The following is a 57,671-nucleotide window of genomic DNA, read 5'->3' on the forward strand; positions in this document are numbered from 1 at the left end:
CAACCGGCTGTCGGGTGAGGGATTGAAGCGGATACCCCGGTGAAGGTATTGTGCGATGGCTTTTGTGCCGGAGTATGAGCGGAAAGCCCGACCCCTTGCGATAGCTTGGGGGCACCCCCAAAAGCAAAAAAAAAAGAAAAAAATGTATTAGGTTCAGGTTACCTCAAAACCGGCAGTATAATCTTTGATGCATGCCCTGCATCGTGATAAATCTTTATATCACTTTTAATAAAGTCTTTGTCGCTGCAATGGTAAATGTCTACAAACTGCTGCGGGTTGCGGTCAACCAGTGGAAACCATGTGCTTTGCACCTGTATCATAATGCGGTGGCCCTTTTTAAAAGTGTGTGCTACATCGCCCAGTTCATACTTAACCTGCTCTATTTTTCCAGGGGTAAACGCTACTGGGTTTTCAAAGCTTTTTCTAAACCTTCCGCGGAATACTTCGCCATGCACCAGCATCTGGTAGCCACCCATGGGGTATTGTTTAGCGGCATCTTTTTCTGCATAAATATCCACTTCATTGTGAGATAACGTGTCTGGAAAAACGTCAATAAGTTTTACTGCAAAATCCGCGTCCGTGGTTGAAATTGCGGCTTGCAGGTCTGCAATAACCGTTCCCGTTACGGTAACATCTTCGGCAAGTATAGGTGTGTTAAATACCAGTACATCGGGCCTGCGGGCTGCAAAGCGCTGGTCATCGGTCATGTATTCCCGTGTGCGGTTAAAGTGAACATCTTCTGTATAAGGTACAGGCTTGTGCGGGTCGCTGGTATAACTGCTGAAAGAAGTGGGGGCAGTTGGCGCACTCCACGATAAGCCTTCGCCTGCCTGCAGGTAAATCGCTTTATCTTCCTTGCCCGCCGGTGGCCATGTTTCGTACTGCTTCCATGTGTTGGCGCCGGTAATAAACACACTGGCTTCCGGAATTGCCGGTGCAGGGCCTTTGCCTTTTAAAAAGTAGTTGAAAAAAGGTATTTCAATCTGCTGCTGATACCATTCAGAAGTATTGGCGCCAAACTTAATATTGCCCAGGTGCGTGCCGTCTTTGCTGGCCCATTGCCCGTGGTACCAGGGGCCCATTACAATCTTGTTAAACGCTTTGCCTTTGTTGTTGGCTTCGGCGGAACGGTAAGCATTCCATGCGCCCCATTTATCTTCAGCGTCAAAATTACCACCCACCCAAAGCATGGCTGGCTGCAGGTTATGTGTAGCGTTACGTGCATCGCGGGCTTTCCACCAGGCATCGTAATTGGGGTGTGCCATCAGATCTTTCCAAAAAGCAATGCTGTCGCCCATCAGTTTGGTGAAATGGGGCAGAGCGCCTGTTTCAAGGTAAAATTTGTAATTGTCATGCGTATAGTATTCAAAGTTCTTGGGGCCAACTGTAGTGGGCACCGGTCTTGGCTTGCCGAATGATGAATAAAAATTAAACGCATCTAAAAAGAAAAAGGCGCCATTGTGATGAAAATCATCCCCGATAAACCAGTTGGTAACAGGCGCCTGCGGACTAACAGCTTTAAGCGCAGGGTGGTTGCTGGCAGCCGCCATGGTTGAATAAAAACCCGGGTACGAAATACCGAATACGCCTACATTGCCGTTGCTGCCAGGTACGTTTTTTATCAGCCAGTCAATGGCGTCGTAGGTATCGCTGGCTTCATCAATATCCTTCTCTTTTTTATGTGCATTAAAAGGCCTTACGTTTACAAAATCCCCTTCGCTCATCCACCGGCCACGAACATCCTGGGTAACCATAATGTAACCTTCTTTCAGGTAGTTTAGCAGGTAGCTTTTCCAATACGTCTTCCATTCTGTTGAACCGTAAGGTGCACAGGAGTAGGGCGTACGTGTAAGCAGCATAGGGTGTTTTTCAGTGCCGTCAACAGGGGCGTAAATACTCGTAAACAGTTTAATGCCATCCCGCATGGGTATGGTTATTTCTGTTTTGGTATAATGCTGCCTGAACCAAACTGAATCTGCGTCCTGCGAAAATGTAGCTGTTGATGATAACAGTAAAAGAAATGAAAAAACAAGTGTTCTCATGTGTTTGCGTTGAAGCGGATAAAGTTAAGGGATATGATAACATTAAGGTGATATTGAAAACATTGCATATATCATTCGCAAAGCGGTCAAATTAACCTTTATTGTTACAGAAACCGGTTACCTGTTGGTTAATTCCGCAAGTAGTTTACCGGTTTGTATAATGCTATTGCGAAGTTTGTTGCGGTCTTGCCTGTTATCGTTCATTTGCTGGCGCAAATCTTCGTAGCGGGTATAAAAACCGGGCTCAACAAAAGCGTACTTCCTAAGAATTGCAATAGCTTCTTCCAAAAGCGAAGACGCTTCCTGGTACAGCCTGAAAGTATAAGAGGGGTCAAGAAGATACTGTTTAATTTCGGTAAGCTTTATCAAATCTGCATTGCTGAATTTCATACCGCTAAAATAATTATGGTTTATCGTAAAAATGCGTACTCTCTTTAATTTTTACTCGTGTACCATCTATACTTGTAAATAATATTTCAGGGGGTGCCCCCAAGCTATCGCAAGGGGTCGGGCTTTCCGCTATTACTCCGGCACAAGGCAGCGCTGCGATGGCCTCACCGGGGTAACCGCTTCAATCCCTCACCCTAAAGTGTAACACGCTAATTATTCAGTGTAAATAAAAAGAGCGGGCAACTTCAATGTTTAGCTTGGTGCAATCTTTAATATCAGTAGTTCGTAAATGGGTGAAAACCACAGCATATAGCAGCTAAAACACGTTCTGTAAGGCAGGTTGGCTTAAGTAGTTTTGACAGCGTAAATCAACATGTTAAACACTAAAAAACTACACTATGCCAACCATTCCCATTCCCGCCGACAGCGTGGTAGCCGAAATTGGAACTGAACTGGAAGCCCTGGAATCCAGTGCTGCTTTAAGCGTAAACAGCAACGGTACCTTTAACCTAAGCCTCACGCTTAACCCAAGTTATTTCACTTACTATGGCGCAGCGCCCGGAACCAATCTTGAGGCTGACCAACTGGCCCTTGTACTAACCCCTCCGTTCTCTGTTTCCCTGTCCAATCCTGTTGTAACCATTACCCGTACCAACCAGAACAGCACACCCTCTGATGTGAAATTTACATTTGAGGTGATCGCCAACAATGTACCCGGTTTTGCCAGCCTGGAAAAACAAAAAAGCGGTAATTAAACTACCGTTATAAGCTGTAATATTTCTCAAGGAATTCCAACCATTTTGAGTTTCTGTAGAATGATACAGTATTGCCGCTGCTTGTAAATTTGGTAAGAAAACTGTTGAAATGCTGCTCCTTTGTGGCCGGAAAATAAATGCCGGTCCCAAAGGGCGGCTTTTCAAAATTGCGGGATGCTGCTTGCGGGTAATAACTTTCATAAGGCCGCTGGCCTATATAGGGTGGTATAACATAAGCCTGCCGTATGGCGGCCGATAAGCGGTTAAACGGTAGCAAAAAATTACCGGCATCAAGTTGGGCAAGGCTTTCTGCAAATGAAATTATATCCACCATGTAATAAGGGGCAGCATTTTTTTGGTAGGGTATATCAAATGTGTATATACATGCCCTGGCGTCTTTAATTAGCTTTCTTACAATAAAGGCTGCATTTTTTTCTTCAAGATGGGTTAATAATAAGGTAATGAAGTTCTCCGTTTCCTGCAACACTATATTGTAGGCGTGTAAGCTGGTAAAGAAAAGAGACAACGTCTCCAATTCATTGCTCACCAACAATGCATCTCCTTCTTTCATGGTATAACTAAACTCCGGTCTAAGGTTGTTTTTGATATTCTGGCACAGGGCCGGCGCATCAGCCCCTGGCAATGCGTGCAGCAGGCCGGCGTAGTCGTATATAAACTCCATTATCATTCCTTGCGCTGCCACGAGAAAGTTTACACTATCCTTCAATGCGGCACAGGTATGTATGTTCTGCATCCAGCAATTCATCATTACCAGTAATTCCACTTTGCAGCCCAGCCCATTTGCGAAACAATTGCTTATTTCATCCGCTGATAGGAAATTAAACGGCACACTGGCTGATGGCTGCGCTTTAAAAATGCTATATACTGAGCCGTGGCCCCAGGTTAACAGCATTATCTGTTGCTTGTTAGTAACGGGTAGTTGTTTAAACAAGCTGGTAACCACCTGTTCTTTTGATGTTCCGGTACCTGGTTCCTGGGCTGCCATTTGTTCAAATTGATTATTGCCTGCCATCCCTGCCGGCATTAACCGTAACAGTACCACGCGTTGATGGATACCTGTATCTTCCATATAAATCACAAAGTATTGGTAATCGTTGTACAGCCTGGCTGTCGCCAGTTCGTTCATCAATGCCTGCACTTTGCCGCCGGTATTTACAAGGCCTGTGTTGTAATTACTATTTTCGGTAATTTCAGCGTGAATCAAAATTATTACTGTCCACGGTAAAGGCTTATGGGTAAAAGAACCGCTCATGTACTGTTATTTATAGGTATAGCGTATTGCTGCCAGGGCCAGTTGGATCAACATATTGCTTTTACAAAATATACACAAAAGGATGGCCTGTCAAGCTTCAACATAAAAAAGATTCACCAGGATAAGTTTGGGTTTTTATGGATAGCCACCCAGGATGGTTTAAGTTGTTTTGACGGAAAGAATTTTACCAGTTTCAACATGGCTACACCTGGCCTGCAACTCATAGGCCCGGATATACGGGATTTCCTGGAAGATTCTGCCAAAAACGAAATCTGGGTATTGGCGGCAACCGGGGGCATCTCCGTTTTCAATACGGCCACAAGAAAACTGCAGAGGAATATCCCGGTACCTGTAACTGGTAATAATCAGTGGAACAGCGGTTTTCTAAAATGTGGTGGCCATATATGGGTGAGTGGCAGCACGGGCTTGAACATATATGATATAAAAACCGGCGCCTGGCTTGGAGACCCCGGAAACCAGTCAGCGCCGGTCAGCAATGGCCAACGCTTTATCAGCAGAATGATAACCGACCCCTACGGTAATGTTTGGTGTTTTGCGGATAATAATGGCATTGAGATTTATAAACCTTTACCTGCGGTTAAACTACGTGATATCCATTTTAATGAACGTATTGCATTTTATGATGCTGCCTTTATCAGCAGTACCGCTTTACTCATCGGCAGTGATAAGGGCTTACGGCTGCTTAACGTAAGCCCGGGCTATACGACCATCAAATTTGCCGCAAGCAAGGGTGCCATGGCTTCCCTGGCCAACCGGCAGGTTTTTGCCATTGCACCGCATGGCCAGGATATTCTGATCGCTTCGGGCGATGGGCTGTGCAGGCTTAATAAAGACCTTGTTATAGTGAAGAAATACACCGAGCCTGTACCTGCGAACGAGGAAGCCTGGATAAAATCAATAAGGTACATATACACGCAAAACAGGCATTGCCTTTGGCTGGCCTGCAGGAATGGCGTTGCCAAAGCATATTTAATGGAACCGGCATTTACTGCTTTCTTTGATGATAAAAACCACCAGCAGCGGCTTGACAATGTTTTTGCAATAGAACCGGTTAATGGGTCAACGGTTTTTGCCGGGCTGGAACATGGCCTTAAAAAGGTAGATTACGCCAGCAAAGACATCATTAACATTGATGGGCAAAATTCTTACTATGGCATTGTAAAAGGGCCAAACAATGCTGTACTTGCCAGCAACCAGTCGGGCACATTCCTGCTTAAAAACGACAGCGAGATTAAATTAAGCACTGCTTACCCAGAATTCGCGGGGCTCGATTTTGTACAGTACAACAGCGTAGCTTCCTATGGCGATACTTTATTTGTACTTGGCTCTGAATCCATGGATGGTGTTGTAGCCTGGAACAGCAAGGCACATACTGTTGAAGTTATTAATACCACCAGCAAAACCCATAAGCTTGCCAGTGATATTGTAAACAGGGTATACAAAGACAAGACTGGGAGGTTGTGGGTGTTGTCAGACCAAATCATATCCCTGCTCAACAGCGATTTTTCAGTGCAACGGGAACTTTCTTACCACCGGTCTGCCAGCGATTCCGTGTTGTATTACTTTGATATCTGCGAAACAAAAAGCGGTTTCTGGATTGCCGCCTATGGCACAGGGTTGCTGCAACTGGATGATAAGTTTAACCTGGTGAAGGTTTATTCCAAGGCAAACGGGCTTTGTGATAACGGTGTTTACAAGCTGTTCAATTACAACGATTCATTGCTGGTTGTTACCACCAACAATGGCCTTTCTACCTTTGATCTTGTTCATGAAAAATTTAAAAACTACTACTCCAAAGATGGGCTTCACAACGATGCCTTTGAAGAAAATGTTGGCCGCTTTTACAATGGGCTTATCTACGCCGGCGGCTTAAAAGGCTTTACTGTAATAGACCCGTCAAAATTTACCACTAACCCTTTGCCGCCACGTGTTTATTTTACTTCTGTTACAATACAGTATAAAAACGCAGTATCAGATACAACTGATGTTGAAATCGGGCGCCTGGTAATACCGGCGGAATGGTTGCAAGCCAGTATCAAATTCTCAGCAATCAATTTTAGTGCGCCGGAACATGTAATGTACCAATACCGTATTGCCAACCAGGATTCATCGTGGGTAAACCTTGGTCACCAGGATTTTATCAGCTTTATAGGTCTTTCGCCAGGGGATTATAACCTGCAGGTAAGGGCTATGAATGAAGATGGCTACTGGAGTGAGCCGCGACAACTTGTCCTTACTTTTTTACCGAAATGGTACCAGGCATGGTGGTTTAAAGCGCTGCTGGCTATTGCCGCGGCAGGGATACTATATGCCGTCTACAGTTACCGAATAAGGCAGGTTAAAAAGCAACAGCAGATACGTAAGAACATAGCCAGCGACCTGCATGACGATATTGGCAATACGCTCAACAGTGTACGCATGTTTACGCACCTTGCAGAAACATCGGAAGATAAAGAACCTTATTTCACGCTGATTAAAGATTCACTTAAGCAGGCTTCCGTTGGCCTGCGGGACATGATCTGGGTGTTGGACGACAAACGGGATTCCGTTGATGAACTGATGGGGAGATTGAAAATGTTTGCAGCCCCTTTGGCCAATGCAGGCGGCGTAAATCTTTTTTTTGATGTACCTGATACAGCTTCCCGGTTGCTGCTGGGCAAAACAGAAAAACGTAACCTGTTACTGATAGCCAAAGAAGCTATTAGCAACAGCATTAAATATTCGGAATGCAATACCATAGCCATCACCTTTTACAAAACTGACGGCAAAAAAACTTTCACACTCAGTGATGACGGAAAAGGTTTTAAAACTGAGGACGTTGCCAGCGGTAACGGTCTTGGTAATATGCGTGACAGGGCTTTGCAGATTAAATATACTTTCAGTCTGCAATCTGCGCCGGGCCAAGGGACAAAAATAACTATAACCTCAAAGCGTTGAGTGTTGAGACAGCGCTATACATAGTCCACTTTTCGGTGGGCCTGCCTGCAAAAAAACAACCGGTTACACCTTCGGGTGAGGGATTGAAGCGGTTACCCCGCTGAGGCCTTCGCAGCCCGGCCTTGTGGCGGAGTAATAGCGGAAAGCCCGGCCCCTTGCGATAGCTTGGGGACACCCCCAAAAGCAAGTACGAAGGGTGAAGTACGAAGTACCTACTTATTTTAGATGTACAATGTGGGATGTACGATGTAAAAAGTACGAGTTACGAAGTGCGAAGTACCTGTAATATGTAAGATGTTTCAAGTGGGTTTACGATGTAAACAATACCCAACTATGTAAGAAGCTTTAATATAAGCCACCATTCACTATTCACCATTCACGACTCGCCAGGCAAATACGTTGCGCATGTCTAAATAATACCACTTTTTTACAGTATCATATCAGTGCCGTATGCCTTATGCGGTTTGCTATATTCTTTTGTAGCAAAAAGCGTTTGCGATATTATTTTGACCATATCTTTATCCGGGGCGGCGTATGTTATAAACGATTGCGGCAGGTATTACACTCTAACAATATACAGTCTATATTTTCAACACAAACCATAAACGGTTGCTATGAAAGATGCTTCAAAACGACGTTCTTTTCTAAAGAAGATAACATTAGGTGGCATGGGTGCGGTAATTGCACCGTCAACAGTATTGCGTGCACAGGAAGAGAAAGATGAATACAGGGAAGGCCAGCCCGCGGCGGCGCAAAGGGCCTATAACGCGCCTTATTCAGGGGATCATTTAAACAGGCTTGCTTTCCCCATCGGTGGATTGGGGGCCGGCATGTTTTGCCTGGAAGGTACAGGCGCCGTATCGCACATGAGCGTACGAAACAGGCCGGAGATTTTTCATGAGCCATCCATGTTTGCCGCTATCCATATTAAAGGCCTGGCCAACGGCGTTAAAGTGCTGGAAGGCCAGGTGCCCGAGTGGAAATTTTTTGGGCAACGGGGTACGGGCAACGGGGCTGCAGGTACTACGTTTGGCCTGCCGCGTTTCAGGCAGGCAGAATTTACTACCAGGTTTCCTTACGGCATTGTTAGGCTTAAAGACAGCGATATACCGCTTGCTGTAAAGCTAACCGGCTGGAGCCCTTTTATACCAACCGATGCGGACAATTCATCTTTGCCCGCCGGCGCTTTTGAATACAGCTTTACCAATAATGGCACGAAAGCAATGGATGCTGTATTTTCTTACAGCAGTAAAAACTTCCTGGCATCGGATGAAAGTGTAAAGAACAGCATTAGCTCCACAACCAATGGCTTTGTTTTGCAGCAGGAAGGCAGTAAAGAAAAGCCGCACCTGCAGGGCAATTTTGCTGTTTATACAGATGAAGCTAACACTGTTGTTGATCACTGCTGGTTCCGCGGCGGCTGGTGGGACCCCCTCACCATGGCCTGGAACAATGTGCGGGATGGTAATATGAATGCTGTGGCCCCTGTTGAAAAAAATGCACCCGGCGCATCATTGTTTGTGCCGTTTACGCTTAAGCCTGGTGAAAGTAAAACGGTACGGCTCATGTTCGCCTGGTATGTGCCGGAATCTGACATGAAGATTGGAGATGTAATGAGCGACGAGAAAAAAGATTGCAGCCCGGAATCCGGCTGTTGTGCATCTCCCGCCGATCTTGGTGTACAAAACGGCGCCCAAAGTAACGCTGCCAATTACAAACCCTGGTACAGTGCAAAGTTTGAAAATATTAATGCTGTTATTGACTACTGGAAAAATAACTATAAAGACCTCCGGCAAAAATCAACGCTGTTCTCCGATGCCTTTTACGCTTCTACGCTGCCGGCAGAAGTAATGGAAGCTGTTGCGGCCAACCTTACCATCATCAAATCGCCCACGGTACTGCGGCAGTATGATGGCCGGTTGTGGAGTTGGGAAGGGTGCGGCGATGACGGCGGCTGTTGCCATGGCTCATGCACGCATGTATGGAATTATGCGCAGGCCATACCCAACCTGTTCCCTTCGCTGGAACGCACTTTGCGCAATACAGAGTTCTGTGAAAACCAGAACAAAGAAGGCCACCAGGGCTTTAGGGCCAATATGCCGATACGCCCGCTGAAGCATGATTTTCATGCCGCTGCTGATGGGCAACTTGGCGGCATTATGAAAGTGTACCGCGACTGGCGCATCAGTGGCGACAGCAACTGGCTGTTAAAAATTTATCCCATGGTAAAAATGAGCATGGATTATTGCATCAAAACCTGGGACCCCCGTGCCAAAGGAGTAGTGGAAGAACCGCATCACAATACCTACGATATTGAGTTCTGGGGGCCCGATGGCATGTGTACCAGCTTTTACCTGGGGGCGTTAAAAGCAACGGTGGAAATGGGCACATATCTTAAAAAAGATGTTGCCAAATACCAGGAGTTGTACAACAAAGGCCGCAATTATATTGAAACGTCGCTTTACGATGGCGAGTATTTTGTGCAGGACATTGAATACAAAGGTTTAAATGCGCCAGACCCTGCCAAGGCACAATCTTTCGGTGGCGATTATTCGCAGGAAGCGGTAGTGATATTACAAAAAGAAGGACCCAAATACCAGTACGGCAAAGGTTGTTTAAGTGATGGCGTATTGGGCGCCTGGATTGGCAGCATGTGCGGCCTTGAAGATATAATTGACAGTAAAAAACTCACCAGCCATTTGCTCGCCGTACACAAATACAACCTGAAAAAAGATTTAAGCGACCATGCTAACCCTCAGCGGCCTGCTTATGCGCTGGGCAATGAAGGCGGCCTGTTGTTGTGTAGCTGGCCCAAAGGCGGCAAGCTTTCCCTGCCATTTGTTTATAGTGATGAAGTGTGGACGGGCATTGAATACCAGGTGGCCTCTCACCTTATGCTCCTGGGCCGCGTTAAAGAAGGGCTTGATATAGTGCGTTATTGCCGCAACAGGTACGATGGCCGGGTGCGTAACCCTTTTAATGAATATGAATGCGGCCACTGGTATGCCAGGGCCATGAGCAGCTATGGCTTGTTGCAGGGCCTTACCGGCCTGCGTTACGACGCGGTTGATAAAACATTGCACATTAATTCCCGGGTGGGCAATTTTACCTGCTTTATATCAACAGAAACAGGCTTTGGAACTGTAAGTTTAAAAGAAGGTAAACCAACGTTGAAAATAGTGCACGGCACTATACAGGTAAGCAAAGTATTGGTTAGCGGAAAAGAAGTAAAAATATGATGCAGGTGCAGCAGGGCAGGGTAGTGGCCATGCGTTATATTATGCGCAACAGCCGTAACGAAGTGTTGGAGAACAACATGAACAGTACTCCCGTAAGTTACCTGCATGGCGCCGGAGGAATATTGCCGTTACTGCAGGCGCAGGTAGAGGGCCTTTGTGAGGGCGATAAGAAACTGGTTTTCCTGGGTAAGGAAAGCGGGCTTGTAAACGACGATTTTAGCTTTGAAATTATTATTGACGAAGTGCGCCAGGCATTGGAGCAGGAGTTGCTGTTGGGTTACCCCGTACAGCCACCTGCGGCGGCCTGTAATGATGACTGTGACTGCTACATGAAGCAGCATATTAATTAGCGATTTTTTTTGGGGGCCCGGCAGCAGGAACTACCATTAAGCTTTACTTGCGTCGCACTCTTCAACGGTTAGATTCGCTATGCGGCTTTTCCCGCATGATAGTTTATAGCTGCCGCCTCCGGCGCCAGAAACTTTATCCCGGTTAGCGTGGCATGGCAGCAGGCCACAAAATCAATTGATATGGTAATTAATTTTAGCTGCATCTTAAAGTTTAGTAACCTGCCGATGAACATTTTATTGCTGAAGTTACAGTAGCACAAAAGCTTAATCAGGGCGAAAGAAAGAAACGTGCTGTATATCGTTTCTTTCTTGACTTTTTTTGTTACTTTTTTGTGTCAAGACAAAAAAGTAAAACACCATGTATGCTTTCTGCAAAAGTAAATGCGGCCTAAGGTTCTTATTCTATCAATGCATCAAGTTATTGTATGAAAATTCATTTGTTAAGTGGTTTTCTCGGCAGCGGTAAAACAACCGCTGTATTGCAGGCCGCCAGGCTGCTGATGAAGCAAGGCATACCCGTTGGTGTTATTACCAACGACCAGGGCATAAAACTGGTTGATGCCGGGCTTTTTAGCAGCCAGGGCATACCTGGCCGGCAGGTAGGCAACGGTTGTTTCTGTTGTAATTATAACCAGCTTGAAGCGCAAATACAATCGCTGGAACAGGACAGCCAACCGCAGGTGGTTTTTGCCGAGTCAGTTGGTTCCTGTACAGATATTGTAGCGACGGTATTAAAGCCTTTGCGCATGCGCAGGCCAAACGCAGCAATAACCATTTCTGTGTTTGCAGATATACGCCTGCTGCACATATTGCTCAGCAATAACCAGCCGGTTTTTGATGATGCGGTAAACTATATCTATTTCAAACAACTGGAAGAAGCCGGCATTATCATCGTTAACAAAACAGACCTGGCAAGCGAAGTGCAACTGCAACAGGTAAAACAATTAATGGCAGAGCGGTACAGGGATAAAACAATCGTTTATCAAAACTCACTGGATGAGGATAGCATCACTCATTGGCTGTTCCTGCTTAACGGCCAGGCTGCGGTAACACCTGCTTCGCTGGATATATCTTATGATATCTATGGCGCCGGGGAAGCCATGCTGGCATGGTTTGATGAAGAGTTGCACCTGCAAAGTGCCGCAGGTAATGCCGCCCGGTGCGCCATTGAACTTATGCGTATGATAGCAGAGAGGATAACATCTTTAGAGTTACCCATCGGCCACCTTAAATTCCTGCTGAATAGCCGTGAGAAAATAAGTGTAACAGCTACTGCGGGTTTGCCGGAAAGCATATCGTTTGCTGAATCGGGGCAGCAGGCAACCCTGCTGGTAAATGCCCGTGTGCAAACATCCCCTTCAGCACTTGCCGCTGTTATGGATGATGCCATCCGGCAAATACGCGGCCTATACAACTGTGAGATAAAAAACTACGGACGGGCATCATTTCAACCTGGGTTCCCCACTCCTGTGCACCGAATTGCAGATTAAAAAACTACTGTTCTTCCTGCTACAAATCAACAGGTCGGCAATTTGTAATCGGCTAACTTTTGAATGTTGGCTTGTTCAAGGTTCAATGGTCGTTTGTTCAGCGTTTATTGTTTAGCAGCGGGTACAGGTTCTGCGCTTCCACAACTAAACAAATTATCAGCCTTTTACACTTCAACAGACCGGCAACCAGCAACCTGTAACCGGCAACCGGCTTTCGGGTGAGGTATTAAAGCGGAAAGCCCGGTCCCTTGCGCAGCTTGGGGGTACCCCTGAAAAACCCTGTAAATGCGGGTATAGATTTCATGCCTGTTACGCCGGTTCATTCAGCTTCCATTTGGCGGCTTTTATTACTACCTTTTTAACAACACAGTCAAGTTGTTGGGAAGCCTCTTTCAGCATGGAGGCCAGTTCCGCATCTATAGGGTTGCCGGTTAATTCTTCTATCATATTTGCAATAGCCAGTATATTGGTAAGCGGCCCGCGTACTTCGTGGGACTGGGCGAAGATGATTTCCCTTAAGGCTTCGTTTTGCCGGCGTATAAACAATTCCTGCTTTTTTTGGTGGTTTATATCTGTGACGCTTATGGAAATACCCAGCATGTCTTCCTTATCCCAAACCGGGGAGGTGCTTACCCTGAACCACAGAACAGCTTCCTGCCCGGCCAGTACCATAATCTTTACCGGAATTTCTTTTATTACATTTTCGCCGCCAAGGCTTTGCTGCAGCCCTTCGGTAAAATGCTGTGTTATGCCGGGGTTAAGCGGCTCAAAAACACGCAGCAGGTAAGCGGGCAAAAAATCGCCGGGGTGCAGCTTTTGAGGGGCAAAAAGCGAAGATTTGTTTTCTGCGGCAACATTCAGGAACAATACCCTGAAATCTTTGGAAATAACCAGTCTTACTGAAGAGGTATGCCGAAAAAGGGATGTCATGATGCGCTGTGTATCATTTGCGGCAACAAAACTGCCGGGAGGCTCAGCTATCGTATTGTTATGGTTACCTGCCGGGGCATATTGCCCAGCGGCAGTTTCTTTAAAAGGCATAAGGTATGTTTTACCAGTTGGATATTGGGGTTAGTACTAAAAGGCCAATGGCGATATTAGCAACAAATACTGGTAAAAACATACCCCGTTTAAGGTAAATTGATGTGTGGTTACCTTCCCCCGGTAACATCAATAAAGCTGCCAGCCTTTTGAGAAAGTAGAGAATTTTTTAATCCTGGTACCTGCTGATGATTTTTTTCCAGCTTTGCCGGCTGATGCCATCCAGCACCAGCCAGGCTGCCAGGGCTGAAAGAATAGTGAGTATGCCAATTACTGCTGGTATACGGTACAACACAAAATGCCCGATGCCCAGCAACCCGCCCAGCAGCATAACCGCGAAAACCCGGAAGAGGTTATTGCCGGCATCGTTTTGCTGGGGCGATGTAAATGGAAGCCTGGTGGCTGTTATGTAAGCTACAACGGCTGTAATGAGTAGCTGGTTGGCCATGCCGAATAAAATGTTGGGCAAAATGGAGAAGCCGGCCAGCACGGTTAAACAAATAATAATAACCAGCATAATGGGTATAAAGAACTGGGCTATCACCGCTTTTACTGACCCGCTGATGAGCCTGCCGGGCTGTTGTATGGGCGTGGTAAAAAATATCCAGCCGGCCTTGAATTTCTCATGCATGGTAACCTGGCTTATGGCCGACATAAGTATAATATTGCTGAAATAAATAACCATAAGGCTGGTAATAATGCCCTGGTTGTTTTGCAGCCTTATATCCTGTATGGAGAAGCTTTGCTTGGTAAACACAATAACAAAAAGAATTACAATAATATAGCCAATGGCCGGGTACACTTTCATTTTAAAGTCACGGCTGCGCAGCATCATTTTCCACGTAAACAAAAAGGCCATGCGTTCCGCTCCCTTTTTGGTTAGCAGCCCGGCCAGCATGCCGCTGTAGGCTGATGAGGCGCTTTTAACCGCAGGTGTTGCCACTGACCGGGGCTGGCCTGCTTCTGCTCCTGAGCCGCTTATCATGGATAGTTTACGGTTAAAAGACGGGGCAAAATACTTTATCACTACCCAGGTGCTGGCGGGTGGTACTGCTATGGCCAGCGCCAGGCAGGTTAACAGCCTTGCATTGCCGGAAAAGCTGTACAGTTGCTGCCAGGCGCCTGCAAACCAATAGGGTGGCAACAACCAGGCAGCCTGGTGTTGGTTAATATCAAAACCCTGTAAGGCTGCCATATTAATCAACCTTGGCGCCAGTTGAAAACCGGCATAAAAAACCACGGCAAAAAAAATCTGTATGTAGCTAATAATGTTGCGGAACTTTTCAGGCGTGGTTATTTTAAGTATAAAAATGTAGCAGGCGTTAATAAGAAAGATAGTGAACAATGTAGCCATAAACGCCATCAGCAAAAAAGCGGCCACGCCACCAGCGTTATAATTAAGGCCCATGTAAATGGCGCCGGGCAGCAGCATGGGCAGCACCATTTTACAAACATGAATGGCAATATGCAGCAGCCTGGCCAGCACAAATGTTTTATCGCTTACTGGCCTTGGCAGTATAATGTAGTTGTCCCTTATATCAATAAGAACACTGGTAAAATCAGCTATTAAAACAGATGCAAGTATGGCTATATAAAATATAAAGTAAGTGGTAAGCTGTGTTTCGTTATTGCTGCCAAACCTAAAGCTTACCAGGAAGAATGCGCCCATCAATGCAGACCATAACATGGTAACAAGTGTGGCCAGCTTAACAGGTTTGCTGTCCCTGTTGCGCTGTAACTGCTGAAAAGTGTTGGGCCGCCTGTCGTCCATGGTTAGCTTGGCGCCCAGTATGGCTTTTAAATGGCGGCTGTTTACACCCATTTTGTTGTATAGCGGCGCCGGTAAAAGGACCAGGCGCAATAAGGCGGTATTAATAATATTCATTTTGGCATAACGGGTTTTATAACGGCTGCTTTGATATTTTACGGCCCCGGTGAATGTTTTTTGGGGGTGTCCCCAAGCTATCGCAAGGGGTCGGGCTTTCCGCTCATACTCCGGCACAAAAGCCTTGCTGCGATGGCCTCACCGGGGTAACCGCTTCAATCCCTCACCCGCAGGTGTAACACCCGGCTGTTACAGCAAGCAGGCTGTATTTACAGTACCAATACGCACCATGGCTGGTTTGGCTAATTAAATGCATTGATCAGTTGGTCGGCCGCGTTGCTCATGGATTCACTGGCAGTAAGCTGTGCAAATATTTTTTCCAGGCTTTGGTCTCCCTGTTTTTCCCTTAGTTCTGCAATGCTGCCGTCTGCAACAACAGCCCCGTCGTTAATAAGAATAATACGGTCGCTCACCTTCTCCACAATATCCATCATGTGGCTGCAATAGAAAATGGTTTTGCCTTCTTTTGCCAGTTTGCCCAACAGTTCCTTCACAATTATAACGCTGTTGGCATCCAGGCCGCTAAGGGGTTCATCAAGTATAATAATGTCCGGGTTATGCAGCAGGCCAGATGTAATCAGCACCTTTTGCCGCATGCCTTTGCTAAAGGTATCCATGCGGTCGTTAAGGTTGTTGCCCAGTCCGAAAGCGGTAAGCATTTTGGTAATCCTGTCCATAGCAATGGCGGGGTCAAGACTGTACAGCTCGGCCACCAGGCTTAAGAACTCAACAGGTGTAAGCACATCGTATAACTCCGCCAGTTCAGGTACATAGCCAATACTGGCTTTTACAGCCGTAATGTTTTCCCGAAGGTTCATGTTTTTTACAAATACTTCGCCGGTAAAATCGGTAATAAGGCCGCAAAGAATCTTAACGGTGGTGCTTTTGCCGGCGCCGTTGGGCCCTATGTAACCAATTACCTGCCCGGGATAGATGTCAATATCAATTCCTTTCAACACCTGTTTGTTGCCGTAGCTTTTATAAACATTCTTTAAACTGATGACGGGTTCCATTACGTGAATGTATTAAACTATTGCATTGGTAGGCAGTTGGGGAAAATTATTACAGCCTGAAACTTCATACAATAAGTAGCGAAAGAAACTGGTGCGTGATACAATGGTTCAGGGCAACCCATTGAATTAAGTTTCCAAAAATATTAACGGGGTAAACGCTTTGAAGCCTGCAAGGCTTAACTGTTTATAGCCCCGGTTGCAAACCGGGGGACACCGCCCCAATTACAGCGCAACCCCTGGAGGGGTTGAATATGGAGTTCAACCCCTCCAGGGTTGTTATACCTTTCCGTTCAACACGGGTTTCACCCGTGGCTATTGTTAGTTATGCCCTTTGGGCAATGAAGAACAATTTTATTCCTGGTTTAACAGGTTATCTCGTGGTTTTTGCCGCGTTGGTTATGCCGGGTGTGACTATTCTGCATGTTAACAGTTTTTAAACCATCAAATGCTTTATTTTGACATGTAAAACTTAAAGCCGATGCCTGCATATTCGTTTAAGCGCCCCCTGAAGAACGGGGTACGTTTATATGGGTTAATTAAAAACCGCAAGATTGTTTGGCAAATGATGAAGGATGCCTTTAACGGCAGTTACCGTTTTTCTTTTTTTACCCTTGCGGTGTTGGTTTTGTCTCTTATTTATATTTTTTCCCCGCTGGATTTTCTGCCGGATTTTATACCGTTTATTGGCTGGATAGATGATGGCGTGGTAATTTACTTTTTATCCCAGCGCATTGTTAAAGAAGCAGAGAGGTATTTGCGGTTGAAAGCTGTTGGATAGTTTTTCTGTAGCGTTAGTGTCTGCCAGCTTTGCTGCCAGACACGTAGCCAATCAGGATGTTTGCCAAATCAGCCACGAACGCCGGGCCTAAAAGCCGCCACCATAGAATCTGGCTACAGCTTATTATGCGTCTGGCACCTGCCGGAGGCAGAAGCGGGTGCAGCAGGCTACGTGTCTGCCAGCTTTGCTGCCAGACACGTAGCCAATCAGGATGTTTGCCAAATCAACCACCAATGCCCAGGCCTAAAAACCGCAACCATTGAATTATTATGCTTCTGGCACCTGCCGGTGGCAGAAGCGGGTGCAGCAGGCTGTAGTGTCTGCCAGCTTTGCTGCCAGACACGTAACCAATCAGAATGTTTGCCAAATCAACCACCAACGCCGGGCTTAAAAGCCGCCACCATAGAATCTGGCTACAGCATATTATGCTTCTGGCACCTGCCGGTGGCAGAAACGGGTGCAGCAGGCTGTAGTGTCTTCTACCCGGGCCTGAAAAGCCGCCCATTGAACCGAACGATGAAGTGATTGCGACGCAACAGGCGATGCCATGAAATACCGTCTGCCGGTACCATAAATAAAAAGGCCCCGGGTTTAACCGGGGCCTCCATTTTTTATTCATAGCAAAAATACAAGTGTTATGCTTCTGCCTCTGCGTAGCTGCTTACAGGCTCGCAGGTGCAGATGAGGTTTCTGTCGCCATGGGTGTTGTTAACCCTTGCTACGGAAGGCCAGAATTTGTTCACTTTCACATAGTCCAGCGGGAAAGCAGCCTGCTCCCTGCTGTAAGGCCTGCTCCAGTTGCTGCTAACTACCACAAACTGCGTATGGGGGGCATGTTTCAGCGGGTTGTTGGTTTTGTCGGCCTCACCTTTTTCAATAGCGGCTATTTCTGCACGTATGCTAAGCAGTGCATCACAAAAACGGTCCAGTTCAGCTTTGTCCTCGCTTTCGGTAGGCTCAATCATAATAGTGCCGGGCACGGGAAAGCTCATGGTGGGCGCATGAAAACCGTAGTCAATCAGGCGTTTGGCCACATCTTCGGCTTCAATACCGGCACTGGCTTTAAAGGGCCGCAGGTCAACAATAAACTCATGGGCGCAGGTGCCGTTGTGGCCAGTGTATAAGATATCGTAATCGTTCTGCAACCTTGCCTTCATATAGTTGGCGTTAAGGATAGCGTATTGCGTAGCTTTTTTAACACCGGCGTTGCCCAGCAGCCTTATGTAGGCATAACTGATTAGCAGTATAGAGGCAGAACCATAAGGTGCAGCGCTTACGGCATTATATGTTTCCGGCATATTAACGGTGGTGGAAACGGGCGCCGATACGTGGCCCGGCAAATGCTTGGCCAGGTGCGCTTTAACGCAAATGGGGCCCATGCCAGGCCCGCCGCCGCCATGCGGTATAGCGAATGTTTTGTGCAGGTTAAGGTGGCAAACATCGGCGCCAATTAAGCCGGGCGATGTTAAACCAACCTGTGCGTTCATGTTGGCGCCATCCATATAAACCTGGCCGCCATGTGCATGTACAATATCGCAGATTTCTTTCACGCTCTCTTCAAATATGCCGTAAGTGCTGGGATAAGTAATCATGGTGCCGGCCAGGGTAGCGCTATATTGTTCGGCCTTGGCTTTAAAATCTGTTACATCTATGTAGCCGTTTTCCAAAGCTTTTACCACCACTACTTTCATGCCTGCCATCACAGCACTGGCGGGGTTGGTACCATGAGCGGAAATGGGTATCAGTATCACGTTGCGGCCGGCATCGTTATTGGCCAGGTGATAATCACGAATGGCCAGCAGGCCGGCATATTCGCCCTGTGCGCCGCTGTTGGGCTGCAGGCTGCAGGCATCAAAACCGGTTATTTCTGCCAGGTAAGCGGAGAGTTCGTCCACAATTTGCTGATAGCCTTTTACCTGTTCTTTGGGTGCAAAGGGGTGCATTTTGCTCCAGTGCGCCCAGCTTAAAGGTATCATTTGCGTAGCGGCGTTCAGCTTCATGGTGCAGCTACCTAAAGAAATCATGGAAGTGTTTAAAGACAAATCCCTGTTTTCCAGTTGCTTTATATAGCGCATCATCTGGCTTTCGCTATGGTGCGTATTGAAAAGCGGGTGTGTAAGGTATTCTGACGTGCGAACAGCGAAAGTGGGTATATGGAACAACTGCGCTTCTTCATCCAGCGTTACTGTGGCTACATTTTTACCGCTGGCTTCGGCAAAAACCAGGGCAATATCAAGTATGTCGTCGTGGGTGGTGGTTTCATCCAGCGAAAGGCCTACTGTGGTATCGTTTATGTATCTAAAATTGATTTTGTTGAGTTCTGCCAGGTTTTTAACAGCAGTTGTGTTGGCAACAGTAACAGCAATGGTATCAAAGAAATTTTCAGATACCAGTTCGTAGCCTTCATGCTTCAGGCATTCTGCCAGCGACTGTGTAAGCAACGCTACCCGCTGGGCAATTTCCTTAAGCCCGTCCGGCCCGTGATAAACCGCGTACATAGCGGCTATATTAGCCAGCAGCGCCTGGGCGGTACAGATATTGGAGGTAGCTTTTTCCCTTTTAATGTGCTGTTCTCTTGTTTGTAAAGCCATGCGCAGGGCCCGGTTATTTTGCGCATCCACACTTACGCCGATGATACGGCCAGGGAGAGCCCTTTTAAAATCGTCTTTGGCCGAAAAGAAAGCGGCATGCGGGCCGCCATAACCCAGCGGAACACCAAAGCGTTGGGACGAGCCTAAGGCCACGTCGGCGCCAAGTTCTCCGGGCGAAGTAAGCAGTGTAAGGGCCAGCAGGTCAGTAGCCATGGCTACATAACCCCCTTTGCTGTGTATGGTGACAATGAAGTTCCTGTAATCCTCAATGGAACCTATATTATTGGGGTATTGCAGCAGGGCGCCAAAGTAAGTATCATCAATGGCCGCTGTTTTGTAGTCGCCAAAAACCAGTTCAATGCCAATAGGTGCAGCACGTGTAACCAGTACATCTTTGGTTTGTGGAAATACCTCATTATCAACAAAAAACCTGGGCTGCTTAATATTTTCCGTACGGTTTACATGGTGAAACAGCATGTTCATGGCTTCGGCGGCGGCGGTTGCCTCATCCAGTAGCGAAGCATTGGCAATGGGCAGGCCGGTAAGGTCGCTTACCATTGTTTGAAAGTTGAGCAGGCTTTCCAGCCGGCCCTGGCTTATTTCTGCCTGGTAGGGGGTATACTGTGTGTACCAGCCCGGGTTTTCAAACACGTTACGCAGTATTACGCTGGGTGTAAGCGTATCGTAATAACCCTGGCCAATATAGTTGCGGTATATCTTGTTTTTGAGCGATATTTCTTTTAGCTCCTTTAACAGCTCAGCCTCGCTGACAGCATCCGGCAGGCTTAAATCTTTTCCGGAGCGGATAGATGCCGGAACAGTTTTGTCTATCAATTCGTCAATGCTGCCCAAGCCAATGGTTGTTAAAATGGCTTCTTCTTCATTCGTTGTACCAATATGGCGGGCTAAAAATTCGCTTGACTGCTTTTGGAATAAATTCATAGATAATAAGTTGACCACTTAAAAAGATGTGCAAAATTACGGGGTTGCAATGGTAATAAAAACGCAATGTTCATGGTTGGGGATAGTGCGTGGATGGAGCTTTACGGCCGAGATTATCTTTTACAGGAATTTTTGGTGACAGGGTTTCGGTATTTCAATTAAGCATCGTTGCGTCGCAATACTTTCATCGTCTGGTACTATGGGCGGCTTTTCAGCCCCGGGTATCCGGCAAAAACCACCTTGCCGGCCATGCGGCGGCCCAATGTCATTAAATTAAGCCCCATCGGGGCTTCCTGTTTATAGAAACAAAATCATTTAGGTGAACGGATGCCACAGAGTGGCTACCCAATCGTCGCTTAAGGGTAGCCGCTATGCGGCATAATTCCCTCGTTTTATGCTATTTCTACAAACATGTAGCACCTACGGCGCAAAGAATAAAGTCTTTCTTCTTAACTTAATGACATTGTGCGGCGGCCCAATGTCATTAAATCGAGGAAGCAAATGTCAGGTTGCCTATTGTCATGCTGAGTTTATCGAAGCATTGTCGAAACCGGGTTACGCAAGTGGCTTTTTCACCAATCCGCCTTCGACAGGCTCAGGCTGACAGCTTAGCTTGCTATCGGATCCCCGCATTTCAGCAACCTTTTACGTAAAAACGCCGATTCACTGCTGCTAAACACTCCATAAAAATATTTTACCCGTATTTGATGATTGGGATTAATTTAGTTGCTCATCATCTAACTAACTAACACTATGCAACGCAGAAAATTTGTACACCACAGTTTGTTTGCCGGGGCCTCTTTGCTTGCCAGCTCTTTTGCAAAGGGCGCCTCCAAAAAAGAACCACTGCCTTTTGCCGATAAACCTTTTAACCTTAACTACGCTTTTCACGATGGTATGTTTGCCAATAATGCCGGCAAGGAATTTACAGACCAGATACGTTATGGCTACGATATGGGCTTTCGCTCAATTGAAGACAATGGAATGATGGGCCGCTCTGCAGAAGACCAGAAAAAAATTGGCGACCTGCTGGCTAAACTGGGCATGACGATGGGGGTTTTTGTGGTGGACAAAGGCGGTAACGGCGCTAACACCCTGGCTGCCGGCAAGCAGGAGTACGTTGATATTTTTGTGAGCGGCTGCAAACGGGCTGTTGAAGTAGCCAAACGCTGTAACGCAAAATGGATGACGGTGGTGCCCGGCGATTTTGCCCGCAACCTGCCTATTGGTGTGCAGACTGGTAATGTAATAGATGCTTTACGCAAAGGCGCTGAAATACTGGAGCCTCATGGCCTTATTATGGTGCTTGAACCGTTGAGCGATACCCCTGACCTGTTCCTGCGGTTTTCTGACCAAACGTATGAGATATGCCGTGCGGTTAACAGCCCTTCCTGCAAGATTTTGTTTGATATGTACCACATGCAGAAGAATGAAGGAAACATCATTAACAACATTGACAAAACCTGGAGCGAAACAGCCTACTTCCAGATTGGCGATAACCCTGGCAGAAAAGAACCTACTACCGGTGAAATGAATTACAAGAATATCTTCAAGCACATTTACAACAAAGGCTATAGAGGCATACTGGGCATGGAGCATGGCAATGCTTTTCCCGGTAAGGAAGGGGAGGCGTCATTGATTAAAGCCTATCGTGAAAGCGATAGTTTTATGTAGCAGCCCTTATATAAGACCATTAAAACAAAGAACACCGGCTTGCCGGTGTTCTTTGTTTATCAACCTGGTGGGAAAAGTTGCGTAGCGGACAGAACGTACAAGAGTGCGACGCAAGGGAAGCCTTATAGCAGTTCCTGCTGCCGGGCCCATAAAAAATCCCTTCAGGCGATGGGCCCATCTTTTTTTACTAACTCTTTGGTTTCGGCAGTTCCTTCCTGGGTATTTTATCGGTACGCTGTGCTGTGTTATACACAAACGCGGCTACAACGGTGGCCATCTGCTTCAGGTCTTCTTCAATAAGGTGATCGTAGGTATCCATATTGCTGTGGTGTGTGCGAACATTGTATTCAATGGGGTCTTGTATAAACTGGAAGCCAGGCAGCCCAACGGCATCAAAAGAAAGATGGTCTGTACCGCCGGTAGTGCCGGAGGTGATTGTTTTTGCCCCAAGGTCTGCAAACGGCTGGAACCATTGGGAAAAAATAGGCCTGCAGGCTTCGTTACCCTGCAGGTAAATGCCACGTATTTTACCCGTGCCGTTATCAATATTGAAATAGGCGGAAAATTTTTCGTGGGCGGCGGTAAGCTTCATGGTGGCGGGGTCTCCAAAAGTTTTCTTTACATAACCTTTAGAGCCCAGCAGGCCCTGCTCTTCCCCACTCCACAAGGCAATCCGGATAGTGCGTTTGGGCTGCAACTTAAGGGATTGCAGAATTCTTACAGCTTCCATCATAACGGCACAGCCAGCCGCATTATCTGTGGCCCCTGTAGCCGTGTGCCATGAATCAAGGTGGCCGCCGAGCATCACTATTTCACTCTTCAGTGTTGGGTCAGTACCGGGTATCTCAGCAATTACATTATAGCCTTGCAGGTCTTTTGTTTGAAAGCTGGTTTCCACCTCTACGTCCAGTTGTACCGGTATGCCGGCTTTGGCAAGGCGCTGAAAACTCATGTAATCTTCTATGCCCAGCATAATATCCGGAAAGTTTTCGGGGTCGCTGCTTTTGTAAGGGCCACCACCCTGGGTAAAAAGCGTACCGTCGTGGTTTTTATTACCAACACTCACTACGGCCACAGCACCTTCCTCTTTCGCCATATTTTTCAACAATGTGGCAAGGCGCTGTTGTGCCCTTAAGCCGTTCATTAACTGCTCCCTTCGCTGGCGGGCGGCAGTATCGGGACGGCGCTCTTCAACTTTGGCGTTGGCCATCGTATCCAGCCTTGCATCAGTGTAACGGCTTGCATCGGGCTCAAAACTTTGCTTATAGGTTTCGGTACGCTCTGCAAGTATAATTTTGCCGGCCAGCCTTCCTTTGTATTTGGGCAGTTCAGTAGAGTCTTTCAGGCTTACTACTATTATTTCCGCATGCTGCAGGCCATTGGTTCCGGCGCACCAGGCTTTTGGATAAGCTATAAGCGGTTTATAGTATGGCGCCGTCATGGCCACATAACATTTCTTTAGTTCCCAGCCTTTGCCAAACTCACCCCAGGGGTCAATAGCTGCATTTTGCAGGCCCCATTGTGCCAGAGATTCTTTGGCATAGCTGGCCGCCCTGTTGTAACCGGCGGAGTTGGTAAGCCTTGGGCCGCTGGCATCTGTAAGATGAAAAGCAATATCCATTATCTGTGAATGCTCCAGGCCCTCCGTGCGGATTTTTTGAATAGCGGTATTGTCAACCTGTTCTTCCTGCGAAAAAGCGTTGACGGAAATAAGAAGCAACATACATAAACCAAACGGTAGCTTTCTCATGTGTTTTATTTTCAAAGCAAGGGAAATAAACAGTGTTGCCAAATTAAATCGGCGAGCAGGTAAAAGAGGATGGCAAGCAGGAAAAAGAAGTTTGGAGCGATGGATGTTTTGCGTGGGAATAAGAATCAGGGGGTGTCCCCAAGCTGCGCAAGGGGCCGGGCTTTCCGCTATTACTCCGCCACAAAGCCGGGCTGCGAAGGCTTCAGCGGGGTAACCGCTTCAATCCCTCACCCAAAAGTGTAACAGGCCGCTCTTTTTGCAGGCAGTTTGCTAAGGCCGCAACTTACCCTGGCTGCGCAGGGCATTAATGAGTGTGTTGTTGTTGCGCTCATCATTTACAGTAGCACCGGAACCCTGCCCGGGATAGCCTAATGCTGCCGTTAGCTTTACATCGGTATCGTTACCGCCAAAGGCCCTCATGGTGATGGATTCAAAACAGGTGGAGCTTAAGTAAATGGGCATGTGCACCGCGTAATAGATAACTTTTTTGTTTACCGTAACGGCAAATACCTCCCTGCCTTTAAGATGGAAGAATTTTTGCCAGGTACCGGGGGCAAGCGTAAACTCATGCTGTAGCCTGGAGTATTTTTTTATGTCGCTGTTGCTTATAAAAGGCTGATCTTCAAGCACCGTTGTTGACGTATTTACCTGGCATTTTCCCGGTACCAGTTCAAATGACTTAAGAAGGTAAATTTCAACCTGCGTACCGACCCCATCTTTACTGCAGGAAGAAAAGGTGGAAAGGCAGAAGCAAGCAATCAGCAGGTAAATGTTTTTCATGCAAACAGTTTAGGTGCTTATGACTTTAAATAAGCACGGTTTGTTGCAACGGGCATAACTTTTTTAATAAACCACCATAAAAGGTACAATAAAAGCAGGTTAATACTTAATGGTAAAGTGTTGTTTTACTTTGCTTTCTTTCCTAAAAAATACGATGCCTATAAAAAACAGGTCAATAGACAGTGTTACAGCTTCCTGGTTTTTAATGTATTCCCAGGCAGCTTCCATTTCTTCACTCCAATGTATATCATCAAAAATAAGAATGCTGTTGGCATTTGTTTTTGGCAGCAGTTTATGATAATAGTTGACAGTGGGATCTTTACGGTGGTTGCCGTCAATAAAGGCAAAGTCAATTACCGGCAGTTGTTGTAACAATGGGGGTAATGTATCATCAAAATTGCCCTGCACCAGCGAGATATTGTGCAGGTTAAGGCTTTGAAAATTCTTCCTGGCAACATCTGCAACAGCCTGTGCGCCCTCCATGGTAATTACTTTGGCGCCGGTATCTGCTGCGGCAAGATAGGCCGTTGTAATACCAAGGGAAGTACCTAATTCCAATGTTGTTTGCGGGCGGTAGTAATTAATCATCCTGAAAAGCAACTGGCTGAATTTCTTTTGTTTCAATGCGCTTTTGGCAATGGAGGATACAGAACGTTCATAATGTGGATTTACCCTTGAACCGGCGCCGAAGTCTTCAATAGTTAACACCCGGTCATCCTGTTTCAGCTTTTCCCTTAGCTGCTCAATTTGCTGGTAGCAGTAATAAGTGCGGTCATCATTCAATACGTGTCGGATAAACTCGTACACAAAGGGTGAGTGAACACCATGCCCTTTTCCATTAGATGCGGCAACACGATACTGAATAAATTTTTTAAGAAGCTGCAGTTTGGAGTACATAGCGGCAAATGTAAGCAAGTTGCCGGTTACCGCTTATGCTTGTTTCCCGGAAGAGCTTTCGGGTTAGGGGCAGTTAAATTCTTTCCCAGCGCTGAAAACTGTAGTCATAAGCATGCTTTTCATCTTTAAAAAAATCCTGGTTGGCTTCAAGTGTAAACTTCATTTCGTCAATTTCCGGGAAAAAAGCATCGGCATGTTCAAAAACATGGTGTACACGGGTTATATAAATGGTGTTTGCAATGGCGATGGCTTCCCTGTAAATTTCGCCGCCCCCAATAACCATTAACTCCTTGTAATCCTGCTCTTTTGCTATAAAAATGGCATCGTTTAAATTGTTTACCACAACAACGCCATTGCCGTTGAAGTTCTTCTGCCTGGTTATCACAACATTCAGCCTACCGTTAAGCGGTTTACTGTTTAGGGCTTCAAATGTTTTACGCCCCATAGCCACCGGCATAGCCCATGTAATGTTCTTAAAAAATTTCATATCGTTAGGCAAGGTCCATAACAGTTCCCCATTTTTTCCAATGGCATTATTTGTTGACGCGGCTACGACTAAACTTATTTTCATTCAATGAAAATAGGGTATAGACTGGTAATACTAAAAAAGATATTTGGCTTCCGTTTTCCAGGGAGTGACGGCAGCTAAGGCAGCTATTTCACTTTGAGCGGAGCTGTGATGTAAAAAAATGTTGTACGCCGCCAACAACATAATTTATCCCGGATAACACCTGATTAAAGCCAGTTAATAAAAAGCATTCGTGATATTTTTCATTGGCTATTGACAAAATCTAAAAGGCGGAGTATTTTACAAACATCTTCCGGTAATACTGTAATAATCCAAGGGAGAAAGCCTCTCCTGTGAAATTTTAATTCTGTCTGATCTCCAACATCGAAAAGCCTGGAGGTTTTCTTAGCCTTCAGCAACCCGTTAACTGCACGCAGCATATTATTTTGCTGTGTTCAGAAAGCTCCTGAAAAGCCTTTCGTTTAAACCATTGTACTAACCGCCTGCTGCATTTGTGCAAGCGGGTAAACTTTTAAACAAAAACACATGAAACCAACTTTATGCGCCGTGCTACTGTTGTTGCTAAACATTGCAGGCTTTGCGCAAGCTAATCAAACGCTTTCCAATTTAACAAGCCCAACCAATATTAACCAGGCACTAATACCCAGTGCCAATAATGCGAGAGACCTGGGTACTTCCGCCAGAACATGGAGAAATTTTTACCTTGGTACAGGTCTTTATTTTGGAAGTAACCTTAGTTTGCATGCACCCGGTACGGACAATTTCTTTGCAGGCCGTAATGCGGGCAACCCCGCACTAACCGGGGCCTCCAACCTTGGTGTAGGTAATTACGCATTAGACAATATTACTACTGCCAATAATAATACCGGGGTAGGTTTCCGATCGCTTAATACCTTATCAACAGGTAATAATAACGCGGCTTTTGGTTTTAGAAGCCTCTACAGCAATACTACCGGCGCTGCTAATACCGCCGTAGGTTACCGGGCACTGTACGCTAACGCCGGCGGTTCTAACAGCACCGGTATAGGGTATAACGCGTTGGCTGCCAGCAGAGGCTCCTACAACACCGCACTGGGTTCTGAGGCATTGCTGGCTAATACAACCGGCTTTTCTAACGTGGCTGTTGGTTTCAGGGCATTAAACAAGAATACAACAGGCGCTAACTCTGTTGCAGTTGGAGATTCTGCGCTTTACAACAACAACAACAATTATAAAAATGTAGCTGTAGGCAGCAAAGCTTTGTACTCTAATACCACAGGTTATTACAATGTAGCCGTGGGTTACCAGGCACTGTATTCCAATAATACCAGTGGTTACAATACGGCATTGGGTTACCAGGCCTTGTTTGCAACCACCGGCAGCGCTTACGATAATACGGGCACAGGTTTCCAGGCGCTGTACCGCACAACAAGCGGTTCAAGAAATACCGCCAACGGTGTGTGGGCCCTGCTTAATAATACAACCGGCAGTAATAACAATGCTTTAGGCGTATATGCGCTGGAGCAAAATACATCTGGCAACGATAATGATGCTATCGGCTTTTACTCCCAGTTTTATAACAGCAGCGGTTACAGCAACGCTTCCCTTGGTAGCCACAGCCTTTTTGCCAATACCACCGGGCATAACCTGGTAGCCATTGGAGACTCTGCCCTCTACAGCCAAAGTGCCAATGTTAGCGGGTTTTACGTAAATACGGCTGTAGGCAGCAAAGCCTTGTACTCCAACACCACCGGGTACTCTAATACAGCCATAGGTTTTAATTCGCTGAGGGCAAATACTACAGCGGCATATAACACTGGTGTAGGCGGATATTCACTTAACGCCAATACAGGTACGGGCAATACCGCTGTTGGCCTGTCCAGCCTTATCAATAACACTTCAGGCGGCTATAATGCAGCCCTGGGGTTATCCACTTTAACCAGCAATCAAACAGGGTTCTACTTAACGGCGTTGGGCACTTATGCAAATGTTAACGCAAATGGTTACAGCAATTCCACAGCGCTGGGCTACAATGCCATCATCACAGCCAGCAACCAGGTAATGCTGGGTAATACTTCCGTAACGTCAGTAAGGGCTGCGGGAAGTTTTGTCATTTATTCTGATGGCAGGTATAAAAAAGACATGAAAGAAAATGTTCCGGGGCTTGATTTTATTAAAGCTTTACGGCCGGTTACCTACCATTATGATGTACGCGGGCTGAATGAGAAGATTAAACCCCAGCAATCAACATCCGCGTCAAGAACAGCAGGAGCTACGGCGGACGCATCGGCAGACCGCAAAAATGAAATGGAGGAAAAAGCAATAACTGAAAAAGAAAAGAAACTGTACACAGGCTTTGTGGCACAGGAAGTAGAAGCGGCCGCTAAAAAACTCAACTATGATTTTAGTGGAGTTTACAAACCTGAAAGTGATAAGGATGTATATGGCTTAAGCTACAGTGAGTTTGTTGTGCCGTTGGTAAAAGCCGTACAACAGTTAAGCGAACAAAATGATGCCAAAGACGAAAAAATTGCCGCCCTGGAAGCCCGGCTTGAAAAGCTGGAAGCATTGCTGGAGAAGAAAACCGCCACTGCTAACGTGACTGATGCAGATATTTCCCAGAACTCACCCAATCCTTTCAAAGGGAGCACACTTATTAATTACAACCTTCCTGCAAGGTTTTCTTCCGCACAGGTAGTAGTGTATGATGCCGCCGGAAAAACGCTTAAGCAAATCAGCATTTCAGGCCAGGGCCGGGGAATGTTGCGGCTGGACGGGTCATCGCTGGCGGCAGGGTCTTACAGTTATGCTTTGGTAGTAGATGGTAAATTGGTGGGCAGTAAAAAAATGCTGGTAGGCAGGTAAAGACTGGTTAGTTTTATAGTATGGGACGCTATGCTGTAACCCGGTAGTGTACGAATGCCCGGTGCATGATAAAGTTGGTTGCTGCCGGGAAAACTGCTTTGGGATGTGTAGCCTGTAGCTGCCCATAGCGGTGGCGTACAAGAGTGCGACGCAAGGGACGCCCAATGGCAGTTCCTGCTGCCGGACCCATAAAAACAGTATTCATACAAAACGCCGCTTTATAGCGGCGTTTTGTATGAAGGTTCAATTTAGTTTTTTAGCAACTTAAGCATGCGGTTATCTTTACCGCTGTTGATTAGTTGTACCATGTAAATGCCATTTGGAAGAGTGCTGATATTACATTCGTGTATCTGGCTGCCTGGCAGTAACGTTTTACTGATGCAGGTTTGGCCTGCCGCATTAATAACCCTTATTGCTTTGAGCGGCTGGTTGCTGTACACTTTAACAAGTGTTTGCCCAGCCGTTACATTGGGGGTTACTGATACCTGCCATGCGCCGGTAAAACGCAAATGCCTGGTTTGGCTGTAAATACTTACGCCGTTGGCGCCAGTGTGCCTGATGCGGTAAAAGTTACTGCCTGCAAGCGGTGTGTTATCTGTAAAGTTGTAGCTATTGTTACCATTGCCTGCATGTGTTTTAACGGTACCCGCTGCTGCCCAGTTGAAAGCATCGGCACTTTTTTCAACAGTAAAAATCTCATTGCTTGTTTCTCCTGTTGCTGCCCAGGTTAGAAGTGCCCTGCTGCCAATTTGCTGTGCGGAAAGATCTATGTGTTTTACTGCAAGCACCGCTGAACCCCACCAAACTGTATAAGTAACCTCGGGGGATTTTAACCCGGCCCAGTCTTTTACAGCATAGTTAAAACTGAAACCGGAATTGCCGTTTTGGTTAAACGTAACGGTGAGCAATGCAGGGTTATAGTTTGCAATGGTAAGCGGCCCGTTTATTTGCACGCCATTATACGAAAGCTGGTTTCCGTTCATATAGTTAAAGCCTGTAATTACAAATGTAGCACCCTGGCCCAGGCTGCCTTCTTCCGGGTCATTGCCATCCAGCGGAAACATGTTGCGGTAACTGCCGTCCATTGGATAGGTGCCGCCACGGGTAGGTACGGGGCTTATTTCGTAAGTAAAAGAAGTGGCTTCAGGAAAACGGTCAATACCAAAATTTGCATCGGTAACATTTGTGCCAGCAAGTGTGGCAGACAAAATACCATCTGCCGTGCCATCGCTGCCGGTACCTGTACCATTCTTTTCGCCGGTGTTGCCCCAGTTAACCGGAAGGGATGGGGTGGTGCTGCCGCCGGAGCTTTGATGTAAAACGATACTGTAAGTGCCATTGGGAATGTTTACAAAACTGTATGTGCCGGGTGCTGTAACCTGCACTGTACTGGTTATAACACCTGACTGTACCAGGCTGGCGTACAGTGGCTGGCTGCCTGGTATGCTGGCGTCTATATCATTTCCATTAACAGGGCTGCCATCAACTGTACTGTTTGCAAGGCCGCTGGTATCGTTAAAAACATTGCCGCTTATTTGAGAACATGCCTGCTGAAAACTGTGAAAAAACAGCCTGTTGGCATTTGAATTGACCGTAGCGCCGGCTGTTACCCCAAATACAAAATCAGCATTGCTGTAACTGCTTTTAACAGCCGCAAGACGATAGGCAGGATCTGTGGAAGGAACAGATGCGGCCGGGATGGTTTTTGGCCTGTAATAAGTATACCCACTACCGGGCCCGCCGGAAACAAAACCACTGTTTTGCAGGCTGCTGCCTAATTGTACAGATGAAGGTGCAAAGCTGGTAGCGTAGCCAGCCACATCTACATAAGATGATGATCCGGTGCCATCAATATCAGGAATAGTTAAGGATATATTGGAAAGAGTTACCGGAGTGCCATCGGGGTTAGAACTTGTGGCAGAGCCTGACTGCACAAATTTAATATTGTACACTACATAAGGATTTTCATCCGGCCTGATTCCACTTAGTGAAAGGTTGCCGTTTCCATTAACAGAGTTATCTACTATTAAGGAGCCCGTGGGTACATTTTCTGCAGTAATAGTTATTACAGCATCGTACCAGGCGTTGTTGGTAAAAATGGCATTCTCTTTCAGCAGTTTGTCGCCAGCCTTCAGGTCGGTAATTGTACCTGTAGCCGTTAATAATACCAGTTTGTTGGTGCTTCCCTGTATGCTTCCGCAGTTATTATCAACCAGGGTAACGGTAACGGCGCCTGTATTGGATGATTCCTTGCCTGCATTATCAACCGCTTTAAATGGTATTGTAACCGTAGTGGGGCCATCTGCCGTTGGGTCAACAGAAATTATTTCTGTTGGCCTGCCGGTTTCATCAGCCGCTACGGTTACCCCGCCTGCGGGAAAGCTGACATAGCCTGGGCCATAGGTGGTAAACCCAATTTTGATGCTGCTGGCCCCGGTGGGAATGGCTGTAATACGTATGGATGTTACAATACCCGGTGCAACATCTGTACTGGCTGCTGTATTGCTAAAGGCATTGGGCGGAATGACTACCTGGTTAACGCCATTGGGATTGCCCACCGTAACTGTACCGCTGCCCGCCGTAGGCAACTCTTCAATACCAAAGTTGGCATTAATGAGATTGCCTGTAACAAGGCCCAGCGGCAGGTAGCCGTCCGCACTTCCATCACTGCCGTTGCCAGTACCCAGAAATTCACCCACGCTGGCAAAATTTGAAGGCAACATTAGCGGGGGTATTAATGCGCCAACCGTAGCGGTTGCGGTGGTAACAAAAACCGCGTAGCTTGCGCCTTGCACCACGCCTGTATTGAAAAGATAGGCGCCATCAGCGCCAACATCGGCAACCGCCGTTACCTGGCTTGAGTTTGTATTGAAAAGCACAGCTTTAAGGCCACTGCCGCTGTAAACGTTTCCATCAACCCTGCTGTCCGTAAGCCCGTCTTCATCATTATAAACTGTACCCTGTATGGTTACCAGTAATATGTTGGCTGAAAATTCGCTGGTGCTGCCCGTGTTGGTGGTAGCAGTGTTGGTAATATAAGAACTGCCTTTAACAAGCCCCTTGCCTGTAACATCTATGGTTCCGCTGAAAAGGCCGTTGGCATTGGCTGTTAGGGTACCCAGGTATGTTTGGCCTTCGCCGTGGGCTGAGTTTAGCCCATCGCCACTGATTACCTGCCCGCTTTGGTCTGCCGGGCTGTTGTTGGAAGTAAAAAATTCTATGGTGGCATTGGCAAACAAGGCGTTGCCTGCGGAATTGTTTCCTACATATCCTTCAAGGTAAAGTGTGTTGCCGGCAAGAGAGTCAACCGTAAGGATGCCGTAATCTGCCAAGCGGTTGGCATTGCTGGCGGAGGGTGTGCTTAATGCGCCATCGTTGGGGGTTACAAACCAATCGCTGTTGGATGAGCCCAGGTTAATGCCCAGCAGGTAGTTATTGTATATGGTGTTTTGTGTAAATGTATTATCGAACACGAGGCCTCTGCTGCCGGTAGGGAACAGGTTGATGCCGCCTCCGGAAGTACTGTTGGCAATAATGTTTTTACTAATGGTATTCTTATAAACGGAAGTGTCTGTTGCGGAAAGCGTACCGCCGCTATACAGCAGGATGCCGGTGTTATTGCCCGAAGCGGTTATCCCATCGGCCAACAGGCCGATATAGTTACCTGTAACAAGGTTGTTTTTGCTGGTGGCAACCGGGTTGCCATTAAACTTTTCCCCGCTTATATTAATACCTGTGCCTGCATTTTCCCGGGTGTTTACAATTATGTTGCGTTGGGATGCGTTGGTTGATGAACCTATGGTGTTGGATGTTGTGCCCGATAAAAGGATGCCCCCGCCATTGGCCAGGTTGGCGCCGGTACCGGTGCCGGTAATATCCGTGCCGATATAGTTGCCGTATATAACATTGTTGCCGGCCAGCCTGTTAACATCGTAATTGGTACCGATGGGGTAGTACACATTAACGCCGGTATTGTTATAATAGTTGCCACCTTGCTGGTTGGCAAAAATAACAATGGCATAGCGGCGCATGCCGGCTATTATGTTGCGCTCAAGTGCATCGGAAACGCCATTACCATCTGTTCCAATCCTGAAGCCGGTGCAGTTAACAAGGGCTATGCCGTAGTTCTGCTGGCCGCTGGTGGTAAAGGTTTGCAGGGGTGTTACGCCATCTTTTCTAAGCCCGATGGTGTTACCAGCAATAATGAAATTGTCGCAGAAAAAAATGCGCAATGGTTCTACAGTGCCATAAGTAGAGGCCTGTGTTGCATGGGCAAACAGGTTGCCCTCATTGGCATCATTAATGCCATTTCCATCTGTGCCAATTACCCAGCCCTGCAGGTTTGAAACGCTGCCGGAAATTTTGCCAAACGCTGAAATTATATATCCGCTGCCGGTGGTGGTATTGCCTGTGGCATCTGTGTTAAAATAGTTGCCCCATATTTTAACGCCGCTTACAGTAGTGCCTTGTGGGGCATACGAGCCTATACCGCCGCTGCTGTCTGTGGTGGCAAACGCCAAGCCGCATATTTCTGTATTGCTTGCCTGTATATCAAAAAAATCAGCAATGGGAGAAGCAGGTGATCCAATAAGTTGGATAGTTAAGGTTCTTGATGCAATAGGGCCTTGCAGGGCGCCGGTTTGGCTGTAACCGTTTATGGTCATTTGCCTGGTAATTATGGGCAGCGCAGAATTTAGAGTGATGGTTTTTACGCCGGTGCCGGAAATGCCGAAGTTGATGGTATGCGGCGCTGAGGTATTGGCATTAGCCTGTGTAATGCAGTAACGCAATGTGCCGGAAGTACCACTGCCGGTGTTTGCATCTGAGGTGGAGTTAACTGTGTAGTTGGTGGCATGGCCTGCTAAGGGCAATAACATTACAGCCAGCAACTGTACAAGTATAAAAAAGGAAATAAGTAAAGGGTTGCTCTTTTGTTTAATAAAAGGGTAGATGAACTTCATAAAGTATTGATTAGGTGGTAAATTGAATGTGCCGGTATGATAAAAGAGTGTGGCTATGCTGGAGGCGGGTTTGCGGTGCCTGACCGTATTGTAATGTTTGACAGAAAAGGCGCTAAGGTTATTGCATAGCAGTGGCTGCCGGTAAAAACGAGTATTTTAGCTTTCATAGTGAAACGGATGCTTGTTAAGGTTTACTCCTGTTTAAATTAGATAATAAGCTATTGTATTGCCTAATGCTTACAGCATTGCAATTCAGCAACAGCAACAACTACTGCTTCAGATAAACCTTTTACAATTTGGTAGTAGCGTTAACGCCTGCATGTGGGGATGGCGGCGTACAGATTGTTTTAGCCTGCTATAAACTTACCTGGTGTTTATAGTGGCTGAACGCGGTAAAAATAGGGAAATATTAAAAGCTAAACATTTGTCAGGTATTTTATTTTGTGGAATTATGCTCACACACTAAATGGCTGAGACCAGTAAAAACGTAATTCGTTGTTGTGCCCGGTTGATATAACCGGTTATAAGAAACCTTAAACCTGGCGCTAAAAGCGCCCCTGCTTGTCATAAATGCTGCCCATGCAACCTGTATGTTTCATATAGTTTTACAGTACCTAATCAATGCTGTAAACATGCAGAGAGATGTGTTCCAGGCTATAGCAGACCCAACAAGAAGGAAGATAATCAGCATGATTGCTGAGCAGCCGATGAATATAAACACTTTGTCCGCAGGTTTTACCATAAGCCGGGCCGCTGTGTACAAGCATATCAAAATATTAAGGGAAAGCGGCCTTTTGGTAGTGCGGCCCCGTGGCCGTGAAAGATATTGCGTGGCACGCCTTGATAAGCTGGAACCGGTACTGGATTGGCTGCACCAGTATGCGAAAGTTAATGCTTTGCAGCCCGGGGTTTGCAAAACGGAAACAGCGTGAGTAAAGGTATTGCCGAGTTTTCGAACTATCAATCTCTCACTTTTAAGAAAACAGCATAGATTGCTTATTAGCTATTTAAACTATACCTGTAATTATGAAAAAAGTACTTAAAGTAATTGGCATCATTGTTCTTGCCCTGATCATATTCGTATTAATCGCGGGATTATTTGTTTCCAAAGATTATCACCTTGAAAAAAACATTACCATTAATGCGCCACGCGAAAAAGTTTGGGGCCTTGTTAACTCATTTGAACAAATGGACAAATGGAACCCCTGGAAAGACCCCGACCCCAATATACAGATCTCCTACGAAGGGCAACAGGGTACAGTTGGCTCAGTGTATAAGTGGGAGGGCAACAACGATGTAGGTGCCGGTAATCAAACCTTTACCAAGCTGGAACCCATGAGCCGTACAGAATCCCACATTAATTTTATTAAGCCCTTTAAAGGCGAAGCCGATGTGTTTCTTCAACTGGATGAAGTAAGTGGCGGCACTAAAGTAAACTGGGGCTTTGATACCAGGTACAGCTATCCCATGAACACCATGCTGCTTTTTATTGATATGGATAAAATGATGGGAGAGAAGTATGATACCGGTTTGGCAAGGTTAAAAAAACTGGCGGAGCAATAATTACAGTCAATAAATACATTCTGCAAGCGCAGGGATAACCGCAAAAAACAACATTCATCCGTTTATGTAACCGCGGGTAAACAGCCGTTGTTCATCACGTATTATGGGTTATGAAAAGAGGAACACAACTTAAGCTGCAGCAGTTAAAAATCATCATCATAACCTGGATGCTGATGGGGTTCCTTATATCTGTGTACGACCATTTGGTACTGCTTACTTCAAGCTCCCTCGGGCCTTCCGCCGAATATATTTTCATGGTAAATGTTGCCCGCAACGTTGGCGCCGGGTTGGTTGGTGCATTGCTGGGGGGCAGCTTCCTGGTGTTTTATGTAAACGTAAAATACCAGGATAAACCTTATGGCTATACCATTGTTGCCGTAAGTATTTCTTTTGTAATGGTGGTGGCGCTGGTAACCTTTTTAATGGGGCTGGTTATTGTATCGTTAAGGGTGGGCAATATATTTACCGATGCCGCTGCCGGCGCAGCTTTCAAAAAATTCCTGAAAGACACATCGCACTTCAAAGCGCTGATAGCATGGTCATTTGTGGTGGCCATAACACAGTTAATGCTGCAGGTAAACAACAAGTTTGGCCAGGGCTCTTTCTGGAACATTATACGCGGTAAATACAATACTCCAAAAGAAGAACAAAGGATATTCATGTTCCTGGATATTAACTCATCTACCAGCATTGCGGAAAAGTTGGGCGATGAAGTTTACCACGCTTTGCTGAAAGATTTTTTTGCCGACATTACCAACCCTATACTTGAAAACAAGGGCAATATATACCAGTATGTAGGAGACGAAGTGGTTATTGCCTGGAAGTATGACGAGGGGATAGAGAACCTGCAATGCCTGCGGTGTTTTTTTGATATGAAATTGCTGGTGCAGCAGAAAAAAGACAAATACATGCAACGCTATGGCCTGGTGCCTTCTTTTAAGGCTGGCATACATTGCGGCCGTGTAATTGCCGGCGAAGTGGGCATCATCAAGCGGGACATTACTTACTCCGGCGACGTGCTGAATACTGCTTCCAGGATACTGAACAAATGCGGGGAATTTAATGCTGAAGTCATTGCATCCACAGACCTGCTCTCCGGCCTGCAGATTGCCAAAGAATACGTTTCCCGGCCGTTGGGCGCTATTAAACTGCGTGGTAAGGAAAAAGAAGTATTGCTGCATGCGCTGGCGCCTGCCGGTAAAACAATGCATTTTTAGAATAGGTTTTTTAGGGGGTGCCCCCAAGCTGCGCAAGGGGTCGGGCTTTCCGCTATTACTCCGGCACAAAACCTCTGCTGCGAAGGCCTCACCGGGGTAACCGCTTCAATCCCTCACCCTTAGGTCACACTTCCTGTTTCTTTTGCCGGCAGGCAGTGTGCAATAATGCTGTTTACATAATACTGTCAGCCTGAGCTTGTCGAAGGCTTGTCGAAGGCGGGGTAACAAAATCATCTTGTTTCACGGTTTCGACAATGCTTCGATAAACTCAGCATGACAATAGGCAACCTGACATGAGTTTTTTACAGGAGCAACATTTAGTTGGGCCGTAATCATACTTTACCGGCTTCCGTCTAATTATCTATTGCCATTAATGTCGCATTTTGCGCAGGGTAAATTAGCTTTGGCATCCATGAAGTCAAAAACACCTGGGCAGGCCATAGGAAAAAACCAATCAAAGAAAACCATCATCGTTATCGTCATAGCTGCAATTGCTGTTATGGCTGTATTAAGCAAAACACTATTCACCGGTAACAAAGAAAACGGCATCGCTGCCATCCCATCCGCAACGTATGAACAGGGTAAAACACTGGCCGCCCAATATTGTCAAAGCTGCCACCTGTTGCCAGACCCTTCTTTGCTTGATAAAAAATCATGGAAAACGCTTTTGCCTGAAATGGGGCTTAACCTGGGCATACATACACCCTCCGTACAATCCATTGCGCAGGAAGACCAGGGCTTTTACCCAACAAAACCAGCCATGACAGATGCCGAGTGGCAAAGCATACTGGCCTATTACGATGCTGCCGCACCGGAAGCGTTGCAGCGGCCGGCCGGCATTGTGCCGGCTAACCCTGGCTTGCCCTATTTCTCGCTGTTGCCTGCGCCGGATTTTTTGGTAAGGCCTAACCTCTGGGCTTCTTGTGTAAAGATTGAAAATTCCGTAAGCCCGGCCCGGTTGTTTGTATTTGATGCCAATTCTCAACAACTGTTTTTGTTTAGCCAGGATGGTTTCCTGGATTCTGCCCATGTTAACGGTATGATTGTGGACATGCAGTTTTACAACGGTGAAATATTTGCCTGCAGCATGGGCAACCAGCTTAGGATGGGCGCTGATAAAGACAGGAATGGCTCCGTTTTTCCTGTGGTGGTTTCCGCTTCCGGCAAACTACAGGTAAAGGCCCCCTTGTTCACCGGTCTTGCAAGGCCGGTGCAGGTATTACCGGCCGATATGGATAATGACAAACGCACCGACTTTCTCATCTGCGAATTTGGAAAACTTACCGGCTCGCTAACATTGATGCGGAATACAGGTACCGGCAAATACGACAAAAAGGTATTGCGCAACCTTCCCGGCAGCGTTAAAGTGCAGCTTGTGCGCAATGCCCAAACAGGGTTACAGGATGTTTGGGCGTTATTTGCCCAGGGCGATGAAGCCATCATCCGGTTTACCAACAAGGGCAACGGGCAATTTGACGAATCAACAATGCTGCGTTTTCCGCCGGTGTATGGCTCTACATCTTTTGAACTGGCTGATATGAACAACGATGGCTTTACTGATATTGTATATGCCTGCGGCGATAACGGCGATGGTACGCCCATTCTTAAACCTTACCACGGCGTTTACATTTATGTTAATGACGGTAACAACCATTTTACGCAGCAATACTTCTACCCTGTAAATGGTTGTTACAAAGTAATAGCCCGCGACTTCCGTAAAACAGGTAAAACAGACCTTGCGGTGATAGGTTATTTTACCGATGCCAGTAAACCGGAAGAATGGTTTTTTTACCTGGAAAACAAAGGCGGCCTTAGCTTTAATGTATTTGGGGCGCCACCATCCACAGGTATTACAAATGCACTAACCATGGATGCCGGAGACTTTAATGGAGACGGCAAACCTGACCTTATCATCGGTAACGACTTTGCCAGTAATAACCCGCAGCGTAAAGGCCCCCTGTTTATTATTTTAGAAAGTGTATCGCAGTAATGTTTTCTACAAGGCTACAAATGCTAATGCACATGTTCTATGTGTGTAATGACTGAACAGTAGTGGCGCAGCCGCTCTGCGGAACTTGCAGTTCCGCGGTACTACTTTGTCGCTTGCAGCGACCGTGTTTCGCACATTTCCCTGCCTGTAAACTAATAAGCCTGTTACACTAACGGGTGAGGGATTGAAGCGGATACCCCGGTGAGGCCATCGCAGCACGGCCTTGTGCCGGAGTATGAGCGGAAAGCCCGACCCCTTGCGATAGCTTGGGGGCACCCCAAGTACGAAGTTAGAAGTACGAAGTACTTACTTATGTTAGATGTTTGATGTGGGATGTACGATGTAAATAAGTACGAAGTACTTAAATATGTAAGATGTACGATGCGTGATGTTAGATGTAAAAAGCTGTGAAAAAGCATTTGAAAAGTATAACCTCTATAAAAAATAGCTGTATGAAAAAAACACTGGTCCCGGTTGCATGCCTCTTGTTTGTCCTGTTATCAACCTATACAAAAGCTCAGCAACCCGCGGAACGCTGGCCTGAAAAAAAGATATGGGACTGGTACAACAGCCAACCCTGGTTTTGTGGCTTTAACTACATACCCGCTTACGCCATTAACTATACTGCCATGTGGGATAAAACAACTTTTGACCCTGTTGCCATTGATAAGGAACTGGCATTGGCCCAGCAAAGTGGCATGAACGTGCTGCGGGCTGTTTTGCAGTTTGCGGTATATGAGGATGACCCGGCTTATTTCTTAAATACACTGGATACTTTTATGGCCATTTGCAGCAGGCACAAAATAAAATTTATGCCTGCCTTATTTGATGATTGCGTATTTGGCATTGAGCATGACCCAAAGATTGGCAAACAACCCGAACCTTTGAAGGGATGGTATGCGTGGTCATGGTCGCCCAGCCCCGGCCACAGCATGGTGGTGGATGAATCAACGCATCCACGTATTGAAAAATATGTGAAAGCGGTAATGGAAAGATTTAAAAACGACGACAGGATTATGACATGGGACCTGTACAATGAGCCAACCAATGGCGGCCTTGGCTCTGCTACATTTCCACTGCTGAAAAAAGTAATTGTTTGGGCAAGGCAGGTTAACCCCATACAGCCGCTAACCGTTGGTGTTTTTGACAGGAACAAACGACTGAACGATATAGCGCTGCCCGCTTCGGATATCATCAGCTTTCATAACTACGATGATAAGGAAGCTTTACAAAAGCATATACAGGAGCTAAAGCAATACAACCGCCCGCTGGTGTGTACAGAATGGCTTAACCGCCCCAGGAAATCTATAGTGGCCACGCATTTGCCTGTATTTAAACAAGAGAATGTAGGGTGCATGCTGTGGGGCCTGGTAAACGGCAAAACGCAAACCGAGTTGTCCTGGGGCCACCGCCCCGGCGACCCTGAGCCTACTGTTTGGCAGCATGATTTGTACCGGGGAGATTTTACACCTTACGACCCGCAGGAAATTGAAACCATTAAGAAAACAATTGCAGAAAGTAAGAAATAGACAGCGCATTGGTATGTTGCACTGGCAAAACATTACCGTCATATCTTCATTTGGCCCCGCAACCAAGCGGGGCCAAATTTTTGTTGAAACCATGCCAGGTGCCGCAAATTGGTTACTACATATTAAACAAGAGAGGACTATTGCATTAAGGAAACAGCATTGAATGATAAATGTAACCGCTGTACGGTGTTTTGGGCATATATTCACAGGTAAACAACCGTGTTATGAAGTACATTGTTTACCTGTTTGCCCTATTATCATTCACAACCTCATGCGTTGCGCAGCAACAAACAAAACCGGTACTGGTTATTCACGGCGGGGCCGGCACCATACTTAAAAGCAACATGACACCTGAGAAAGAAAAAGCCTACCGGCAGGCGCTGGATGAAGCCCTGGCCGCAGGTTATGCCGTATTAACCAAAGGCGGCGCAGCTTTGGATGCGGTGGAAGCAGCCATAAAAGTGCTGGAAGATAACCCGCTGTTTAATGCCGGCAAAGGAGCGGTGTTTACCAATGAAGGAAAGAATGAAATGGATGCATCTGTTATGGATGGCAAAACCCTGAAGGCTGGTGCAGTGGCGGGGGTAACAACCATTAGAAACCCCATTACCGCGGCAAGGGCTGTGATGGACAAGAGTGAGCATGTAATGATGGCCGGCCCCGGTGCAGAAAAGTTTGCAGCGCAGCAAGGCTGTGTTATTGTTGATCCCTCTTACTTTTTTACGCAGGACCGTTGGGATGCCCTGCAACGCGTTAAGGCGGAGGACTCAACCAAAACCAGGCTTGACCATGATGGTGCAAAACCAGGCGCATCCATCAAGCAGCCCGGTAACAGGGATAGTAAATATGGAACGGTAGGTTGCGTAGCGCTGGATGTACATGGCAACCTTGCCGCAGGCACCAGCACCGGTGGCATGACCAATAAGAAATTTGGGCGCATTGGAGACTCGCCTGTTATTGGCGCAGGTACTTACGCGGATAACAATACTTGTGCGGTTAGCTGTACCGGCTGGGGGGAATTTTTCATAAGGCTGGTTATGGCAAAATCTGTAAGCGACAGGATGGAGCTTGCCCATGAAAGCCTGGATAAAGCGGCAACGGAAATGATTATGCATAAGCTTGGCCAACTGGGTGGCGATGGCGGGCTGATAGCTGTTGACAGGGATGGCAACATATCCATGCCGTTTAACACAGAAGGAATGTACCGGGCATACATTAATGCCGATGGTAAAAAGGAAGTGCTGATATACAGGTAAATTATTTGGCCGGTACCTGCCCCCATAACAAAACGTTGCCGCCAAAGAAATATATTTACATAAGGACTAACCATAATTGTAAGCAAATGCCTACCGCACCAATCTTTTTTAGCTATTCACGAGCAGATGCCGAATTTGTTCTTAAGCTGGCCAAAGACCTGCGCCAAACAGGGGTTGATATCTGGCTTGACCAGCTTGACATAAAAGCCGGCAGCCGTTGGGATGCCTCTATCGAAGCCGCGTTAAATGCCGCTTCCACCGTTATTCTTGTGCTTTCTCCAACATCGGTTGCCTCCAACAACGTATTGGATGAGGTTTCGTTTGCCCTTGAAAATAATAAGCTGGTTATTCCTGTATTGTTTGCCAACTGCAGCATCCCTTTCAGGATAAAAAGGTTGCAGCAGGTAAATTTTACGGGCGATTACCAGGCCTCTCTGCAACAACTGCTAAACCAGTTAGGCCATGCAGCCACAACTGTTAGCGAACCACCGGTTGCCATCAGCAGCCAGCCCAAAACAGTTGCCATTACAGAAGTTTCTTATTGCAGCCAGGATAAAACCAAATCTGGCACGTTTAAGCAAAAGAAAAACAAAACCTGGCGGGAAGAAAATTCCGACGGTATGTTTAGCTGGAATGAAGTAAGCCATGAAAACAACCAGGTGCACCTGGATGGTAACGGCGACTATCACTGCAAATTGGATTTAGAGGCAGAAGAAGTATTGTTATCTGAAGATGGCGGTAATTCCTGGTTTGTTTTATATTTTGTTACGGGGTATAAATAAATACAACATCAGCTTCTGTGTATTATCCGGCTAAGTAATATCGGTTCAACCATTTAATACAAATACAAAATTATGTTCCCGGCAAAAGGTTATACATGAGGCTGCCGTTGCGTCGCACACTTGTACTGTTGATTCGCTACGCAGCTTTTCCCACAGGGTAGATAGTTGTGAACTGTGGAATTTTACAAGTTACTTTCTACAACCTCAAGTGGCTTTCTTCATGGCTTTTATTTAATTTTCAAGATGATAAACAAGATAGAGTTTACTTGCTGGCAAAGCGATGAGCCAATAGAAATTCAACTAGAGCCCGAAGCAATCATTTTTATTGTTTCGCCAGAAAACACTATAACCTTTACTGGTACAAGCACTTTAGGAGATTTTAAGTGGGCAATACGAATCGACCATGCACAAAAAGGTATACAACTTTTCCCTGAAAGTGATGGGCACTACTCAATAGAAATATTTGAGAACAATAAATTATTAGAGAATTGGTACAAGTATATGTAATACTCATGCTCCAATGCTTTACGAATCACTAAATATTTCATTTTTTCCAGGGCGGGCTACATGGCAATTGGCGAATAATGTTCAGGACGTACAAGAGTGCGACGCAACGAAGTTCAATTCTTATTCAACTGCCGGGCCCATAAAAAATTTCGGGCAGATTTATAGTAAACCGTTTTTTAATTGCACCAAATATTCCACCGCCCTGTAAGCCGGATAATCAGGTTTGTATTGTTGCATGGCAGTGTTGACTTCGCCGGGCGATTAACTGTTATACCCCTTAAGTTCGCCGATGATTTTCAAATTCTTTAGCTGCAAAAACAATAATCTGTTATATTCACTCCGCTATCACCTACAAAAATTGCTTCCATGAAAAAGCTACTCACCTCACTGTTATCATTAAGCATAGTATCGCTTGTTTTGGCCCAGCCTTCCCTGCAGGTTACCACCGCTAATGGCGTGTTAGAAGGTGTTGATGAATCTGGCACACGTGCGTTTAAAGGAATTCCTTTTGCACAACCTCCGGTGGGCGAACTCCGTTGGCGGGAGCCGATGCCGCCTAAAAACTGGAGCGGCATACGCAAAGCAGATAAATTCGGCCCTCGGGCTATGCAGCGACCTATTTTCGGCGACATGAATTTCCGCTCCAACGGCATGAGTGAAGACTGTCTTTACCTGAATGTGTGGACGCCTGCAAAGTCAGCCAGCGAAAAATTGCCCGTACTGGTTTACTTCTATGGCGGCGGCCTGGTGGCCGGCGACGGCTCCGAGCCACGCTATGATGGCGAAAGCATGAGCCGCCGCGGCATCGTTACCGTCACTGTTAACTACCGGCTTACCGTTTTTGGCTTTTTTGCACACCCCGAGCTTACCAAAGAATCTCCCAACCATGCTTCCGGCAACTATGGCCTGCTTGACCAATATGCCGCGTTGAAATGGGTGCAACAAAATATTGCCGCCTTTGGCGGAGACCCCCAACGGGTTACCATTGCCGGCGAATCTGCGGGCTCTTTCTCCGTAAGTGCGCAAATGGCTTCGCCGCTGTCAAAAAACCTGGTAGCAGGCGCTATTGGCGAGAGTGGTTCCCTGCTGGGCTCACGGTCGCCTACGCCCCTTAGCGAAGCGGAAAAATTGGGGGAGAAGTTTGCCACGGCTGCCGGCGCCGGTTCACTCGCAGCATTGAGAGCGATGTCCGCAGAAGCGGTGCTGGAAGTAACAGCCAAACCCGATTTTGGCCGCTTTCCCGTAACGGTAGATGGTTATTTCTTTCCTAAATCGCCGGTGGAAATTTTTAAGGCAGGCGAGCAGGCCCATGTGCCATTGCTGGTAGGCTGGAACTCCCAGGAAATGGGCAGCGGCGCTTTACTGGGGCAGGAAAAACCTTCCAAAGCCAGCTTTACCGCAGCCGTAAACAAGATCTATCCAAACAATGCTGCTGACATATTAAAACATTATAACCCTGCAACAGACGAAGAGGCGGAACAGGCTGCAACTGATTTGGCGGGAGACCGTTTTATCGGGTTCAGCACCTGGAAATGGAGTGATTTGCAGAACCAGACAGGCGGTAAACCTGTCTATCGTTACCTGTATGCACGTCCAAGACCGGCGATGCGTGCCGAAATGGGCAACGCGGTAGCCGGGCTGGCGGGTGGTGTTATCAAAAGCGCCGAACCTGCAGTAAAGCCGGCACCGCCAGCGAAAGGTGCGGTGCACTCCGCCGAAATAGAATATGCTTTGGGCAACCTGCCCACCAACCGGGTGTATGACTGGCAACCGGAAGATTTTAAGGTTTCGGAAATCATCCAGGCCTTCTTTGCCAACTTTATCAAAACAGGTAATCCCAATGGTTACGGTGTGCCGGAATGGTCGCCTGTAAAGAGTGGCGGCCCTGCGCAGGTAATGCACATCAACGTAAACAGCCAGCAACAAACCGAAAAAAACAGGGACCGCTACCTGGCGCTGGATAAAATAAACATGAACTAATCTCCCGGAACAAATGAGGTGGTTTTTATCATAAAACAGCTTCGCTGTTTAAAAATTATTATGGGCCCGGCAGAGGGAACTGCCATGAGGCATCGTTGCGTCGCACTCTTGTACTTTTTGTTCGCTACGCAGCCTTTCCCGCAGGGTAGGGGGGATCGATTTTTATTTCACATTATTCTCTGATCCCTTCCGCAAAGTCCTTTAGCAGTAGACTTCCCGGGCAATTACTTCAGGTAGGCAGCGTGTGAGTTCAAAAGTTTTCCTACATTTTATGGCCCGATTGTTAAAGAGCCGGGTGGTACATGTGCACTACCATTACCATTTATCTTAAGCGATTGCAGGCGCCCCGGCTGTGTAAAGTTGAGCATACCGGCATTGCCGTTAATGATCATGGATGAAGTGGGAGAACCGGTGAAGTTACCATTGCCGGCAACAGCGCCATTGATAGTAATGCTGTGCCCTGCAATATCCAAAGAACCATCCAGTGCCAGGGAACCGATTACTACATCTTCATTTAGTACCGGCTGTCCGCCCGGTGGAACCGTTATATTTGCGCCAATTGCAGGAACGCAATTACAGGTCCAGTTTGCGGGATTGTTCCAGTTTTTATTAACTTTCCCTGTCCATACGGGATTTTTTCCGGTTACGGCATCTGCTACTTTAAATAGCACCCTGCCTATTGCAACAAACCAGCCCGAATCGTTATAATATGGTTTGCCCCAAACAGAAGATATAGGCTCCGTTTGCCCGTTGTTGAATGACAGGTGGCGCTTGCTTGCGGTTCTGAAAGCGATCTCGCCATTGTTATTAAGCAATTCCATAACACTGTTTGAGCCAAAGAAAGTTCGTTGCACGTGATTGCCAAAACTGTCCCTTACAAATAATTGCCTTTCCTTGGCTATTCCGAGCTTGGCATAGGCCACAAACTTGTTATTCACCTGGTAAACTTCATCTGTACCGAAAGATTGCTCTTCTGAAGTAATATTGCTGAGCACCGAATCACCGGCAGGTGTTATCAGGCGCAGTTCACCAAATTCACTGGTTGATACCTGCCGGTTATATACAAAATAATTGCCGTCTGTGCGGGGCCGGTTATTGTTTTTGCCGCTGTTAGCTGTTAAATTGGTGGTTACCCCATTTTCATACTTGTAGATATCACCATTAAAAAATGCAACTACCCCATTAGCGGCAACACTGTTCTCTGAAGTTCCGGAATTCATCGTTACCGCTTCGCTTTCGAGTGTCGCCAGGTTTCTTCTCGTAAGCTTACTACCTGGCGCAATCCGTAGCATGCTGTCCCAAATGGCATAATCACCCGCTACCTGAATATCTGAAGTGGATCCATTCACATCCAGCGCATAAACAGAGTCCCTGTTCCAGTCATAAAGTGTGTTCGATGCTGTTCGCAACAAGGCTCCATAGGGTGTTATAAGTGCCCTGGAAACCTTCGAGTTTACGGGTATTACTGTTGACTGGCCGGTAGTTATATCAGTCACAATTGGGTTATCAGGAAGACCATTTCCCGCTACTAAAACACGGTTATAGTTAAAATCCAGAATAGGTGTGTTGGCAACAAAATATTCAGTAAGGGTGGAGCTGCTGTCAACATAAATAGGTATATCGCTTATCGTCTCCTGGTTCTTTTTGTCAGTAATAAAAATCCATATCTCACCTCTGCGGCCGTTAGACCTGGCAAGGTCAACCGTTATGTTTAATGAATCTTTATGCTTGCCGCTGTATAGTAAGCCACTTAAGTTATAGTCACGCCATTCAATTGATACGGTGCAGATATCCAGGTCATCCCATTTTAGTACAATCGGCAGTTGTGGCCTGGCTACAGAATGAGGAAGTAATCCGGCTATTATTGTCGGCGGTTGATCAAACAAAAAGTTGACTGTTTTTGTTTCGTGGTTATCAAATACATCTTTAGCGGTAACACTTAATTGATAAGTTCCCTGTTTTATTCCGCTTAACGAAATGCTGCCTTCAAAATATGCCTCAGTGACGTTATATGTCAGTGTATCGGTACGATCTTTTAACGTAGCTACTACACTGGATAACTGGTAGGTGGAGCTAATGCGGGATATAATTCTAACGTTGTTTCCGGCGGCTACCGATGTGTTCGTGTTGATTTCAATTTCCGCCGATGCATCAAATACTGATACAAGCAAAAAAATAAAAAAGAAAGTTATGGGTTTCATGAGATTTGAGTTGAAATAAAGATTTGTTCCCTAAAATAGGCAATTTTTGTGCCCGGCGATATCAGGCAATATTTTGGGCAACATTGTATCAGTTGTAATTTAAGGCTTAAAAAATAGCACAAAGCTGAGGTGTTTATTGCCACGGTGGTTGCCGGCCAGTATCTGATGATTAGCAGACCAACAAGGACAATAACATTTTAATTGAACTGCGCATGCTTTTCAACCTTTCGCTGTAATTACAACTGCTTTTTTGCTTCCCAATAGATTTTGTGATAATTTGTTATGTATTGTGCCAAGGGTAAAGCGCAAGAACAAAGGGCCATTGTTGCGTAGGTTGGGTAAATGATTATTTTAAAATTTTATTTTATGCCAGGGAAGTTTGATGTATTCATCAGTTACAACCATAAAGACCAAATTGCCGTTAGAAAGATTGTTAAGCGATTAAAGGAGCATAGAATTAATGTTTGGTTTGATGAAGAGATAAATCCAGGTCAATCATGGCAAAGTCAATTGGAGATGCTGTTAGAAGAAATTCCTTCAGTAGCTATCATAATTGGAAGCGAAATAGGAAAGTGGCATAGTTTTGAAATGCGGGTGGTAATTGACGAATCTATTAACAGGGGAATACCGGTTATACCTGTTTTGATAAAAGGCAACGAGCCCGACATAAAGCTTCCGATTTTCCTCCGGCAATTTATGTGGGTAGACTGCAGGGATGGAATCTCCAAAGAAAATCTCGCCAGAATTATTCAGGGAATAACGGGAAAAAGGTTAAAACAAATGAAAAGAGTCAATTATGTTTCTCCTAAAACATTAGATCTGAGTATTAAATCCAGCCTTAAAAAAAGGGGTGCAAAAATACCTTACAGAATAGTTGGGGATGAGGCTGCTGGATATGAACATTACCCGTTAAGGATTGCTCTGGATGGGCCGCGACAGGTTCTGGACAGTATTACCGAAGTGGAATATAAGCTTCACAAGGCATTTAAACGGCCACGCCGCCTTACTTCTGACCGCGTAAATAAATTTGCTATTGAAATTTGGGCTTATGGCGGTTTTGAAATGTCGGCAATTGTTCACTTTGACAATGGGGCATTAGCAAGATTACAGTATGAGGTTGTTTTGGAATTGCCGGATGACGACGGAACTAATTATGTAGTTGATAAGTCTAAAATAGGCGAAAGTATATTTGAGGGGTGTGATTTGCCTGGATAATTCTTAGCCGGCATTCCGACAGAGCAGCCGGCACAAGGCTAACGCATGAGTCTTGCGCTAGCATTATCAATCGACATTCTTGAGAGAATGGGGGACTAATTGCGGAGAAGCGCTTCGGTTGAGCACTGTGCGGAAACTAAATAAACTATAACGACTCATTCATCCAACAAATTGACAAAGTATTTTATTCAACCTCAGAGATTTAATCTTAGCCCTTGCTAACAATAATGCTGGTATTTAGCTACCTCTACATGTTATTAGCCTTCTTATCTTCAATAATCATGAGGTTGGTATTATGTGTCTTCACCAGGAAGTCTTTAAATGATTTATAACGGTTTGCTCCCGGTTTCCAGTTTGCATATTCCAAAACCTCCCATTCCAAGTTGTGTTTTATTACAGGATTAAGAAAGATGCACATTCCATCGTACCAATTCGAAATTTTCAGACTTTGCTTCAAGTATTGATGTCTATATCTCGCCGAATCCTGATTTTCATCATAACAGGCATATTCTTCATCTGAAATGTCTATATCAAAGTCATACTCAAGCCAAACACTATCTTCTGTTTGTATTGCCCAGTCTATTTGCTGTATAGGAAGTAAATTATCTAAAAAGAAAGAAGTGTAACTAAAGCCATTTGAGATTAGCAAGAATTGTTTATAGGAGGGAGGAAGATTTGTGCCAAGCAACTTTTCTTTAGCTTTAATTTGCAGTTTAGTTGCTGGTGGATAACCAAGCCATTTGCTTTCTGCTGCCTCCCTGCTTAAAACACCTCTTTCAATCATTACCTCAATATACTGCGCATCATTCTCCACAAAAAAATCATTATTAACTTTTTCAAGAAGTTGTTTCACATTCATATGTTAGGGCTAATTAAATCAAAGCAATTTACTACAAACGCATGCTGCGTTGAATACCGTTCTCTGAATATAAATGTTTTATTGCTATCCAGGGTTTATTTTAAAACTCCTCCATAATAATGAATTTGAAAGCCGTGAACAAGTTACCCCCCGCTGCCTTAACATTGATACATTAGACGCTGTTTTTTTTATAGTCACTGAATAGCATCCTTTTCACCAACTTTGCTTAAGCAACGCATTCACATCCTTCAACCGCACGTTATGAGAAACATACGCATTTGCATTTATGGTGGTACAGACCTTAAAGGAGCCCCTGTTCCGTTTATTTCGGAGCTTGCTTACAGCATTTTAAAAACAAGAGATGATGCGGTTATCGTTACAGGTGGCTTTCGCTTTTCCCACGATACACCCGAAGCCATATCAACGGATGTTGCCGCTTTGCGTGGCGCACAAAAGTTCGCGGCAGAGCAGGGCATAAGCCTAAAAGAATGTTTTGAAGCATGGATACCGGAGCCGGCTCTTGATAACAGGAGAGACGAAGAGGGTGTTGAAAGAATGAGCGATGCTGATGGCATTACCACACGCACAATGGCTGGCCGCACACCATTGGGCAGAAGGTTGGCCATGGTGGCCGCTATGAACCTTGTTATTACCATTTCCGGTAGAAAACATACAGAAGTGGTTATTGAGCAGGCGCTGGAGCTTGGTGTTCCTGTTTTTCCTGTACCATTTGCAGGCGGCGATTCAAAAACTGCGCTGAACAGGCACAGGGCCCGCATAGAATCTGCTTTTGAGCCGGGCGCACTTGAAAAATGCCTGTCGCAATTAGAAGCAACCATCCAGACCGATATATCAGCGGCGGCTTCTGCCGTTGTATCCCTGATAGCCACCGCAAGATTTGGAAAGTGCCTTGTGCTTTGCCCTTTCGATGATGTTCATAAAACCATTTATGAATCTATCATAGAGCCCGAAATAAGAAAACACATGATTCCGCTGCGGCTTGATCTTCTTCCTGTCAGCAATGCAATATCCAGCAACTTTGCAGACGCTATCCAAACATCACTCGGGGTAATTGTTGATATTACCGTGGCCAACGACAATGTAATGTATGAAATAGGTTATGCACATGCATTAAAGATGGTACCGCTTATCTACACCCGTGAAGCAAGCCGGCTTGCAGACCTCCCGGTGTATCTCCGTACATTAAACATTAAGCTGGTATCTGACAAAACACCACTACAACAAATACTATCTGAATACATTGAATCTATAAGGCCGCGGCGTTCTGTGTAAGTGCCCTCTTTACCTGTACAGGTGCTCTTTATTAATGTGGTAAGCAATAATACCCGCGTAAAAGTCGCCCAATGAACAGAACGATGAAGTGCTTGCGACGCAACCTGGATGCCATGAAAAGCCGGACGCTGGTATCCCGAAAATTCATAGCACGACAATCATATTTTTTGTTGTTATGCTGTAGCCCGGGCAAAACCAACTGTTTCCCTGTACAATTGCGGAGATACGTCTGCATTTACTTTAAAAAACCGGCTGAAATAATATTCATCTTCATAACCCAGTTCCCAGGCAATTTCTTTTACTGTTTTGTTGGTGAGATATAATTCTCTTTTCGCTTCAATAATGATGCGCTCATTGATAAGGCTGCTGAGTGTTTTATTGAAATGCGACCTGGTCATTTTTGCCAGTGCTTTTGGCGAGATGTACAACAGTTCCGCATAATCTGCAGGCGAATGTTTTGTTTTAAAATTTGCTTCAATAGCATCTTTTAATTTTTGCAGAATAAAGGGTTCTTTATCATCCTTTACTGATTCCGCGGCTGTAGGTTGCTGCTGTATTTTTAAGCGTGCCGCGGTTATTAAAAATATCTTCAGGTAAGAAACAAGTAATTCATGTTGTGCAAGTTCAGGCTTTTGCATTTCAGTTTTTATCTGGTCAGCAAGCATCCTGAACGTGGCGGCTGAACTTTCATCTACGGCTACAAAAGGGGGTTGATAAATATTGTTGTACAATAAACCATTGCCGGATATTTCCTTGTGATGTTTGTAAATACAAAAGAAGTCAGAGTGAAAATAAACAGCAATGCCTTTTATTGCTGAACCTGCAGAAAACATATATGGCTGATAAGGCGAAAAAGCAAACAAACTGTTCGCTGCAAAATCGTAATCAGAAAAATCCGCCTTTAGTTTGCCGTCACCATCAGTAACCCATATAAGGGCGAAATAATTATTGCGCTGAATATGGTCAAAAAAGCTGTTGTCTTCAAACTCCAGGTATTTGAAAGCGAGGTTGCCATTCTGTGGATTTACAAGCGTAAAAGTTGATTGTGTGTACATATCCGAATAATGCTTTTTAAACCTTTGCATAAAAGTACTTTGCCAACATCATTTCTGTTGCTGTTTCAACTGGCTTCTCAATTCTTTTACTTCTGCTTCCAGTTTTGCAATATGGTCTCTTTGCGCCTCAAAAGCGTCCTGGATATCCTCAATCGTATAACGCGGCGTAATGTGTTGCGGACAATTCCAGTCGTAAGCTTCTATATGCAATACCATCATTCTTTCCGGTTTAAATTTATATTCGGAAAGATTAAGCTGGTTGTACAGGCCGGGGTTGTCTTTTAACTCTACCACTTCGGCTTTTGCCAGTATCTTCAACCTTGTTCTCGAAGGATAATCCACCATGATCAATGCAACATTATTATTGCCGGCAATGTTGCCAACAGAAATGTATTGCATGTTTCCCCTGAAATCTATAAAGCCAATACGCTTTGCATCCAGCACCTTTACAAACCCTTTCGGCCCGCCACGGTGTTGTATGTACGGAAAATCATTTTCTCCTATGCTGGCCATGTAAAAGCTGTCCCGCTCAGCAATAAACCTTACTTCATGCTCCGTTAACCCATCTACATATTTTTCCCTTTCCATCCTGGCATAACTTGACCTGCTGCCATATTTTTCCTGCAGGGCTTTTACCGTGTCAGTAAAAGCCAGTGCTCCAAAATTTTTTGCCATAACAATTTTTTTCTGCCGTGCAATTTTGCCCGTTAAGGCTGCAAAGTTGTAGATGCTTTTGCCGCATCAATATTATTAAGCAACAGAGCAGCGTGTTCAGAGGTTTTTGCATCCTGTTTTTTTTCTTCCTGCTGCAATACCGCATCCCATAAGCTGTCGCCACATTCATCCGGTATCACGACGAGTTCTTCTGCGGGTGTCTCTTTGCTTTCTGATAAGTTCTTTTTCATATAATGGTTATTTAAATTTTCTTAGCCTTTTCTACAACAAAGTTCTGCTTTAATTAGCACCGGTAAAATGGAGTAATGCCGCCGGGGGATGGACAGTTTTCCCTGTATGAAAAACCCGGGCAACAGCACCGGGTTATTCTCCAAAATAGCCATATTAATTGAGGCTTGCAATAGATTCTTTTTCTAATGGGGGCGCTGGCGGAAAATCAACAGGAACCTGTGTAAGGTTGTGCAGATAGTTCATGGCTGTTTTATCACTTACCTGTAAAATCAGGTCAACCAGGTTTTCCCTGTTGTAGCCTTGCGCAAAGAAATTGTCAACCAGTGCAGGCTCCACTCTGCCACGGTTTTCCGTAATACTTTCTGCTAATTTAACCAGTGCATTTAGTTTTGTATTCTCTGCTTTGCCCCTGCGTATATCTAATAACTGGTCATCTGTAAAGCCGTTCATTTTACCAATTACCGTATGGGCGCTTAAGCAATATGCGCAACCATTTACCTGGCTAACAATAAGGTTTACTGCTTCTTTTTCTTTGTTACTTAAGGTGCTTTTTGCATTTTGAAAAGCAAGGTATCTGCCCAATCCATTATTAGAATAGGCCAGTGTTGCATAAAGGTTAGGCACAAAGCCCAGGGCTTTGGTAAGGTTGTCAAAAATTGCCTGGTTTGACGGCGTTACTTCTTCTCTTGTTGGTACTGTGAAAGTTTTCATTGCTTATAGTTTTATTTTTTGTTGTTGTTAACAACACAAAATTGCCAGACCTGGTGCTTTTTAAAAATGGAGAGACGGCGCAATGGGATGGATAAAATTCCCCGCTAAGGTGGGTGCGTGGAATGCTTTGCCAATTGTAATTAGCCTGTGCATGTTAAATCTATGTTTCTTCTGCAGCTAATGAAACAGCATGTGGGGTATGTAAACGGCTGTGCAACTTTTGTTAAACGGATTATGGTTGTAACGGAATAAAAAAAGGCGCCCTATACAGGCGCCATTACATTATGTAAACCGGGCAAATTATTGCTCACCTTTCAGCCATTTCACCACTTCATCCCTGGCTTTCCCGGTCTTTTGCTGAATCCTGCCAAAAAGCTCATCATCCTTACCCTCTTCGTATTTCAGGTCATCGTCCGTAAGGTCGCCGTAGGCTTGTTTCAGTTTGCCCTTCCATTCGTTCCATTTTCCCTTAATTTCCAGTTTGTCCATAACAATCGTTTTTAGTTAGCTAATGGTAAACAGGTTGAAAAAATTATGCCAGGCCGTTCCAATGCATAACGGTAGAAATTTCTATACCTGGCTGTAGAAACTTCAGGCAATCGTAGCTTTTATGCCCCTTAAGCAAACAGGTAAGCAGTAAGAGCCCAAGCCCTGGAACATCAACGTTGTATTCAAAGGCTGCCCGTTAAAATTATGGCCAACCCGTGCGTAAAATTCAGTGTTGATTTAGTGACCTGCCACCGGGTAAAAAATAATCAGCCCTTACCAAATGCGCTGATAAAAAAGAATACCTTTTTGCTTTAAACTTACACACCATGCAGGAAATTGAACTGGATAGAATATTGATGAACAAACTTCCCTACACTTTTTTGCTGGAAGTGGTGTTCCGGACGGTTATCATGTTTGTGGTTATCCTGGTAACGCTGCGGGCTTCGGGTAAGCGGGGCATAAAACAACTGTCCGTTTTTGAGCTGGTGCTCATCATCGGGCTTGGCTCCCCAGCCGGGGACCCTATGTTTTACGAAGATGTAGGGCTTCTCCCTGCATTTACCGTATTTGGCGTTATTATCGGGCTTTACATACTGGTAACCCGGCTAACAGACCGTCCAAAGCGGGCAGAACGGCTTTTGGAAGGCAAACCCGTGTACATTATCAATAACGGCAGGATATTATGCGAGGCGCTTACCGGCTCCAGCATGTCAAGGGATGAACTTTTGCGGAGCTCAGGTTAAGAAATGTGGAGCACCTGGGCCAGGTAAAAACGGTATTGTTAGAAATTTCGGGAGAGATAAGCCCGCTTTTTTTTGAGGATGAAGAGGTAATAACCGGTTTGCCCATATTTCCATCGGAGGCTTTTTCCGCTGAGTTGGCAAATAAGGGTTTGCCACATGCCTGCGATACCTGCGGATATGTTGCGGATGAAAAAGTTCCGGCAAAATGCACAGACTGTGGTGGTGAAACCTGGAAACCGGCAATAAGAAGTAAAAGAATTGCCTAATGCAACAACCATGCACGCCAGAGCCAAAAGAGTTAGCGATGTCAGTGCCAGCCATCCAACTTTGCGCTTTTGGTAAAAGGCGCACCCGCCTGTAGATACATAGCGCAGCAACAGCACAGCGGTATGAAAACAGACCTGAAACAACCTCCGGGAAAAACGATGCGGTACACTTTCTAAATGAGAACAGCTTCGCTGTTTAGAATAATAATGGGCCCGGCAGAAGGCACTGCCATGAGGCATCGTTGCGTCGCACACTACTGCATTGCTTTACGCAACAAAACAGCCGGCATCCCGCTGCACAATGTCATTAAGTTAAGGAGAAAGACTTTGTTTTTTGCGCCGTAGGTGCTACATGTTTGTAGAAATAGCATCCAACAAAGGAATTATGCCGCATAGCGGCTACCCTTAAGCGACGATTGGGTAGCCACTCCGTGGCATCCGTTTATCTAAAATGATTTTGTTTCTACAAACAGGAAGCCCCGATGGGGCTTAACTTAATACCATTGGGCGGCGGCAAAATTTCAATAAGTTAAGGAAACAAGTGTCAGGTTGGGTATTTATCCTGCTGAGTTTATCGAAGCATTGTCGAAACCGGGTTATGCAAGTTGCTTTTTCACGAATCCGCCTTCGACAGGCTCAGGCTGACAACCTTAACTTAATGACATTGTCCCGCAGCATTGCAGTATAAATGTTGGTTTCTTTACGTGGTAACCGACCGTAACCGTAAAGTAAAAAAGGAAAAGTTTTGTGGAAGCTGTTAAGCAAGATATCTTTCTTCCAGTATTCTTTGGTGATGCAGCAAATGACCGTACACCATAAACGCTACTGAATTGGCCTTTGTGCTGTCGTTGTTTGAAGTGCCGGTATGCATCAGTTGCTCTTCTGTAAGGGAACTGATAAGCAAATCCGTGGCATGCCTTACCGCTTTAAATTCTTCTTTAAGCGATGCGAGTGTGCGGAGGGCTGCACCGGCATTGTTGGCAAAGTCGTTCTCATCAAAGCCAGGTAAAGGCGTTTTATCATTGCGGGCTATGCGCAACATGCGGTAGCTGAAAATTCTTTCAGTATCTATTACATGCTGCAGTACTTCTTTAACGGTCCATTTGCCGGGTGCATAGGCATAGTCAGCCTTATCGTCAGGAAGGGTATCATAAAAAGCAGCAAGCGGTGCTGAGTGGTTATATTTTGCTTCAGTAATGTTATCGCCTTGTACAAGGTTGATGTAGCGCTGAAAATACGGGGCATGATCTGTAGCTGAAGGTTTTGGCATAATGGCGTGTGTGAGCAGGTGTCTTAATCTTTTGCTTTCAGGTTCTTGAAAGTAGCTTTGGGTAATTTGTCGGCCACCTGTTTTTTAGTTGGGTCTGATTCCGGTTTTAATTTTCCTGCAAGCTCAAGGGCTGTATAGGCATTTACAAACCCCCCGGTTTTGCAAAGGTCATCAAGGCATACTTTTTCGCCGGTGCCGGGGCGCAGTATGTTAAGAGTAGAATCAGTCAGTTCAATAGAAGACTTTTCAATGGCATACTTAACCTGCCTGGCTGAAAGCTCAGGGTAGTAGGAGCGTATAAGGGCGGCCACACCGGCTACAATAGGCGAGGCAAAGCTGGTTCCTTTAAGGTAACCGTAAGAATTCTTGCCGGGCAGCGTAGAATATATCTTTACGCCCGGGGCAAATACATCCACATTGTGCTTGCCAAAGTTGCTGAAGTCTGCGATGATTTTGCCATCTGTTACTTTTGGATCACTACTGGCGCCAACATTAATAAAATTAGTAGCCGTACTGTTAAACTCTATCAGTTGGTTGTTAGGATAATTTATTTTTTCATCAATGTTATAGGATTCATTTCCGGCGGCGTGCACCACCAATACATCATGCGCTTCTGCATAACGTATAGCTTCATCCACCCATTTTTTTTCAGGTGAAAAACTTTTACCAAAGCTCATGTTTATTACCCTGGCGCCATTGTCAACCGCGTACTTTACCGCCAGCGCCACATCCTTGTCGTATTCGTCTCCATCCGGTATGGCACGCACCATCATTATTTTTACATTGGATGCTACACCGTTAACGCCAATATTGTTATCCCGCTGTGCCGCTATTACACCGCTAACATGTGTACCATGCATTGGGTTAGGGCCCATTACATCCGCATTGCCGTAAAATTTATCGTTGATATTAAAATAGTCGTCACCAATTATTTCTGCGCGGTAATCAGGCGGCGCTTTTGTTTTGGCTTCAGAAGCTTCTTTGCGGGTTTCCACGTAGTCTGAGAGTTCATCAATAATGTGGCTGTTCTTTTCATCCTTTTCAAAGCCCAGCATTTTCATGCAGGTAAGGTAACCCATTTTGGCCTGTTTGGTTTTTGTGGCTTCCGGCTGAAACTCTTCCACTTCATCGTAAGTAAACTCTTCTTTGCCTATTTCTGACTGGAGGATTTTATTGTGTTTCTTTAATGACTTAAGGGTTACTTCCAGCAACATCAGCTCCACCTGTTCTTCAGAGCCTGCATTCATTTCGCTGGCCGCTTTTTGCCAAAGTTCGTAATGCTGCTTATCGTTATCGCTAAGGCTGTCTTCATTAATGGCGGTGCCTGCAAATTTGTTTTTGTAACGGTAATAAACCCTGGTACGCTCGTCTACGTCTTTCTTCAGGTTGTTGCCGGAACGGTTACCTAAAAAATTCCATCCGTAGTAATCATCCACATAGCCATTGCCATCATCATCAATGCCATTACCGGGAATTTCTTTTGTATTGCGCCACAGAATATTTTTCAAATCTTCCTGGGTGGTATCTATGCCGGAATCTATAACGGCTACAATAATGGGCTTGCCGGTTTTGTTTTTAAGAAGGTTGTAAGTTTTTTCCAGGCTGATACCGTAGAAACCGTCTTTTTCATGGTCAAGCAGGTGCCAGCCCTTAAGGT

At 45.7% G+C, this 57,671-nt stretch carries 43 protein-coding genes (1 of these 43 running past the window's edge); 21 read left to right on the top strand and 22 right to left on the bottom strand.

Annotated elements, in window-relative coordinates; translation table 11 throughout:
- Positions 1–158 precede the first annotated feature (158 nt).
- Entirely contained in the window at positions 159–2,042 is a 1,884-nt protein-coding gene (locus F0364_RS23485; protein ID WP_153800265.1) for a CocE/NonD family hydrolase, read from the bottom strand.
- Between the two features lie 117 nt (positions 2,043–2,159).
- Positions 2,160–2,432, bottom strand: coding sequence for a hypothetical protein (locus F0364_RS23490; protein ID WP_153800266.1), 273 nt, complete (start codon positions 2,430–2,432; stop codon positions 2,160–2,162).
- Between the two features lie 398 nt (positions 2,433–2,830).
- On the opposite strand from F0364_RS23490, the gene F0364_RS23495 reads away from it, so the two are divergent.
- Complete coding sequence (locus tag F0364_RS23495; protein WP_153800267.1) at positions 2,831–3,187, top strand: hypothetical protein; 357 nt, start codon at positions 2,831–2,833, stop codon at positions 3,185–3,187.
- Positions 3,188–3,194: 7 nt separating this feature from the next.
- Here the strand turns inward: F0364_RS23495 and F0364_RS23500 are convergent, their stop codons facing one another.
- Positions 3,195–4,460, bottom strand: coding sequence for a clostripain-related cysteine peptidase (locus F0364_RS23500; RefSeq protein WP_153800268.1), 1,266 nt, complete (start codon positions 4,458–4,460; stop codon positions 3,195–3,197).
- Here F0364_RS23500 and F0364_RS23505 point away from each other — a divergent pair.
- The 3 genes from F0364_RS23505 to F0364_RS23515 all read left to right on the top strand — a co-directional run bounded on the left by F0364_RS23505 (position 4,440) and on the right by F0364_RS23515 (position 11,007).
- A complete protein-coding gene (locus F0364_RS23505; protein WP_153800269.1) occupies positions 4,440–7,418 on the top strand; it encodes a ligand-binding sensor domain-containing protein in 2,979 nt (992 codons plus the stop codon). The two genes, F0364_RS23500 and F0364_RS23505, sit on opposite strands and share 21 nt — an antisense overlap.
- Before the next feature lie 614 nt (positions 7,419–8,032).
- Positions 8,033–10,657: a GH116 family glycosyl hydrolase gene (locus F0364_RS23510; RefSeq protein ID WP_153800270.1), complete on the top strand. Its 2,625-nt coding sequence runs from the start codon at positions 8,033–8,035 to the stop codon at positions 10,655–10,657.
- On the top strand, positions 10,654–11,007 hold the full coding sequence (locus F0364_RS23515; protein ID WP_153800271.1) for a peptidylprolyl isomerase: 354 nt from the start codon (positions 10,654–10,656) through the stop codon (positions 11,005–11,007). The genes F0364_RS23510 and F0364_RS23515 overlap by 4 nt, the downstream gene beginning before the upstream one ends.
- A gap of 77 nt (positions 11,008–11,084) precedes the next feature.
- On the opposite strand, the gene F0364_RS29350 is transcribed toward F0364_RS23515, so the two are convergent.
- The gene (locus tag F0364_RS29350) at positions 11,085–11,210 is read right to left on the bottom strand and encodes a hypothetical protein (RefSeq protein ID WP_262885416.1); all 126 of its coding nucleotides are present in this window, start codon (positions 11,208–11,210) and stop codon (positions 11,085–11,087) included.
- Positions 11,211–11,432: 222 nt separating this feature from the next.
- Here F0364_RS29350 and F0364_RS23520 point away from each other — a divergent pair, with 222 nt between their 5' ends.
- Positions 11,433–12,497 carry a GTP-binding protein gene (locus F0364_RS23520; RefSeq protein WP_153800272.1) on the top strand — a complete coding sequence of 355 codons (1,065 nt, stop codon included), beginning with the start codon at positions 11,433–11,435 and terminating at the stop codon, positions 12,495–12,497.
- A 309-nt stretch (positions 12,498–12,806) separates the two neighbouring features.
- Here F0364_RS23520 and F0364_RS23525 read toward each other — a convergent pair whose 3' ends face one another.
- From F0364_RS23525 to F0364_RS23535, 3 genes are all read right to left on the bottom strand, one after another.
- Entirely contained in the window at positions 12,807–13,538 is a 732-nt protein-coding gene (locus F0364_RS23525) for a nitrogen regulation protein NR(II) (RefSeq protein WP_153800273.1), read from the bottom strand.
- Between the two features lie 169 nt (positions 13,539–13,707).
- Positions 13,708–15,423, bottom strand: coding sequence for a hypothetical protein (locus F0364_RS23530; RefSeq protein WP_153800274.1), 1,716 nt, complete (start codon positions 15,421–15,423; stop codon positions 13,708–13,710).
- A 242-nt stretch (positions 15,424–15,665) separates the two neighbouring features.
- Positions 15,666–16,436: an ABC transporter ATP-binding protein gene (locus F0364_RS23535; protein ID WP_153800275.1), complete on the bottom strand. Its 771-nt coding sequence runs from the start codon at positions 16,434–16,436 to the stop codon at positions 15,666–15,668.
- A gap of 478 nt (positions 16,437–16,914) precedes the next feature.
- Here F0364_RS23535 and F0364_RS23540 point away from each other — a divergent pair, with 478 nt between their 5' ends.
- A complete protein-coding gene (locus F0364_RS23540) occupies positions 16,915–17,214 on the top strand; it encodes a YkvA family protein (RefSeq protein ID WP_153800276.1) in 300 nt (99 codons plus the stop codon).
- 635 nt (positions 17,215–17,849) lie between these two features.
- On the opposite strand, the gene gcvP is transcribed toward F0364_RS23540, so the two are convergent.
- Entirely contained in the window at positions 17,850–20,747 is a 2,898-nt protein-coding gene (gene gcvP, locus F0364_RS23545; protein ID WP_153800277.1) for an aminomethyl-transferring glycine dehydrogenase, read from the bottom strand.
- A 753-nt stretch (positions 20,748–21,500) separates the two neighbouring features.
- Here gcvP and F0364_RS23550 point away from each other — a divergent pair.
- A complete protein-coding gene (locus F0364_RS23550) occupies positions 21,501–22,421 on the top strand; it encodes a hydroxypyruvate isomerase family protein (RefSeq protein WP_153800278.1) in 921 nt (306 codons plus the stop codon).
- Positions 22,422–22,608: 187 nt separating this feature from the next.
- Here the strand turns inward: F0364_RS23550 and F0364_RS23555 are convergent, their stop codons facing one another.
- From F0364_RS23555 to F0364_RS23570, 4 genes are all read right to left on the bottom strand, one after another.
- The gene (locus F0364_RS23555) at positions 22,609–24,171 is read right to left on the bottom strand and encodes a M20/M25/M40 family metallo-hydrolase (protein WP_153800279.1); all 1,563 of its coding nucleotides are present in this window, start codon (positions 24,169–24,171) and stop codon (positions 22,609–22,611) included.
- 270 nt (positions 24,172–24,441) lie between these two features.
- Positions 24,442–24,951 carry a hypothetical protein gene (locus F0364_RS23560; RefSeq protein WP_153800280.1) on the bottom strand — a complete coding sequence of 170 codons (510 nt, stop codon included), beginning with the start codon at positions 24,949–24,951 and terminating at the stop codon, positions 24,442–24,444.
- A 99-nt stretch (positions 24,952–25,050) separates the two neighbouring features.
- Positions 25,051–25,848 (bottom strand): O-methyltransferase, encoded by a 798-nt coding sequence (locus tag F0364_RS23565; RefSeq protein ID WP_153800281.1) that lies wholly within the window; start codon positions 25,846–25,848, stop codon positions 25,051–25,053.
- Positions 25,849–25,921: 73 nt separating this feature from the next.
- Entirely contained in the window at positions 25,922–26,419 is a 498-nt protein-coding gene (locus F0364_RS23570; protein ID WP_153800282.1) for a dihydrofolate reductase, read from the bottom strand.
- Positions 26,420–26,902: 483 nt separating this feature from the next.
- On the opposite strand from F0364_RS23570, the gene F0364_RS23575 reads away from it, so the two are divergent.
- A complete protein-coding gene (locus tag F0364_RS23575; RefSeq protein WP_153800283.1) occupies positions 26,903–29,221 on the top strand; it encodes a tail fiber domain-containing protein in 2,319 nt (772 codons plus the stop codon).
- Between the two features lie 248 nt (positions 29,222–29,469).
- On the opposite strand, the gene F0364_RS23580 is transcribed toward F0364_RS23575, so the two are convergent.
- Complete coding sequence (locus F0364_RS23580; RefSeq protein ID WP_153800284.1) at positions 29,470–34,182, bottom strand: T9SS type A sorting domain-containing protein; 4,713 nt, start codon at positions 34,180–34,182, stop codon at positions 29,470–29,472.
- Between the two features lie 632 nt (positions 34,183–34,814).
- Between F0364_RS23580 and F0364_RS23585 the strand changes: the two genes are divergently transcribed.
- The 9 genes from F0364_RS23585 to F0364_RS23625 all read left to right on the top strand — a co-directional run bounded on the left by F0364_RS23585 (position 34,815) and on the right by F0364_RS23625 (position 45,006).
- Positions 34,815–35,114 (top strand): ArsR/SmtB family transcription factor, encoded by a 300-nt coding sequence (locus tag F0364_RS23585; protein ID WP_153800285.1) that lies wholly within the window; start codon positions 34,815–34,817, stop codon positions 35,112–35,114.
- A gap of 94 nt (positions 35,115–35,208) precedes the next feature.
- A complete protein-coding gene (locus tag F0364_RS23590; RefSeq protein ID WP_153800286.1) occupies positions 35,209–35,745 on the top strand; it encodes an SRPBCC family protein in 537 nt (178 codons plus the stop codon).
- A 110-nt stretch (positions 35,746–35,855) separates the two neighbouring features.
- A complete protein-coding gene (locus F0364_RS23595; RefSeq protein WP_153800287.1) occupies positions 35,856–36,962 on the top strand; it encodes an adenylate/guanylate cyclase domain-containing protein in 1,107 nt (368 codons plus the stop codon).
- Between the two features lie 412 nt (positions 36,963–37,374).
- Entirely contained in the window at positions 37,375–38,952 is a 1,578-nt protein-coding gene (locus F0364_RS23600) for an FG-GAP and VCBS repeat-containing protein (RefSeq protein WP_207632845.1), read from the top strand.
- Positions 38,953–39,404: 452 nt separating this feature from the next.
- Positions 39,405–40,481, top strand: coding sequence for a cellulase family glycosylhydrolase (locus tag F0364_RS23605; protein WP_153800289.1), 1,077 nt, complete (start codon positions 39,405–39,407; stop codon positions 40,479–40,481).
- A gap of 224 nt (positions 40,482–40,705) precedes the next feature.
- Positions 40,706–41,737, top strand: coding sequence for an isoaspartyl peptidase/L-asparaginase family protein (locus F0364_RS23610; RefSeq protein ID WP_153800290.1), 1,032 nt, complete (start codon positions 40,706–40,708; stop codon positions 41,735–41,737).
- An 86-nt stretch (positions 41,738–41,823) separates the two neighbouring features.
- Entirely contained in the window at positions 41,824–42,519 is a 696-nt protein-coding gene (locus F0364_RS23615; RefSeq protein ID WP_153800291.1) for a toll/interleukin-1 receptor domain-containing protein, read from the top strand.
- Positions 42,520–42,762: 243 nt separating this feature from the next.
- The gene (locus tag F0364_RS23620) at positions 42,763–43,026 is read left to right on the top strand and encodes a hypothetical protein (protein WP_153800292.1); all 264 of its coding nucleotides are present in this window, start codon (positions 42,763–42,765) and stop codon (positions 43,024–43,026) included.
- A 366-nt stretch (positions 43,027–43,392) separates the two neighbouring features.
- Positions 43,393–45,006, top strand: a complete 1,614-nt coding sequence (locus F0364_RS23625) for a carboxylesterase/lipase family protein (protein WP_153800293.1) — start codon at positions 43,393–43,395, stop codon at positions 45,004–45,006.
- 269 nt (positions 45,007–45,275) lie between these two features.
- On the opposite strand, the gene F0364_RS23630 is transcribed toward F0364_RS23625, so the two are convergent.
- Positions 45,276–47,207 (bottom strand): hypothetical protein, encoded by a 1,932-nt coding sequence (locus F0364_RS23630; protein ID WP_153800294.1) that lies wholly within the window; start codon positions 47,205–47,207, stop codon positions 45,276–45,278.
- Between the two features lie 366 nt (positions 47,208–47,573).
- Between F0364_RS23630 and F0364_RS23635 the strand changes: the two genes are divergently transcribed.
- Positions 47,574–48,422 (top strand): TIR domain-containing protein, encoded by an 849-nt coding sequence (locus tag F0364_RS23635; protein ID WP_207632846.1) that lies wholly within the window; start codon positions 47,574–47,576, stop codon positions 48,420–48,422.
- A gap of 247 nt (positions 48,423–48,669) precedes the next feature.
- Here F0364_RS23635 and F0364_RS23640 read toward each other — a convergent pair whose 3' ends face one another.
- The gene (locus F0364_RS23640) at positions 48,670–49,275 is read right to left on the bottom strand and encodes an SMI1/KNR4 family protein (RefSeq protein ID WP_207632847.1); all 606 of its coding nucleotides are present in this window, start codon (positions 49,273–49,275) and stop codon (positions 48,670–48,672) included.
- A 267-nt stretch (positions 49,276–49,542) separates the two neighbouring features.
- On the opposite strand from F0364_RS23640, the gene F0364_RS23645 reads away from it, so the two are divergent.
- Entirely contained in the window at positions 49,543–50,574 is a 1,032-nt protein-coding gene (locus tag F0364_RS23645) for a hypothetical protein (RefSeq protein WP_153800297.1), read from the top strand.
- A 173-nt stretch (positions 50,575–50,747) separates the two neighbouring features.
- On the opposite strand, the gene F0364_RS23650 is transcribed toward F0364_RS23645, so the two are convergent.
- The 5 genes from F0364_RS23650 to F0364_RS23670 all read right to left on the bottom strand — a co-directional run bounded on the left by F0364_RS23650 (position 50,748) and on the right by F0364_RS23670 (position 53,735).
- Positions 50,748–51,659 carry a helix-turn-helix domain-containing protein gene (locus tag F0364_RS23650; RefSeq protein ID WP_235921229.1) on the bottom strand — a complete coding sequence of 304 codons (912 nt, stop codon included), beginning with the start codon at positions 51,657–51,659 and terminating at the stop codon, positions 50,748–50,750.
- An 18-nt stretch (positions 51,660–51,677) separates the two neighbouring features.
- Positions 51,678–52,304 carry a pyridoxamine 5'-phosphate oxidase family protein gene (locus tag F0364_RS23655; RefSeq protein ID WP_153800298.1) on the bottom strand — a complete coding sequence of 209 codons (627 nt, stop codon included), beginning with the start codon at positions 52,302–52,304 and terminating at the stop codon, positions 51,678–51,680.
- 32 nt (positions 52,305–52,336) lie between these two features.
- Complete coding sequence (locus F0364_RS23660) at positions 52,337–52,534, bottom strand: hypothetical protein (RefSeq protein ID WP_153800299.1); 198 nt, start codon at positions 52,532–52,534, stop codon at positions 52,337–52,339.
- Positions 52,535–52,688: 154 nt separating this feature from the next.
- Positions 52,689–53,246 carry a carboxymuconolactone decarboxylase family protein gene (locus tag F0364_RS23665; protein WP_153800300.1) on the bottom strand — a complete coding sequence of 186 codons (558 nt, stop codon included), beginning with the start codon at positions 53,244–53,246 and terminating at the stop codon, positions 52,689–52,691.
- A gap of 300 nt (positions 53,247–53,546) precedes the next feature.
- Positions 53,547–53,735 (bottom strand): CsbD family protein, encoded by a 189-nt coding sequence (locus F0364_RS23670; RefSeq protein ID WP_153800301.1) that lies wholly within the window; start codon positions 53,733–53,735, stop codon positions 53,547–53,549.
- 326 nt (positions 53,736–54,061) lie between these two features.
- Here F0364_RS23670 and F0364_RS29055 point away from each other — a divergent pair, with 326 nt between their 5' ends.
- Together F0364_RS29055 and F0364_RS29060 are read left to right on the top strand one after the other, a co-directional pair.
- Entirely contained in the window at positions 54,062–54,478 is a 417-nt protein-coding gene (locus F0364_RS29055) for a DUF421 domain-containing protein (protein ID WP_207632848.1), read from the top strand.
- A gap of 35 nt (positions 54,479–54,513) precedes the next feature.
- On the top strand, positions 54,514–54,744 hold the full coding sequence (locus F0364_RS29060; protein ID WP_207632849.1) for a hypothetical protein: 231 nt from the start codon (positions 54,514–54,516) through the stop codon (positions 54,742–54,744).
- Between the two features lie 757 nt (positions 54,745–55,501).
- On the opposite strand, the gene F0364_RS23680 is transcribed toward F0364_RS29060, so the two are convergent.
- Positions 55,502–56,014 (bottom strand): DinB family protein, encoded by a 513-nt coding sequence (locus F0364_RS23680; RefSeq protein WP_153800302.1) that lies wholly within the window; start codon positions 56,012–56,014, stop codon positions 55,502–55,504.
- Between the two features lie 23 nt (positions 56,015–56,037).
- On the bottom strand, positions 56,038–57,671 hold the 3' portion of the coding sequence (locus F0364_RS23685) for a S8 family peptidase (protein WP_235921230.1). Its footprint extends 73 nt past the window's final position; 1,634 of the gene's 1,707 nt are visible here — the last part of the coding sequence; the start codon falls outside the window, past its right edge — the gene reads right to left on this strand; its stop codon occupies positions 56,038–56,040.

Origin of the sequence: Foetidibacter luteolus, from assembly GCF_009650435.1 — a bacterium.
GTDB classification, from domain to species: Bacteria; Bacteroidota; Bacteroidia; order Chitinophagales; family Chitinophagaceae; genus Foetidibacter; species Foetidibacter luteolus.

Bases quoted from the DNA above. Each gene is read 5' to 3' on its own strand.
- F0364_RS23485 (WP_153800265.1), bottom strand. From the start codon at position 2,042: ATGAGAACACTTGTTTTTTCATTTCTTTTACTGTTATCATCAACAGCT.
- F0364_RS23490 (WP_153800266.1), bottom strand. From the start codon at position 2,432: ATGAAATTCAGCAATGCAGATTTGATAAAGCTTACCGAAATTAAACAG.
- F0364_RS23495 (WP_153800267.1), top strand. From the start codon at position 2,831: ATGCCAACCATTCCCATTCCCGCCGACAGCGTGGTAGCCGAAATTGGA.
- F0364_RS23505 (WP_153800269.1), top strand. From the start codon at position 4,440: ATGGGTAAAAGAACCGCTCATGTACTGTTATTTATAGGTATAGCGTAT.
- F0364_RS23500 (WP_153800268.1), bottom strand. From the start codon at position 4,460: ATGAGCGGTTCTTTTACCCATAAGCCTTTACCGTGGACAGTAATAATT.
- F0364_RS23510 (WP_153800270.1), top strand. From the start codon at position 8,033: ATGAAAGATGCTTCAAAACGACGTTCTTTTCTAAAGAAGATAACATTA.
- F0364_RS23515 (WP_153800271.1), top strand. From the start codon at position 10,654: ATGATGCAGGTGCAGCAGGGCAGGGTAGTGGCCATGCGTTATATTATG.
- F0364_RS29350 (WP_262885416.1), bottom strand. From the start codon at position 11,210: ATGCAGCTAAAATTAATTACCATATCAATTGATTTTGTGGCCTGCTGC.
- F0364_RS23520 (WP_153800272.1), top strand. From the start codon at position 11,433: ATGAAAATTCATTTGTTAAGTGGTTTTCTCGGCAGCGGTAAAACAACC.
- F0364_RS23525 (WP_153800273.1), bottom strand. From the start codon at position 13,538: ATGCCTTTTAAAGAAACTGCCGCTGGGCAATATGCCCCGGCAGGTAAC.
- F0364_RS23530 (WP_153800274.1), bottom strand. From the start codon at position 15,423: ATGAATATTATTAATACCGCCTTATTGCGCCTGGTCCTTTTACCGGCG.
- F0364_RS23535 (WP_153800275.1), bottom strand. From the start codon at position 16,436: ATGGAACCCGTCATCAGTTTAAAGAATGTTTATAAAAGCTACGGCAAC.
- F0364_RS23540 (WP_153800276.1), top strand. From the start codon at position 16,915: ATGCCTGCATATTCGTTTAAGCGCCCCCTGAAGAACGGGGTACGTTTA.
- gcvP (WP_153800277.1), bottom strand. From the start codon at position 20,747: ATGAATTTATTCCAAAAGCAGTCAAGCGAATTTTTAGCCCGCCATATT.
- F0364_RS23550 (WP_153800278.1), top strand. From the start codon at position 21,501: ATGCAACGCAGAAAATTTGTACACCACAGTTTGTTTGCCGGGGCCTCT.
- F0364_RS23555 (WP_153800279.1), bottom strand. From the start codon at position 24,171: ATGAGAAAGCTACCGTTTGGTTTATGTATGTTGCTTCTTATTTCCGTC.
- F0364_RS23560 (WP_153800280.1), bottom strand. From the start codon at position 24,951: ATGAAAAACATTTACCTGCTGATTGCTTGCTTCTGCCTTTCCACCTTT.
- F0364_RS23565 (WP_153800281.1), bottom strand. From the start codon at position 25,848: ATGTACTCCAAACTGCAGCTTCTTAAAAAATTTATTCAGTATCGTGTT.
- F0364_RS23570 (WP_153800282.1), bottom strand. From the start codon at position 26,419: ATGAAAATAAGTTTAGTCGTAGCCGCGTCAACAAATAATGCCATTGGA.
- F0364_RS23575 (WP_153800283.1), top strand. From the start codon at position 26,903: ATGAAACCAACTTTATGCGCCGTGCTACTGTTGTTGCTAAACATTGCA.
- F0364_RS23580 (WP_153800284.1), bottom strand. From the start codon at position 34,182: ATGAAGTTCATCTACCCTTTTATTAAACAAAAGAGCAACCCTTTACTT.
- F0364_RS23585 (WP_153800285.1), top strand. From the start codon at position 34,815: ATGCAGAGAGATGTGTTCCAGGCTATAGCAGACCCAACAAGAAGGAAG.
- F0364_RS23590 (WP_153800286.1), top strand. From the start codon at position 35,209: ATGAAAAAAGTACTTAAAGTAATTGGCATCATTGTTCTTGCCCTGATC.
- F0364_RS23595 (WP_153800287.1), top strand. From the start codon at position 35,856: ATGAAAAGAGGAACACAACTTAAGCTGCAGCAGTTAAAAATCATCATC.
- F0364_RS23600 (WP_207632845.1), top strand. From the start codon at position 37,375: ATGAAGTCAAAAACACCTGGGCAGGCCATAGGAAAAAACCAATCAAAG.
- F0364_RS23605 (WP_153800289.1), top strand. From the start codon at position 39,405: ATGAAAAAAACACTGGTCCCGGTTGCATGCCTCTTGTTTGTCCTGTTA.
- F0364_RS23610 (WP_153800290.1), top strand. From the start codon at position 40,706: ATGAAGTACATTGTTTACCTGTTTGCCCTATTATCATTCACAACCTCA.
- F0364_RS23615 (WP_153800291.1), top strand. From the start codon at position 41,824: ATGCCTACCGCACCAATCTTTTTTAGCTATTCACGAGCAGATGCCGAA.
- F0364_RS23620 (WP_153800292.1), top strand. From the start codon at position 42,763: ATGATAAACAAGATAGAGTTTACTTGCTGGCAAAGCGATGAGCCAATA.
- F0364_RS23625 (WP_153800293.1), top strand. From the start codon at position 43,393: ATGAAAAAGCTACTCACCTCACTGTTATCATTAAGCATAGTATCGCTT.
- F0364_RS23630 (WP_153800294.1), bottom strand. From the start codon at position 47,207: ATGAAACCCATAACTTTCTTTTTTATTTTTTTGCTTGTATCAGTATTT.
- F0364_RS23635 (WP_207632846.1), top strand. From the start codon at position 47,574: ATGCCAGGGAAGTTTGATGTATTCATCAGTTACAACCATAAAGACCAA.
- F0364_RS23645 (WP_153800297.1), top strand. From the start codon at position 49,543: ATGAGAAACATACGCATTTGCATTTATGGTGGTACAGACCTTAAAGGA.
- F0364_RS23650 (WP_235921229.1), bottom strand. From the start codon at position 51,659: ATGCAAAGGTTTAAAAAGCATTATTCGGATATGTACACACAATCAACT.
- F0364_RS23655 (WP_153800298.1), bottom strand. From the start codon at position 52,304: ATGGCAAAAAATTTTGGAGCACTGGCTTTTACTGACACGGTAAAAGCC.
- F0364_RS23660 (WP_153800299.1), bottom strand. From the start codon at position 52,534: ATGAAAAAGAACTTATCAGAAAGCAAAGAGACACCCGCAGAAGAACTC.
- F0364_RS23665 (WP_153800300.1), bottom strand. From the start codon at position 53,246: ATGAAAACTTTCACAGTACCAACAAGAGAAGAAGTAACGCCGTCAAAC.
- F0364_RS23670 (WP_153800301.1), bottom strand. From the start codon at position 53,735: ATGGACAAACTGGAAATTAAGGGAAAATGGAACGAATGGAAGGGCAAA.
- F0364_RS29055 (WP_207632848.1), top strand. From the start codon at position 54,062: ATGCAGGAAATTGAACTGGATAGAATATTGATGAACAAACTTCCCTAC.
- F0364_RS23680 (WP_153800302.1), bottom strand. From the start codon at position 56,014: ATGCCAAAACCTTCAGCTACAGATCATGCCCCGTATTTTCAGCGCTAC.